36 protein-coding genes and 1 pseudogene (1 of these 37 only partly in view) are annotated in these 45434 nt (G+C 42.3%); 9 read left to right on the top strand and 28 right to left on the bottom strand.

What is annotated here, in order from left to right:
- Positions 1 to 190 precede the first annotated feature (190 nt).
- The 5 genes from OCV57_RS10815 (at position 191) to OCV57_RS10795 (ending at position 4169) form a co-directional block, all read left to right on the top strand.
- Positions 191 to 607, top strand: a complete 417-nt coding sequence (locus OCV57_RS10815) for an ankyrin repeat domain-containing protein (protein WP_267301547.1) — start codon at positions 191 to 193, stop codon at positions 605 to 607.
- An 8-nt stretch (positions 608 to 615) separates the two neighbouring features.
- Positions 616 to 1587 carry an RluA family pseudouridine synthase gene (locus tag OCV57_RS10810; protein WP_267301545.1) on the top strand — a complete coding sequence of 324 codons (972 nt, stop codon included), beginning with the start codon at positions 616 to 618 and terminating at the stop codon, positions 1585 to 1587.
- Positions 1588 to 1793: 206 nt separating this feature from the next.
- Positions 1794 to 2666 carry a PHP domain-containing protein gene (locus OCV57_RS10805; protein WP_022286684.1) on the top strand — a complete coding sequence of 291 codons (873 nt, stop codon included), beginning with the start codon at positions 1794 to 1796 and terminating at the stop codon, positions 2664 to 2666.
- Positions 2667 to 2738: 72 nt separating this feature from the next.
- Entirely contained in the window at positions 2739 to 3911 is a 1173-nt protein-coding gene (locus tag OCV57_RS10800; protein WP_117891753.1) for an NAD(P)-dependent malic enzyme, read from the top strand.
- A gap of 12 nt (positions 3912 to 3923) precedes the next feature.
- Positions 3924 to 4169, top strand: coding sequence for a TIGR03905 family TSCPD domain-containing protein (locus tag OCV57_RS10795; RefSeq protein ID WP_022286682.1), 246 nt, complete (start codon positions 3924 to 3926; stop codon positions 4167 to 4169).
- A gap of 113 nt (positions 4170 to 4282) precedes the next feature.
- On the opposite strand, the gene OCV57_RS10790 is transcribed toward OCV57_RS10795, so the two are convergent.
- From OCV57_RS10790 to OCV57_RS10655, 28 genes and pseudogenes are all read right to left on the bottom strand, one after another.
- Positions 4283 to 5257 carry a hypothetical protein gene (locus OCV57_RS10790; protein ID WP_267301544.1) on the bottom strand — a complete coding sequence of 325 codons (975 nt, stop codon included), beginning with the start codon at positions 5255 to 5257 and terminating at the stop codon, positions 4283 to 4285.
- Between the two features lie 32 nt (positions 5258 to 5289).
- Positions 5290 to 5985, bottom strand: coding sequence for a hypothetical protein (locus OCV57_RS10785; RefSeq protein ID WP_267301543.1), 696 nt, complete (start codon positions 5983 to 5985; stop codon positions 5290 to 5292).
- Between the two features lie 26 nt (positions 5986 to 6011).
- Positions 6012 to 15719 carry an autotransporter outer membrane beta-barrel domain-containing protein gene (locus OCV57_RS10780; protein WP_267301542.1) on the bottom strand — a complete coding sequence of 3236 codons (9708 nt, stop codon included), beginning with the start codon at positions 15717 to 15719 and terminating at the stop codon, positions 6012 to 6014.
- A gap of 35 nt (positions 15720 to 15754) precedes the next feature.
- Positions 15755 to 16705: a hypothetical protein gene (locus tag OCV57_RS10775; RefSeq protein ID WP_267301541.1), complete on the bottom strand. Its 951-nt coding sequence runs from the start codon at positions 16703 to 16705 to the stop codon at positions 15755 to 15757.
- A 14-nt stretch (positions 16706 to 16719) separates the two neighbouring features.
- On the bottom strand, positions 16720 to 16947 hold the full coding sequence (locus OCV57_RS10770) for a hypothetical protein (protein WP_022286677.1): 228 nt from the start codon (positions 16945 to 16947) through the stop codon (positions 16720 to 16722).
- Positions 16948 to 16965: 18 nt separating this feature from the next.
- Complete coding sequence (locus tag OCV57_RS10765) at positions 16966 to 17418, bottom strand: hypothetical protein (RefSeq protein ID WP_267301540.1); 453 nt, start codon at positions 17416 to 17418, stop codon at positions 16966 to 16968.
- Positions 17390 to 18040, bottom strand: a complete 651-nt coding sequence (locus OCV57_RS10760; RefSeq protein ID WP_267301539.1) for a signal peptidase I — start codon at positions 18038 to 18040, stop codon at positions 17390 to 17392. Before OCV57_RS10760 ends, OCV57_RS10765 begins: the two co-directional genes overlap by 29 nt.
- Before the next feature lie 54 nt (positions 18041 to 18094).
- The gene (locus OCV57_RS10755) at positions 18095 to 20209 is read right to left on the bottom strand and encodes a DUF2357 domain-containing protein (protein WP_267301538.1); all 2115 of its coding nucleotides are present in this window, start codon (positions 20207 to 20209) and stop codon (positions 18095 to 18097) included.
- Between the two features lie 36 nt (positions 20210 to 20245).
- Positions 20246 to 21793 (bottom strand): hypothetical protein, encoded by a 1548-nt coding sequence (locus OCV57_RS10750; protein ID WP_267301537.1) that lies wholly within the window; start codon positions 21791 to 21793, stop codon positions 20246 to 20248.
- 21 nt (positions 21794 to 21814) lie between these two features.
- Positions 21815 to 22474 (bottom strand): signal peptidase I, encoded by a 660-nt coding sequence (locus OCV57_RS10745; protein ID WP_195249166.1) that lies wholly within the window; start codon positions 22472 to 22474, stop codon positions 21815 to 21817.
- 44 nt (positions 22475 to 22518) lie between these two features.
- Positions 22519 to 23253: a hypothetical protein gene (locus OCV57_RS10740; RefSeq protein ID WP_267301536.1), complete on the bottom strand. Its 735-nt coding sequence runs from the start codon at positions 23251 to 23253 to the stop codon at positions 22519 to 22521.
- An 18-nt stretch (positions 23254 to 23271) separates the two neighbouring features.
- Positions 23272 to 24018 (bottom strand): EAL domain-containing protein, encoded by a 747-nt coding sequence (locus tag OCV57_RS10735; RefSeq protein ID WP_267301535.1) that lies wholly within the window; start codon positions 24016 to 24018, stop codon positions 23272 to 23274.
- A gap of 164 nt (positions 24019 to 24182) precedes the next feature.
- The gene (locus OCV57_RS10730; RefSeq protein ID WP_267301534.1) at positions 24183 to 25202 is read right to left on the bottom strand and encodes a hypothetical protein; all 1020 of its coding nucleotides are present in this window, start codon (positions 25200 to 25202) and stop codon (positions 24183 to 24185) included.
- Between the two features lie 395 nt (positions 25203 to 25597).
- Positions 25598 to 26971, bottom strand: a complete 1374-nt coding sequence (scfB, locus tag OCV57_RS10725) for a thioether cross-link-forming SCIFF peptide maturase (protein WP_117863730.1) — start codon at positions 26969 to 26971, stop codon at positions 25598 to 25600.
- Between the two features lie 118 nt (positions 26972 to 27089).
- Positions 27090 to 27233, bottom strand: coding sequence for a six-cysteine ranthipeptide SCIFF (gene scfA / locus OCV57_RS10720; RefSeq protein ID WP_013498654.1), 144 nt, complete (start codon positions 27231 to 27233; stop codon positions 27090 to 27092).
- 98 nt (positions 27234 to 27331) lie between these two features.
- Complete coding sequence (locus OCV57_RS10715) at positions 27332 to 27736, bottom strand: TIGR04086 family membrane protein (RefSeq protein ID WP_117897578.1); 405 nt, start codon at positions 27734 to 27736, stop codon at positions 27332 to 27334.
- Positions 27737 to 27842: 106 nt separating this feature from the next.
- Positions 27843 to 28175: a preprotein translocase subunit YajC gene (yajC, locus tag OCV57_RS10710; RefSeq protein WP_117897579.1), complete on the bottom strand. Its 333-nt coding sequence runs from the start codon at positions 28173 to 28175 to the stop codon at positions 27843 to 27845.
- Between the two features lie 94 nt (positions 28176 to 28269).
- Positions 28270 to 29655 carry an NADPH-dependent glutamate synthase gene (gltA, locus tag OCV57_RS10705; protein ID WP_038671613.1) on the bottom strand — a complete coding sequence of 462 codons (1386 nt, stop codon included), beginning with the start codon at positions 29653 to 29655 and terminating at the stop codon, positions 28270 to 28272.
- On the bottom strand, positions 29655 to 30488 hold the full coding sequence (locus OCV57_RS10700; RefSeq protein ID WP_117863728.1) for a sulfide/dihydroorotate dehydrogenase-like FAD/NAD-binding protein: 834 nt from the start codon (positions 30486 to 30488) through the stop codon (positions 29655 to 29657). The genes gltA and OCV57_RS10700 overlap by 1 nt, the downstream gene beginning before the upstream one ends.
- A 204-nt stretch (positions 30489 to 30692) precedes the next feature.
- Positions 30693 to 31940, bottom strand: coding sequence for a glycoside hydrolase family 10-like protein (locus tag OCV57_RS10695; RefSeq protein ID WP_267301532.1), 1248 nt, complete (start codon positions 31938 to 31940; stop codon positions 30693 to 30695).
- Positions 31941 to 32145: 205 nt separating this feature from the next.
- Positions 32146 to 33426, bottom strand: coding sequence for an aspartate--tRNA(Asn) ligase (aspS, locus tag OCV57_RS14485; protein WP_267301548.1), 1281 nt, complete (start codon positions 33424 to 33426; stop codon positions 32146 to 32148).
- Positions 33427 to 33594: 168 nt separating this feature from the next.
- Positions 33595 to 35019, bottom strand: a pseudogene (gatB, locus tag OCV57_RS14480) (Asp-tRNA(Asn)/Glu-tRNA(Gln) amidotransferase subunit GatB); the annotation flags it as partial.
- Between the two features lie 14 nt (positions 35020 to 35033).
- Positions 35034 to 36482: an Asp-tRNA(Asn)/Glu-tRNA(Gln) amidotransferase subunit GatA gene (gatA, locus tag OCV57_RS10680; RefSeq protein WP_046440365.1), complete on the bottom strand. Its 1449-nt coding sequence runs from the start codon at positions 36480 to 36482 to the stop codon at positions 35034 to 35036.
- 25 nt (positions 36483 to 36507) lie between these two features.
- Positions 36508 to 36786, bottom strand: coding sequence for an Asp-tRNA(Asn)/Glu-tRNA(Gln) amidotransferase subunit GatC (gene gatC / locus OCV57_RS10675; protein WP_038671608.1), 279 nt, complete (start codon positions 36784 to 36786; stop codon positions 36508 to 36510).
- Between the two features lie 197 nt (positions 36787 to 36983).
- Positions 36984 to 38258, bottom strand: coding sequence for a diaminopimelate decarboxylase (locus tag OCV57_RS10670; RefSeq protein WP_038671606.1), 1275 nt, complete (start codon positions 38256 to 38258; stop codon positions 36984 to 36986).
- Between the two features lie 220 nt (positions 38259 to 38478).
- Positions 38479 to 40257 (bottom strand): ABC transporter ATP-binding protein, encoded by a 1779-nt coding sequence (locus OCV57_RS10665; protein WP_267301531.1) that lies wholly within the window; start codon positions 40255 to 40257, stop codon positions 38479 to 38481.
- Positions 40258 to 40273: 16 nt separating this feature from the next.
- On the bottom strand, positions 40274 to 42031 hold the full coding sequence (locus OCV57_RS10660; protein ID WP_267301529.1) for an ABC transporter ATP-binding protein: 1758 nt from the start codon (positions 42029 to 42031) through the stop codon (positions 40274 to 40276).
- Positions 42032 to 42046: 15 nt separating this feature from the next.
- The gene (locus OCV57_RS10655) at positions 42047 to 42502 is read right to left on the bottom strand and encodes a MarR family winged helix-turn-helix transcriptional regulator (RefSeq protein WP_051706497.1); all 456 of its coding nucleotides are present in this window, start codon (positions 42500 to 42502) and stop codon (positions 42047 to 42049) included.
- A gap of 273 nt (positions 42503 to 42775) precedes the next feature.
- On the opposite strand from OCV57_RS10655, the gene OCV57_RS10650 reads away from it, so the two are divergent.
- The 4 genes from OCV57_RS10650 to coaE form a co-directional block, all read left to right on the top strand.
- Positions 42776 to 42964 carry a DUF951 domain-containing protein gene (locus tag OCV57_RS10650; protein ID WP_022287283.1) on the top strand — a complete coding sequence of 63 codons (189 nt, stop codon included), beginning with the start codon at positions 42776 to 42778 and terminating at the stop codon, positions 42962 to 42964.
- Between the two features lie 68 nt (positions 42965 to 43032).
- The gene (prfA, locus tag OCV57_RS10645) at positions 43033 to 44112 is read left to right on the top strand and encodes a peptide chain release factor 1 (RefSeq protein WP_022287284.1); all 1080 of its coding nucleotides are present in this window, start codon (positions 43033 to 43035) and stop codon (positions 44110 to 44112) included.
- 3 nt (positions 44113 to 44115) lie between these two features.
- A complete protein-coding gene (locus tag OCV57_RS10640; protein WP_267301526.1) occupies positions 44116 to 45135 on the top strand; it encodes an L-threonylcarbamoyladenylate synthase in 1020 nt (339 codons plus the stop codon).
- Positions 45132 to 45434, top strand: partial view of a dephospho-CoA kinase gene (gene coaE / locus OCV57_RS10635; RefSeq protein ID WP_267301525.1) — the 5' portion only. Its footprint extends 300 nt past the window's final position; the window shows 303 of its 603 coding nt (coding positions 1–303); its start codon is at positions 45132 to 45134; its stop codon lies beyond the right edge, outside the window. The genes OCV57_RS10640 and coaE overlap by 4 nt, the downstream gene beginning before the upstream one ends.

The raw sequence follows: 45434 nt of genomic DNA, 5'->3' as shown, positions 1-45434 counted from the left end.
TGATTTGTATTTGTGTGGTAACTTTATTTTATCAGATTTTTGCCTATCTCTCTTTTCTTTTTTCTTAATTTTGTCCAATATCTATTGTAGCACTACATCCTCACTCCTCACTTAATACCGCTCCCCTCTTGCATTCTCCCACACTTTAGGTTATAATATCACTATAGTAATAATTTCAGGAGGACGTAACATGAATAGATCATATGACGAATACAACTACACCCTCTCAAAGCGTGAACTGGAAGAACTTAAATTCTTATTCATCTCTGATGATGTGGACTACAACGACACTGACAGCAACGGGCTTACTTTCCTGCTCACTGCTATCGAAAGTGCTGACTTTGTTGAGCAGGACGGCGTTCTCAAGCCTGACAAGCGAAGTGTTGATTTCATCAAATGGCTCATCGCTCAAGGCTCAGATGTGAACTTTCCTGCTGACAAAAAGCCTTTACAATATGCTATCAAATGTGAAGAGGAGATATCTCGCCGTAAAGGCAAAGCCTGCGATATGTCCGAGATACTCTTCCTGCTCCGTGACAGCGGTGCTGACAGCACCGGTCTTGACGAGCTTATTGACGGAGGATTCTCCGCTCGTGTGAAGCTCTGAGGTATGACATGAGAGAATTTATAATAAATCAGAATGACGCAGGTCAGCGTGTTGACAAGTTTCTCACAAAAGCTGTGCCGAAGCTGCCTAAAAATCTGCTGTACAAATATCTGCGCCTAAAGCGTATCAAGGTCAACGGCAAACGCTGTGAGATATCCACACGGCTTGCTTGCGGTGACGTTATGCAGCTTTACATCAATGACGAATTTTTCGAGGGCGAAGTTGCTGACAGACCTGCTTTTCTCAGTGCGCCAACGTCTTTGAATATTATTTACGAGGACGAGAATATTATCCTTTGCGACAAAAAGTGCGGACTTGTGGTACATGAGGACGAAAGCGGTTCGGCGGACACGCTCATAAACAGGATACAGCACTATCTTTATGAAAAGGGTGAATACCGTCCTGAGGAGGAGCTGTCTTTTGCTCCTGCCCTTTGCAACAGGATCGACCGCAACACCGGGGGCATCGTCATATGTGCGAAAAATGCTGAAAGTTTGCGTGTGCTTAATCAGAAAGTCAAAGACAGAGAGCTTGAAAAGCTTTATCTTTGCGTGACCGTTGGCATACCAAAGGAAAAGTCCGCTCGGCTCACGGCTTATCATCAAAAGGACGAGGCGACAAAGACCGTCAGGGTATCTGACAAAAAGTTTCAGGGCAGTCGCACTATGATAACATCTTATCGTGTGCTTGCGGAAAACAAGACTGATGATCTTGCACTTCTCGAAGTTGACCTTGTCACAGGCAGAACGCATCAGATAAGGGCACATCTTGCACACATTGGCTATCCACTTCTCGGTGACGGCAAATACGGAATAAATAAAGTCAATCGTGCATACAATGTGAAAACGCAGGCGCTTTATTCGTACAAGCTCACCTTTAAATTCACCACTGAAGCCGGCATACTTGAATATCTAAATGGCAAGAGCTTTCAGGTTAAAGACGTGTGGTTTTGCGAAAAATTCTTCGGATATAAGCTCTGATATTTCGTTAAATCGCACTATTTCGACACTGTGGATTTGTCATATACGACAAAATAATATAATTTTCATGCAAATTTTGTGTAAATTGTTCAAAAGTGCTTGCAAATGTATATAAAATATGTTATAATTATTTAGTCAAATTTAACGACTGTACTTTATATACAGAAAATGGCAGATATATTTTATAGATTTGGAGGAACAAAGGTATGACAGGAGATCTGCATTGTCACACAACACTGTCTGACGGCTCGCTTGGTATAGAAGAGGTCATTGTTCAGGCAAAAAGAATGGGACTTGACTTTCTTGCGATAACAGACCATGACACTCTTTCATCATCAAACAGAGCGCAAATACTTGGCGAACGTTATGGGGTCAAGGTCATTCCTGCGGTAGAGCTTTCCGCATGGGACAAGAAGCGCAATTCAAAAGTACACATTCTTTGCTATGCACCGCAGAAACCTGACAGGCTGGAAGGTCTTTGCCTGAAGTCATGCCAGATAAGAAAAGACTGTGCAAAGGAAATGATAGAAAAGGTAATGGCAAGATATCCTATCCCTGCCGACGCTGTACTGCACTACACGAAAAGTTCAAAGAGCATTTTTAAACAGCATATCATGAGAGCACTGGTAAATTACGGCTATGCAACAGAGCTTTACGGCTCTGTGAACGACAAGCTTTTTGCATATCCAAACGGTGAATGTCTTGTTACCCGTGAATATCCTGACGTAAACTTTGTGCTTGACCTTATCCATTCCGCAAAGGGCATTGCTGTTATGGCACACCCTGTTATGTTCAACAACACCGAGCTGCTCCTTGAACTTATCGAGGCAGGCAAGCTTGACGGAATTGAAGCTTATCATTACTCTGCTACTCCAACTCAACAGCAGAAGCTTGTGGATATCGCAAAGGAACATGACCTGATAGTGACTGGTGGCTCTGACTTCCACGGTCTGTATAATGAGACTATGACACATATCGGGAGCATGACCACTGACAAGGAAAATCTTGATAAGCTGTTCAAGCTCATTCATATAAATTCACAAAAAGCTAACAAAGCGGCTGTGAAAACAGAGAAATAATATGGTATAATAAAGGGACATTATCATGCGGTAATGTTCCTTTAATGCGTAAAATAGAGAGGACTGTATAAAATGAACGTAATGGAAGAATCCCTACAGAAACACAGAGAATGGAAAGGCAAGATAGAGGTCTGCTCAAGAGCAAAGGTAAACAATGCAAAAGACCTGACGCTGGCTTACACACCAGGCGTTGCTCAGCCTTGCCTTGAGATACAGAAAGATCCTGACCTTTCATATGAGCTTACAAGACGTGCAAATCTTGTGGCTGTTATCACAGACGGCTCTGCTGTGCTTGGTCTTGGCAATATTGGCGGTCTGGCTGGTATGCCTGTTATGGAGGGAAAATGTGCACTTTTCAAGGAGTTCGCAGACGTTGACGCTTTTCCACTTTGCATAAAGTCCAATGACGTTGACGAAATAGTAAACACCATCGCCATGATATCAGACAGCTTTGGCGGTATAAATCTTGAAGATATCGCTGCTCCAAGGTGCTTTGAGATAGAGGCTAAGCTTAAAGAAAAAGTTGATATCCCTGTTTTCCATGACGATCAGCACGGAACTGCTATCGTTGTCGGTGCGGCACTTATGAATGCCTGCAAGGTGGCTAACAAGAAGATAGAGGATATTACACTTGTTATAAACGGCGCAGGTGCAGCTGGCTGTGCTATCGGAAAGCTTTTGCTTTCTCTCGGTATCGGCAACCTTATCATGGTAGACCGTGAGGGCATAATCTGCGAGGGCGACAATTATCTTAACGAGGCTCACGCTGAAATGGCTAAGGTCACAAACAAGAACAAGCTCCATGGCTCTCTTGCCGACGCACTCAAGGGTGCAGACGCTTTCGTAGGTGTTTCCAAGCCAAAGCTTGTGACCGCTGAAATGGTTAAATCCATGAACGATAAGCCTATACTTTTCGCAATGGCTAACCCGACTCCTGAGATAATGCCTGACGAAGCAAAGGCGGCAGGTGCGTTTATCGTTGGCACAGGACGTTCAGACTTCCCTAACCAGATAAACAACGTTATCGCTTTCCCTGGAATTTTCAAGGGTGCACTTGCAGTAAGGGCTTCTGACATCAACGAGGAAATGAAAATGGCTGCCGCAAAGGCTATCGCAGGCTGTGTGCCTGAGGACAAGCTCAATGCGGAATTTATACTGCCAAACTCTTTTGACAGGTCAGTACCGGTCGCCGTGGCTGAGGCTGTGGCAAAGGCTGCAAGAGAAACAGGCGTAGCAAGAATTTAGGAGGTTTTTCAAATGGCAACGATCAGCTACACTCCAAAGGGAGTATGTTCAAGAAAAATAGATATCGAAGTTGAGGACGGTATCGTAAAGAAAGTGCATTTCACAGGCGGCTGCAACGGCAACACACAGGGTGTATCAAAGCTTGTTGAGGGCATGAAGGTTCAAGACGTTATTGACAGACTTGAGGGTATCGACTGCAACGGACGTGGCACATCATGTCCTGCTCAGCTTGCTGAGGCTTTGAAGTCTGCACTCTAAGCTTTCGTACTTGGACATTATACGGATATAAAAAAACGGGCGAACACTGTTCGCCCCTACAGAAAAAATACACGGACTGCATTTTGTGTGCAGTCCGTTTTTTTGTACATATTCTAATTTTCTTTCGTTGCGCTTTGAGTGAAACTCATTGAAACAAATCCAGTACCAGTCACCGTAATATCGGTATGATTACCGTCAGACCACTGCTCTGCACTGTTAATGCCGTTCGTTCTATAGAACTGAATGTCATATTGATTTTTTTCAGCAGAATTCACTTTCAAAGTTGCTGTGGCTATGCCAGAACTGTCCTTTGAAATAGTCAGATCATAAGTATTCTTAAACCATGGGCTGATATCAACATAGTTCGTATTCCAAGTCAGAGTGACAGTACCCTCGCCACTGCCTGACAGGCGGTAGTTGAAGCCGTCAAGATCTTTAGGCGAGGTAGCATTGTCGATGAACGTGCCTGTCCATGTTGCTGATGTGTTATCATTTATATAGATAACGCCAAGCTTTGCGGAGAGCGGTTTCAACTCAGCCTGATTTGTAGGAATGGCTGTCACTCTCATGTATATGTCAGACTTTGTGAGCTGTGACTTATCAAAAGTCAGCACAAATTCATGCTTGTTGAAATCGTCAGCCATAAGTTTCAGAAGTGAAAACTCTATTTTTGAATTGCTTCCAAAAGTCTTTTTTTCACCGTTATATTCAACTGAATATTTTGCAGTGTTTTCTCCGGTAACGGCATTTCCGTTGCTGTCCACAAGCTCGACTGTCAAAGTGTATGTGATATCCTTGTCATTATGCTTTATCAATGTTTGCGGATAGTTGCACACATTGACTGTCACACAAGGCGAGTTTTCCATACTGCTAAAAGTTATCGTCCTTGGAAGATCATTTTCATCTGTTGTAAGATAATTAGATGAAAACAGCATGCCAGCTCCCTTTTGTGTGGAAACAACTCGCTTTACACTTGAAACGCTGGTATAAGCCGCCAGGACGCCAATAGTACTGAGTGCGGCTGCCGCAAAAGCTATCCATATTGCAAGCCACGATCTTTTAAGCTTTTTTATAAATTTGTCTTTCATAACAGCCACCCTCCTCTCTATTTGGTGATTTATTACTTTCTTTGAACTGTCAGGTAGACCATATCAGTTTCTTTATTGTTTTGGACGTTTTTATTCCATTTTACTCTGATTATAAAATAATCGCAAAACGGGTTTTCTGCATCATTTACACTTAGACCATCAGACTGCCAATAAAGCGCCTCGGCATTTTTCTGAACATTGCTATAAGTGTCATAAGACTTTTCGTGAAGTGTGCTGTTAGCAAGTATCTCCGAGCCTTGCTGATTGAGATAACGTCCCGAGATCTTATTGCCGTCTATTTTGTAATAAAACGTTTTATTCTCTTCATCTGAAACATAAACGACAGCTTCAGATTTTTCAGTTTCACTGACGCTTTTCGCACGATATATCTCATACTCAAAAGGGATATTCGTTGTATGTGCAAGCTGTATTTGATATTGTTGCACGTCTGCCCCGCCTATGCCGAAAACAAAGTCTTTATAACTGCCGTTCTCAACGTCTATATCTGCCATTTCAAGATTTGCCACAGATTCTTTGTTTCCTGCGGTGATATAAAGCTGAGTAGGGGCATTTATTTTTGTTGTAAGAGCAATAGAACGTTTGTGAGTAAACCACGCATAAACAGGCAGTGCCACAAGCAGTACCACCGGGATGGATACTGCTATGACTAGCTGGAGCTTCTTCTTTTTTTCTAATTTTCTGAATTTTCCAAAAATGCTTTTTGTCATAATTTTCTCCTGAAAATGCCTGCTTATTATGAATTTATAAAGCCTGTTTCTATTTTTGCGTTTGTGTAAACAACATAGTCGCTTGAGGTAGTTCCATTAACAACTGAGTTGTTGTCATTAAGCAATACTGCGGTAAGCTCAACTCTATAGTTCGCATAGGTAAGTCCCTGCTCCTCAAAAGCCTTGCCTGTTTTTACTGTAAATTTCGTAACGGCTGTGTTTTGTTCTTCGCCATTATAGTCAGTGGTAAAAACGCACTCCTTGCCATTCAGACCGCTGCTTGATGTGGCGTTTTCCAAAGTAAAGCTACTGAGATATTTGCTAATATCGTTTGTCTGCTTATAATCGCCACTATTGTCCTTAACATACAACCTCATTGTATACTGTATTTTTTTGCCACCGTCCTTTGTTGATCGACTCAAAGCAGACAGATCATAGATAGCATTTGCTGTTATTGCCATTTCTTCTGTAGTCATATCTTTGGCATTGATACCAAGCTGAGAAAATGGTGAATCCTTCGACTCAAGAACCGTTGACTCTGCAACGTTATAGTTTAGCTGTGCCACCGTCATTGCCTTTCTATAGTAGCGTCTGGCAGGCATAACTCCACTTGCAGAGATAGAGCTGTTCTCAATATTGTTCTGACTATATGCAACATATGACGACGCATTTACTCCTATACCGGTTTTGGTATCCCCGTCCTTACGCTCAGGAAACTGATCTATGATCCCTGCAGTACCATAAGTTAAGCTGATATCAGCCTTGACAGTTATAGAGCCATTTGTGTCACTATTGATATAATTGTAGACCGAATCGGGATACATCAGCATATAGCTGTCTTTAGCTTCTGAAAGTGTTTCAGTCTTGCTTATTTTTGCGTTTGATAACTCTGTGTCTGAACTGTTTAAAATGCTGTAATCAACATTCACCGAAGTTCCTGCAATGATCTTTGCATTAGCTCCCGCATCGTTTTCATCAAAGTTCTTCATAGAGAATTTAAACGCCTGATACATATTGAAATCGTCACTCTTATAGCCATTAAATGTATCTCTAAGGCTCTGATCAATGCTTATCTTTGACGTCATTGTCGCACGGACAAAATTATTTGACGCTGTTATCTCCTCTGGGTCATGAGCCGTCACACTTACTAGCTGTGTAAAAAAGTTTGCAATAACATATGCGCCAGTGTCATTATTTGTCACTTGGACAAGATTTGTAGGAATATTGCCATTGAGCTTTCTTGGCTTATTACCGCTATAATAATTCACAAAGTTCTTGATGACTTTTTTCGAGCTTCCCGTTTCCGGAATACTGATAGTGAGATAATAGTTCTCGCTTATTATCATTTCGTCATTATCATTTTTTGGTGTATCACTATTCGCTGAAACAGTTATCTTATAAGCGCCTGTTTCATTCTCACCAGCAGGTCTATAATACTTGCCGTCGCTTGTTTTTACAGTAGCTGTAGCTTCATCAGCTGCCTCAACAAGTGTTCCGTCAGATGATTCTTTAGCTGTTACCGACGCATATCTTAACAGTACATCATTCATTGTAACCGGTTTAAAGCCACTTATATTTGTCAAGTCAAGCTCACCAGTTGTTTTATTAAACTTAGCATCACTTGCGGTAGAATGATAAGTCTTGTCATTGTTATTTGCATCAACAAGAGTTAGCTTTGTATCATCGGTAAGCACACCACTGTCAGTGGCATTATCACCAATAAGATAAAGCTTTTTATCAAAGCTCCAAAGCAGACTGTCACCGTTATTGAGCATTTTTCCCCATTCGTTAGCAGATTTGTAATAGGAATACTTAAAATAAGTAGTAACAGGTGCATCAAAGCTCTCAAAAGCAAGCTTTGTTTTATCCGTATAGTGAGAATGGTTATAGTCTGTGCCTGAGATAACGTAAGATTGGAAGCTGAAATCAAGCACCTTTCTTACAAAAACAGGAATATGAAGTCTAAGAGCAGTTTTGTCACTTCCCGTTGGGTCGATATAATCAAGAGTAATGACAGTAAATCTGTTTGTGCCGTCATTGTCATACTGACCGTCTGTGACCTTGAAATATCCTGTCTTGCTGTTAAACGTAAGAGTGCTTTTGTCTGATTTTTCTAAAACGCCGTTATCATACACATAAGTCGCTGTGCTTACATTCATAAGATCTGTTGTTTTCAGCTTATTTGAACTGCTGTCGCAAACATCACAATTTGTCAGAACTGAGATATACTTTGCAAGCATTTGCGTGATATTCAACGATGAGTTATCATCAATAAGCAGAACAGGAAGATCGTTCAGCTCCTGAACATCAAGCTCAGAGGCCTGACGAAATGTTGTAAGCTTTGAATTAGCCAGATCCTCTGCATATGTCTTTATGGTACTGTTTATGCCATAGGATTTTTTGGCTGTGCCATTCGTATAAGAAGCAGCGTCACTAATGATAGTCTGCATATTTCCGCCAACAAAATCACCTGAGAAAGTCTTACCGCCGACAGTAACGCTTGGGTTTATATTGACATAAGGCGAATAGATATCAACGTGCGTGCCGCTTCCCTCGCCGATATTTTTGGTATTGTCCTGAGTACCGTTGTAGTCGGAGTGAACTGCGATAAAGTTGGTAGGTATCTGTGAAGCATTATACTGTATATCAGGTAAACAATCCGTATTATTTACCGATACTCCAATAAATTTATATGATAGATTTTTATCATAGTTCCAACCTATCAAGTTAGAAACAGATACGCTGTTGTTGCCTCTTACATAGCCTAATTTATTTATGAGAATATCATAAGCATATGTATTGCCGCCGTCGTTATGACCGATCACACCGCCTGCACCTGCACCATTGGACTTATCTTCTGCTGAAAGAGTAACATTGTTGACTTCACAATCAGATATCTTCAGATCACCATTAGCTTTTATACCAACATAACCTCCGATACCTGCATCACCATTTTTAGCAGCCGGTATACCTATCGTTGCATTTTTTACAGCAGACTTTGATATAGTCACAGCCGCATTCTGTGTGCCGACCATTCCGCCTGAGCTTGTATAACCATAGACGCCGCAAGCTGATGTTTCAGATGTTTCTCCATAGTAACAGTCATTGATAGACAACTGGTTTTTGTTTATTCCAACGAATCCACCGACATTACTACCATAAACATCGACGCTGACGCTTGTGTTTGTTATTGTGCATGCTCCGTTAGACAGTCCTATAAGACCGCCCTCGTTCATTGTCTGGGTTGCAAGGGGTTTATTGTCTTTTTTTGAACCGATAAAGCTATCTCCATTATAGGCTGTAAGCTGAACATTGCTTATTGTCGTTTCGATATTTGCAGAGCCTGCGATTCCACCTACGCCAAACCAAGTTTTTGTGCCTTTATCAAGATTAGCAAATTCAACTTTATTAATTTTTATCTTAGAATCCTTAACAGCGAATTCGTTGCCTTTCTGAGAATTTCCCACAAGACCGCCTGTTTCAAATCCGCCATACACATAAACGCCACTGTTTTCAGACTTAACGTTACTTATATTGATATCATTTGTTGACTTTCCTATAAGTCCTCCCACAGTATATGCGCCATATATTTCAAGATCAGTCAATGTTATTCCGATAAACTTGCAAGAACTCTGTACTCCGCCAACGATACCACCTGTAGAAAGGTCTTCATTAACATACGATTGTCCATCGTAGTTATACGTCTTAACGCTGATCTTGCCGGAAAGCTTAAGGTTATTTACAGTTAAAGCATACGTTGAACAGTTTATCAACCCAACTCCTTTTACGGAGGCAAATGCGGTACGATATTTATAGTTATCCACATCTTGGAATTCAATAGTGTTACCGCCCTTGTTATCTGTTATTTTCACAGCATAGGCTTTTATATCTGTATCGAGCTTTATAGTCTGATCATTTCCCTTGATAGCTGTCAAAGACAAAGTATAATCACATTTAATGTCGCCAAGGTTACTATCCTTTGCATCAAACAACTGATTTATACCACGAAAACCGGTTCCGGTGAGGTCATAGGTTCCATTTCCTGTGAGATTAACAGTAAAGTTCTTATTTAATTCGTGTGCCCACTTTGCTTCATAAAGACCTTTTTCACTTGGCTTTGTATATTTTTTTAGCATTACAGAATTTTTCTTTTCATATTCCCTGCTTGTAGCCTTTTCAAGTCTTTGATAATCTGAGAGCGCAGTTTTGTAATCTTCATCATCAGAAGTCAATGTAGCTGTGCCAACTTTTGAATAGTCTGCATTTCGAGTAAAAGTATAATGACCATAGCCGCAAGTATTTTTATTACGGTCTGTATATCCCATACCGGACTGTGATATGATAGACAGCATAAACAACGCTTGTGCATTAGGCACTTCAATAGTATTGGTCGTGCCGGCAATAACATTTAATTTCTCATCATCACTTAGCACACTCTTAAACTGCGTGATGAGATAATTTTTCCTAGTATTGTTAAGGTTAGTTGACTTACCAAACGTTGTTCCCTCTTCGATAGCAAAGCCGTTTACAACTCTGCCTATATATGGATTGATAAAAAGATTGGTATATACGTCTTCACCCACTGCCTCAGTATTGTTGGTTGTAAGCGCACTATCTTTGGCAACGTTGTCCATATTTCTGAAAATAACGCCACCGTAAACTATGGCGCCAACATATCCGCCTGCAGTAATGAGATGTTGTTTGCTGTTATCGTTATTTGCAAATATTATATTAGGATTTGTTACCTTGACATTATCAATGATATTATCTCCACCGAACACAACGCCCATAACACCGCCATAATACTCCGTCTTTCCGGTACTATAGTTTAATTTATTATTATTGTTTTTTGAAAGCGTTACTTCTTTGGTATATTCTATATTGATATCTTTTACAACACTTCCGCTGCTGAACCTGATGAGCGGGCTTGCAGAATTATTGGTGATAGTTGGATATGTTCCGTCGGATTTCTTCTGTCCAACAATAACGCCCCTGAAAACGTAACTGTTTGATGTTCCGCCAAGACCTGCAAAAGAACTGCCGAGAACTATATCATCATTTATCTTGTAATAAGCCTCGCAAAGATACTTGATCATGTTATCTTTTGAAACTGTTTCATTTCCGCTTACGAAATTGCCTGTTCCACCATAAGTATAAGTTTTATGATTAGTGCCTTTGCAAAAAGCACTATTAGCATTAACAGTCGATTTATCGGCAGAAACATTTGCATTATAGTTTACTTCCCAGCCATTTGTAGGTGCGGCTGTATTGATAACTCGTGCGACCTCTGCAAGTGTAGAAGCGTCAAGGATATATGGATCAGAGTTTGTTCCGCAACCCTCGTCCAGATATGGTCGCTCAAGGTTTACGTCTATCTCATCATAGTTTTGGGTGGTATCATACGATTTAGCAACATATGGCTTGTATTCAGTAAAGCTATATTCCTCTGTTGCGTTATTTTTGACAGGGGAAGTATACCTGTCATCTCTACTCCAATCGCCATGATACTTATTCTGCCTGCTCACATCATCTACACGATTCTTTATGGTGTCAGACACTTCTTTTCCGTAGGTTACATTATGCTTAATATTGCCAGCTGAGTCTGTACCCCAATCTTCGTCCCATTTATAGTTGTATATTGCAGAAGAGCCTGCACCGTCAGAATGCTGAAAGCTTTCAAGCAAAGTAGCATTTTTGAAAATTGAATTTTCATTACTTGCGTCAAGCTTGATATTTGAGAAAGTCAGAGATATATTTTGACCCTTTTCGCTTCCTACATTGCCTATAAGGCTTGTTGCAGCATAATTCTGACCGCCTTTATCATATTTAGCAGTAGTCCTACTGTGTTTTTTCTGTGACACATTCTGTATAGTGATCTCTGTCATGTTGCCTATCTTATTTATAAGCAAAGGGGCATAGTCGCTTATTGTTTCACCGTCATTCACATACAGATCATCAAGAACGATACTGCCGGTAATTTTGACAGATTTTTTTGAAGTATTGGTGTCGTCAGCAACCGAGCCGCAAACCAATGCACCAGAGCCATTATTAACTTTACCGATATTTCCCTTAAAAGTCAGTTTGCCGCTTATGGTAACAGCTCCATTTTCATTCCTGAAAAGTCCGCATTGCATCATGTAATGTTGTGTACGAGAATCATCGTTTTTACTAGGATTAACACTATCATTACCATTCGTATGACGAGGATGGTTATTATTTAACACTTTTTCAGACATATTAAAGCCTTTATTGTCAAAAATAATAGTTGAATTTGATTTTATATTACAACCATTTGTATCAACTGGATAAAATGAATATCTTGTCAAATCTATTTCTGGATCTGTTGGAAAATCTATATTTGTGCTATTAATATATGCTTTTATATTATTTGCCGCAAAAAGCTTTGCACTCCACTCAACAGCCTTAGCTCCGCCTGTGGTGGCTTTACCGTTTTTATATACATCAAGGTTATAATAATATCTTGCCCAAGAATTATTTTTCCACACAGCACCATTATTTGTTGTTTGATTTTGATAGGTATTGCAGTTCTTTCCGTCCATATACAGCAAACGCTCTCCGTCCGCTGTAACAGCAGGAATTGAAATTATGGCTTGACGATTGCAAACAGGACTATTTGAAGCATAAATACTACAACGAGCTATCTCATCAAAATACGAATAGCTTGGGCTTATATTTATCTTAGTATCTTGTGAGATCTTATATCCATTAGGTTTAGTAAGTTCAAAATAAGTTGCATCTCGTGAGCTTCTGTAATTATTGACATTTTCACCTTTAAAATAGTCAAAGCCATAAGAGTCATAATCTCTACCAAAAAGAGTTGAGGCAAGCATGCCGAAATTTATACATTTTGTTGCTTTCACTGTCACACCGTCAAAGCTAACCTCTTTTATGCTCCAATAACCTGTTGTGGAAAGTACAAGACCGCCCAGTTCTGTGCCATTGTTCACTGTTAATCTTGAATTGTTTACATTCAAACTATTCAGATCAATTTCTACTCTATACCAGTTATGCCCTAAAAATCCACCGCTATTTGATTTACCACTAGAATTTATTGTTAAAGCATTAATATTAACATTGGTGATAGATACCTTATTAGGTACAACAGAAGCTGAATTATCCTTAGCACCGACCTCTGCAATGAGTCCACCAACTCTGGAGTTACTTCCTGTGTGTTTGTCAGTTATATTTCCGTCAACAGTGACATTATTAAACTTAATACCAGTTGTAGGTTTTGATGTAACAGCTCCTACCATTCCGATAACTCCGCCAAGACAAGTACAATCTACCTTTGTTGTGCTATTATTGTATGTAAGATTTGCTGTTACAGCAGAATTAGTGAACGAAACTTCACTTGTGGCGTCAGCAACATATCCAACCAGACCTCCGACAAAATTAGTATACGCACCACTTGGAGATGCGGTCACATCAGCGGTCACTTTGTCAATAGTCAAAGTTCCGCTGTTGTATGCAGACACAGAACCAATATAACAAGCATCACCGCCAGAAACATTGTCACCAACAATATTAAAGTTTGAAACAAGCTTTAAATTACTTATTTTTGCACTGCTTGTCTTTGCAAAAAGTCCGTTGTGAGTATGGAAAACTATCTTAGCGTCTTTGCCTATGCTCATAGTAATTGTATGACTATTGCCATTCAGAGTGCCTGTGAATGTATCCTCACCATTATCACGCATAAAGCCGGTTAGACCTGTGTCGCTTATATCAACATCTGCACTAAGGCTGATATTTGCCGCAAGCATATCTGCCCTGCTAGCACCGCTATACTTAACAAAATCATTGCTATCATGCTGCATTATCAAAGCCGCACGGGCAAAATCTGCCCTATTGCTTATGGTAATATTATTATTAGAAAATCCATTTATTGTAACAGTATGCCCCGATCCATCAAAAGACAGAACACTGTCAGCACTCTCAAGCAGATCGGAATTGTTAAGGCGAAGCACTCCGCCCCAATCCATATCGTCTATAACTTTTGAAGATGTCCTTGTAAATGACCAGCCTTTTAAGCTATAGATCAAAGCATTGCCTCTATTTCCTACTATCTGACATCCGTTTTTGTTAGGGTCTTTAGGATAAAAGCCTGAAAGGTTTGTTTCACCGCCAAGCCTTACAACGCCATTTTTATTAAATTTGCCAACAATGCCACCTACGCTCTGGTTTGCAGAAACATTATTTGCAGTAACTGTGACTTTGCCGCCAACATCAATAAAAGCCTGATCTGCATAGCCCACAAGTCCGCCATAATTATTTTGTGATGATGTGGGATTATTAATACTTATAGTGGTATTCTTGACGCTTACATAAGCCTTGCTGTTATCACCTATCTTACCAATAAGGCCGCCAAAATCAAGGGCATTGCATAAGCCAGTCACATTTACAATGATATCACTTAGTGCTAGTTCAGAGCTAAGAGCATTGGCAGAATATCTTCCGACAATACCACCATAAAAGCCTGCCCTGACAGTGCCCTTGAAGTTTGAAGTAATAGTATCATTAGCGGTGCCCGTGATACAAATTTTTGCACTATCTGCGCTGTTTGTCAGCAGTCCGAAAACAGAACCAACAGCCGCACTGTCAGCGGTATCTCCTGATGAACAAGCAAGTGCCATTTTCATGCCACTGAATTTTGAAATGTCAAATGTCTTTTCGTTGGCTTTACTGTATGTATAAGAGCCGAAAAGACCGCCCGCAGTTACAGAGCCTGTAACGCTTCCGGTCATGGTAAGGGTGACACCTTCACCGACATTTATTTCTGCATTCTCTGCACTGCCCACAAGTCCGCCTGCGTTGTTTGCGGATACATTTACGCCTGTCAAGACATCACACTTGTCAACGTTCAGTGTTGCATCAGCGCTCATTTTTCCAACAAATACGCCTGCGTTCGATTTGCCGGAAACGTCAAGCGAACCACTTGACAAGCTTACAGCAAGACTTGTCTTTTCGTCCATAGTGCCACAAGCAAGACCCGCATTATCCCCGCCTGATACTTCCACCTTGACACCATTACTTAGAGTGATATCCAGATCGACATTTGCTCCATTTTTCATATTTCCTATAACAGATGTGAAGGATTTATAAATTGTAGCACCTGAATCATCTACAGGATCAGCTTTTATTTTCCACTTATTAGCTGAAGCCACATCACCGTGTATAACATTCTCAGCAAGCAAAGCTGAATTTTTTTCTTCCGGTCTAGCAAAAATAATAGTATCTAAATTTGCACTGTCACTAAGATATTCAAACAGAGCAAAATTAATAGGAAGATTAATAGCTGAACCCTCATTTGCTTTGACTGTTCCCATGAAAGGATATTCTTCATTGCCAAGTCCTTTTTCTATTCCTGTAAAATCAGAAGCCTTAAACTGAGATTGGTTGTTTGAAAACAATACAGTGATATTCTGATAAACAGCAGGGTCTGCATTAAGAAGCTTTTTAAAATCGTCTGCATTCTGTATCGTAAAAACGCCACTTTTGATATCGTTAGTTATGTCAGTATATGTATCTGCCGCCATAGCCGTAATAGCATTGGTGACAGTTGATACCATTTTAGACACAAAACCTGAAATGTCTGCAAGCGGCATACTCGTGACAAGCAATACGACAGCTGTAACTAAAGAAATAACATTCTTGCGATACTTGCTGTAAAGCTTGCGGCATATTCTATTAATTTTCTGATTTCTATTAGCTTTCACTTTCAACTGCCTCCGTGCAAAGTTAATATTCTTATCTATACGTTTAGTTCAACAAGGATATATTGCACCTTTGTACCTATCTTTTCGTCAGCGTCATTATACATGGAGCTTAGTGATGATAACTGTGCTGTGCTGTATTTATCACCATTAAGTATATTCTCAATAACCTTTTTATTTTGTTCTTTATCAGCATCACCTGACAAGAACAAGCTTAAATTACCCTTTATATATTCCGCAAAATCCAAACGTTCTTTACTGTCATCATCAAACAGCACATTTTTCTCTGTCAGATTTTCATCTGTGCTTTTCATTAGTATCTGACCAAGCGTGTTCGGCCACACCCAATATACGTTCACTTCCTGCGGAACGTTTACTTTACAATCTTTAAACGTCCTTGTGAATGTTTCATCATGAAGAAAATCGGAATATGTGTGATTGTTCTCATCATATTTCTCAAAAAACATGATATGTCCATTCATAAATCTAGTTACTTCTTCTTCAGTAACCTTTTCATAAGAAACAGCGTCTTCGTTTTTATTCTCTGCATACCCCGTGATACTCAACTTGAACTGTATCTCCATTTCCCCCGACTGGTTCGGGACAACATAAAAAGTAAGCTTTCCATGACTACCAGGATTAATACCATTCGTCATACCGCTTTCTTCATCAAGAAGCCAGTAGATCTTGTTGTTCTCGTCAGAAGTGATGTTGCTCCCATCAGACACCTTAGAGTAGTCATTGCTGTCAAGTATCTCAGCTTTAAGCACATTGGCACTGCCTACTGTTTTCAGTTCAAATGGCGAATCTACGCTTTTCATTCCAAATGAATCAAGATCAAGGGCTTTATCAATGGTAAACCAAGCCAAGCTGACCGCAATAAGTATAAATGCCAGCACTGCAACTGGTATTATTTTTATAACAAGCAGTTTGCGTTTCTTCTTTTCTTCCTCGCTGTCTGCTTTCTCTATCACTTTATGCTCAGCCACTTTGGCGACCTCCATTATTTCATTGAGTCAAGCTCTTTCTGCAATTCTATCATGTGGTTTCTGCAAGCGGTTATCTCGCCTGTGTATTTGTTGAACCACTCAACGTCCATTTCGTTAGGCTCTTCCTGCAAAAGAATTGCCTGAACCAGTGCTGATTGTGAACGTGATCTCTTACGCTCTATTTCCTCAATAGTAAGTCTGCATTTCTTTATTTCTCTTTTAAGCTGCCCTTTACTGCTCACGTTATTGTCCTCCTTGCATTAATTTCCCATTTTATCAACCGAATCAACTATCTTGTTGACTTCTCTATAGCCTTTGTCAAGATTTTCGGTGATATGGTCAAGTGCCTTTTTCACGTCCTCAAGCTTACCCTGCATTTGTTCGGGATACTTCACAAAGCAATAATGAAGCTCATTTATAGCCTTCTGCTCCTCCGTATAATCGTCGATAAGAAACACCAGCGACCTTGCCGCACCCATGTCCGAAATTATCATGTTATATCTCGTTGGAAGATTCTTGCCGCTTTCAAGATAAGTGTCTATCTCCTCAGAGGCGGCAGACAGATTTTCCATATACTTAGCAATGTAAGTCTTTCTGACTTCCTCGGACTTGTCCATATAAAGCCCGATAAAAACGAACAGCCCTGCAAGTGCCGCAATACAAATAACGATAGCCGTTATCATTTTAGCCTTCATTATCTTTTCCTGATTCAAAGCTGTTCGCCTCCTTTTTCTCGTTTTCCTGCATTTTCAGCCGCTGAACTTCCTTTTCAACAGCCTCACGCATGAGCTTTTCCTTTTCTTCCTCAGCCGCTTTCAAAGCTTCCTCACGGTTTGAATATATTTTTATCTCAGCGATAGTTTTTACCTCATACACCGCCATGCAAACTGTTGGGATTATCACAAACAGTATGAGGAGCTTCTTTGTTGATGCAAATGAACCAAGCCACTTGAAAAATCTGAGTTTCCCATAGTATTTTCCAATAATGCTGACTTTTTGCACCGTCACGCTGTCCTCTATTTTGTTAGCATCGCCTTTAGTAACAAAAGTGCCATCGCTCAAAACCTCAGATATCCTGTGAGTATTTATCTCGCCTTTAATGCTATCATCTTGAGAGTAGAACGAAATGATATCCCCTGCCTTTAAGCTGTCAGTATCCGTCCTTTTGATGTAAATATAGTCACCCTCATGTATAGACGACTCCATACTTCCGCTCACGACTTTCAGTACGCTGTAACCAAAAATGCTTGCTGTTTTGCCGATACAGCCGCAGACCATTATGTACACCGTCACACTCAGCAGTGCCGCAAACACAGCAGAGCCAAGTATTGTCAAAGCTATTTTTACTATCCTCAACGCCTTGCCGATGATACCGACGCTCCCTCCGTGTTATTGTTTGCTATATTTCTCTTTCAAATGCCTTGCCATTCTGCCAACTGCTGAAACATGATACTCCTTATAGAGTCGTTTCATTTCAGCGTCGATAGCTTTCTGCTCCTCAGCGGTGCGCTGTGGCGGAATATATGGTCTTGGCGGTCTGTTCTTTCGCTCAAGACGTTTTCTCTTTTTAAACTGCCTGTTTTTGATATGCCTCTTTACATCATATTTCAGATACGGAGCATATTTTTCATAGATGATCTCAATTTCACGCTCTGCACGTTTTCTCTCTGCCTCAGCCAGTTCTTTTTCCTTCTTGACTTTGAACATCCTGATATAGTCTGGATTATCCGTCACAACAGGTATGATCCCAAATGCGTGAGCCAGAACATATGTTATGCCACGTTTTGCCATGTAATATGGATTTTTGGAATATTCTTTAAATATCTCATTGATATTTTTATTTTCAAAGCTTTCACGTTCAGCTTTAAGACGCTCAGCACGTTCACGCTCACGGCGTTCCTGCTCACGCTGCTGTTGTGCTTCTTTCGCCTTTTTTGCAGCGATCTCAGGGGACTCATACTCTGACACAAAGCTTGAAGACACGGCTTCTTCATTCGTGCTGATCTGCTGATCCATAGCAGATCCAAGGCTGCTGCGGACGAGCTTTTTCTCCTCTCGGATCCTAGCTCTTTCCTCACGGACACGCTGCTCCTCTTCACGGCGCTTACGCTCTTCCATTTGCCTTTTGCGTCTTGCGATATGCTTGATCTCTTCCTCTTTTTCACGGCGTTCACGTTCCTCACGCTCCGCCTTTTCTCTTGCAGCCTGCTCCGCCTGCTGTTTTTGGATAAGCTCCAATCTTCTGCGTTCAGCTTCCTCATGCTCCAGCCTTATGCGCTCTTCTTCCTCACGCCGCTGACGCTCAAGTTTCTCCTGCTCGGCACGCTTTCTTTCAGCTTCTGCAGCCGCAAGCTCCTCAGCCCTCTTACGGTCTTCCTCGTCTTTGAGAAACTGCTTTTCTATCTCAACTATACGGTCAAGCTCTGCCGTAAGGTTTCCTGCCTCTTCGGCAGTCATACCCATATCTGTCTTACTTGCACTACTTTGTTCACCCTCGCCAACTATGACATCATATTTATCAGGCGTCTGCTTATCAAAACGCCTGACAACCTTTGGTGCGAGGGTCTTGCTCTTTATAGTTTTAAGCTCCTCCGACTTGTCTGCCCCATGGGTATAGGAGCGGAAAAGCATATAGTTCATTGCGGTCAGACCATATATATCCTCGATATAAGAATCATCAGGTCTTTGTGCAGTATCAGAAACGTTGACCTCGTAGCCTGCCTTATCGTAGCTTTCGATAAACTGCCAAAGGGTAAGACACGCCATAAGGTCCACATTTTTAGTGATAGCGTTTGTTCTCATAACAGGCGGTCTGATAAAAGCGTTGCCAAGAGTGGTACAAAGCACTGAGCCTTTATAGCCCTCGATAGCCTTTTTGACCCTTTCAAGCCTTGACCAAACGTCAGTATCCTTGCTGCCGCCGACAAGACTGTCAACAGTTTCTATCTTAAAACTAATGTTGACCTTTCTGCCATCGCCGCTGTCAGCCACGGTATCGTAATTAAAAGAATAAGCCTCCTGCGCCTCTGCGGTCTGGACAAGCTTATTGTATCTTATATTTATAAAAATGTATAGCCTGTCGATAAGGGTATTTACAAATCTGTTTTCATATGTATCGAGAGTTTCCTCTTTATGAATGTTGAGTATCTTTGACGGAGTTATCTTTCCGGTCTTTTTGTCGATATCCTGAATAAGATCGGTGTGCTGTCCTAGATGTTTTATGGACTCTACCGTTATCTTCCTTGACATAGCGATAGGCACGATCTCTTCCACTTCTTTAATGGTGTTTCTTGGATTTCTTATTACCGTATCAAGATGTGGCAGAGCTTTTTCTATCTCTGTGAGCCAGGACGAATCTATATTCTTCTCGATTATCTTACGATTAAAAGATACAGTTTTTTCGCCCGAAAGAAGCAAGGCACGGGCTGCCGCAAAGCTGTTATTGCCGTCAAACGTCTTTACAGCTTTGTCAAAAGCTGCACGCTGTTCGTTGTATTCGCTCATGCCCGTCCCTCCTCTCAAAGCTTATGAATACAAATTTTAGTACAGTTTTTGCAATCTTTCAAGATATGCTATAGATTCTTTCATAGTGTTTCTGCCAAAAAGCTTCAGCATATAGGTGCAAAGCTCTTTCAGCTCTTCTCTTAGCATTGCCAAGTTAAGCGACTCAAATTTTCTGAATATCTTTGTGGCAAGCACATAGTCAATGCCGTCAAGCTCCTCGCCGCCGCAGGCAACATATACAGGAACGAACAAGTTCATCTGTTTAAGTATACGGTTACCGAAAGCCACTCTCAGCTTTTCAATTACCCACAGGTCAAGCTGCTGGATCTTTTTCAGACTGTCCTGTGAAACAGGATACATTTGAAAAGCTTCCTTGAAAAGTGTATCAAGATGTTCAAAGCTTAAATTCATAGGCGGCGTGTCAGGTGCGTCAAAGGCAACTCCCTTTGCGTCAAGATTGATAGGCTGTGCACGGTCGTATACCTTATCTGAGATAGTGAACGTAGAATCGTCGTTGTTGGCAGTACCGATATACCAAATGTTCTGCGGAATACGCAGCTTGCCCTTATCAAGGCGAACAGGGTCGGTACTCCACACGTTAGGAACAAGATCAAGCTCCCACTCGGCAGGATCAGGCATTTCAAGAATCGAGAGCATTTCTGCAAAGTAATATTCTACTCTCGCAATGTTCATCTCGTCGAGAAGTATGAAGTTTACATCGTCATTGTATTCAGAAGAATAAATTCTTTTGAGGACTTCTGTTTCATTAAAGTTCTTCGTGAACTCGTTGAAGTAGCCGAAAAGCTCAGTTCTGTCACGCCATGACGGCTGAACAGAAGCAATGGTGGTATCTTTCTGCAAGAACTTACCGAATGAATATGGCAATGATGTTTTACCTGTACCAGAGATACCTTGCAGGATAATGAGCTTTGTTGAAGCCATGCCTGCAATGAAAAGTCGGATAGTTTTTATGTCATAATAAAGGTGCATTCTTGAGCAGGCAAAGTTTCTGTATGCTTCGCAGATACCGCTAAGGGTGATGTCATTATTGTAAGCAGGCGGCTCGTATGTCTTGTAGAAATTGTCCACCTCGATAAGCTTTGAAAAACGGCAGTCGGCAGTCTGAACAACGCCGTCCACAATGGTTTGAACTTCGCCCTGTGCAGGCATCTGCTCGCCCTCTGCAAGAGCGGTGTTATCATATACGCCAAGCTGAGCCACCTTCATTGCCATGATCTCATCTTTTTCCTTGGTCATTTTGACCACCTGACGCTGCAGGTCAGATATTTCTTCGATAAGATCCTCGTTGCTGACGATAGAGTGTCTGAATCTTATGTACTTTCTCACAGCAAGAACTATCATAAAAATAATAAGCACAAAGATAGCCACAACAACGATAATTGCAAGCACAGAAAGTACCCAGCCCAGCGCACCAAAGTCTGCCGAGTAGGTCTTGAATATCCTTATGTAGTTTTTTATATTAAAGATCTGTTTTATGCCGTTCCACAGACCCTTGAAGATCTGCCCAAAGCCTGCAAGCATTGACGACATGAAAACAAAAAACCATTTCAGAAATCCATTCATAATGTATCACCCAAGCAGCAGTTATTTGTCATTTTTCTCCTGCTGTGCATTTTCCTCTTCCTTTTTCTTCTGCTGTGCAAGGTATTCCTCAACTGCACGTCTTTTTATTTCTTCCTCATCGCTCTCTGTGATAGCAGGACGCTTTATCTCGATTATGGTTGCGATAAGCTTATAAAGCTCAAAGAGGAAAAACAGTGCTATCGGCAAAAGAATGCAAATGAAAAATCCCGTTTTTGTTCTGAGAAAATCCATTACCTTGCCGAAACCGCCTATTTTTGCACCTTTCCACTGACCGATTATATCACCTGCATAAACAGTGTATGTATCATCTACGTTATTAGCATCGCCTCGTGTGATAAAGCCTACAGAGCCGTTATCATTGAGTACCTCTGCGATACGGTGGGTATTCTTCTCTTTTTTGCCCTCTATAAGAGTCCAGAAAGTGATAACGTCGCCCTTTTTCAGAGAATTGATATCGTCTATTTCCTTTGAGATAATAAGGTCGCCTTTTTTGAAAGTTGGCTTCATTGAGTCAGATTCAACTGTGAGCGGGACATATCCCAGCAGACTTGCCGTACCATTATTCTTATCAGACGAGAACACGAGAATTGTTATAAGCAGTGCAAAGATAAGCACCACCCATGCGATAACATTAAAAACGATCTTCAAAGCTTTTTTCATAATTCAAAACCTCGGAAACCCGAGGCTTCCTCCCTTCTAATTTTTTAAGTTGTTTCAACGATCTTGAAATTCATACCAAGCTTCATTGTGCCACCGATTATTTTGTCAACACAATCAGGGTCATTTCCCTCAAGCCATATGACCACTGTATACTTGTCTTTCTCACCAGGACCAAGCTTTTCACGTCGATCCTTCATGACCTCAGTAGAGGAGGCGAACTCCTTGTCGCAATCGCTTTCCTTACCGCTGCCGTCAGACTTTGTTTTACCATAAACAGTTTTCTCGCCATTCACGAAAAGCTCCACTCTGATAGCTTCATCAACACCGTTCGTGACGTTCTCGATAGTCATTTCGCTGTCATAGCTAAGTGTGTCTTTACCGGAATTTATGAGATAGAAAGTATAAGCTATATACCCCTCGCCATTATGGCTGCCGTTTATCTTGTCGATATTATCAGGGAGATCTTCACCACTGATATTTGTCATATCATAGAGGATATCCGCATTGAGCCTTGAATTGCTCGTGGTATAGTCAGGAGTTTCCGAAAGAGTAAGCCCCTGATTTATCATATCATACTTACTTATCTTAACTGTAAAGCTACCATACTTGTCGTAAAAATAAGACACCGCATAAGCCGCCGCCACGATAGCGATAAGTATAATGGCAAGAATTTTAAGCAATCTCATCATTACCACATAGCGTTTAGCTTCCTTGGCGGTCCTGCGAAGTGCAAGGGTATCGACTACTCTTGTATTTTTATCTATATTTTTACCGTCCAAAACCGTATCACCCGTTTATTACTCATTTCTATTGCGAACGTATCTTTCCGCAATATATTTTCCTGCATTTTCTCCCGAATAGTAAAGGCACTGCATACCGCTGAGCTGTTTCACCTGCTTATCATCAGTAATGCCGTCAGCTATGACCTCAGCATTAAGGTCAAAAACGAAATTCAGCAGAGAGTTCACGCAGGTATCATACCTGTCGCTCTTACCAAGAACCTGAGCCACCGAGCCGTCAAGCATGATATTATCTACCTTGAACTCAGCAGTCTTAAGCATTTTAAAGCCCTCAGTGCCGAAGCCTGTGAGCAGAAAATGAAAGCCCTGTCTTCTCATAAGAGCCACGTTATCTGCCGCTGTGCTGTCAGCTTCATCAAGCACATCAGGCGACAACTCGAAGCAGACACGCTCATACTTCACGCCAAACTTATCGCAATAATCTGCCACAACTCTCGGAGCTTCCATCTGCCTTAAAAATCTTGCAGGCATGAACACGCTTGCCCAATCAACGTCCACTTCCCTTTCGTGAAACTTGCCCAAAGCCTGCAAAAGCTGAACGAAAGCAAGCTTGAAAATGCTAACACATCGGTCGGAAAGCTGAGCCACAGGGAGATAATCCGCAGGCATTAGCGTTCCCATAACAGGAGAATTGAGCCTTGTTTGCAACTGCAAAAAAGTGACCCTGCCGCTGTCGGTATTTTTTATAGGTCTATAGAAAAGCTCCACGGCACGAACGCCGTCAACTGTTGAATTACCGTTCAAAGCAAGTCACTTCCTTTCCTGTTCAAATATATCATTATAGCATAATTTCGACAAAAAGCAAAGAAAAATCGGGAGATTTCCCCAAATATGGAAAATTATTTTTTATACCCATTTACCAAAAAACGCCGAATTTCTTCGGCGTCTTTTTTGTTATGTAATAAATTTTACTTGTTGCTCAAGTCATAGAATTTAAGATCTACAGTGAAGCTCTGACCTGCATTAGCATTCCAGCAGTTTACATCTTCACCCTCAAGCCATACACGGATATAATACTTAGCAGGAGTGCTGTAACCTGTCTTTCCAGTGCCAACTCCAGTTACATTTGCAACCTCAGTTGAATCACTATTTGTAACCTGTCCTGCTGTATTTGCAGTTACTTCCTTTGCAACTGTTACAGTGCCATAATAATCATTTTCGCTTGTTCCTGTATTAGCCCTAACTGCTTTTTTCTTATAATATCCTGTGTCTACATCAGTTTCTGCGCCAAGGAAAACTCCACCATTAGCAGCACTTCTATCCTCATTCAATATAGCCACACGAGTTGCTTTATACAAGTCACCCTTTGTGTTATCATCATCAGCATTTGGATCAGTAACAGTTACATCAACACCAAGTTTAACGTCATCTATACTTGTTGTTCTAAACCATACAGGAATGTCAAGATAGTAACCTTCACCATCTGTGTTAGCGGTCAAATCTTTCTCCGTTGCTGACGATGCTCCGACATTCTGGAAAGTCCAACCTGCATTGTTAGTATTAGTAGCCTTAATAAATGCGTTTTCGCCTGAAATATCTACAGCCTTACCATTTTCAGTTGCCTTTGTTGTATAATACAAATCCTTACCATCAATTGTTGACGCAGGAATAAGCTTTCCAAATGTAGCATAAACTGAACTTGTTGCGGCTTTATTTGACCAAAGTTTTGTGTCAGCATCATCATTAGTAGGTGCAGTTGCCTCAGTTTTGCTTGTAATTGTAGCACCTGCCGTTGCTTTACCAAGTGAAACTTCAATAGTCTGTGGAGTTGTAGCAGTGAGCTTAATACCTGTTACTTCAACTTCTCTGCTCATTGTAAACCAAGCATAAGTAGCAGTAGAAAGCATTACAGCGGAAGTTGTGAGCATTGCAACTGCAGGTATAAGTTTCTTCTTAGCAGAAGTATTCTTCTTTTCATTAGTTTTCATATCTCTTCGTCCTTTTCATAATAATTTGTCGGTTTATACTGTCCGATACAGAGGGCGCTCGTTATAGCCGATTTGCAGTAACATGACCGCCAAGCACCTTTTGTTTATGTCAATCTTATACTAAATTCGACCCACTTTGTCAATAAGCTACCAGCTTAGTATACATTATATTTATCTTAATACTTATTAACATATCAGACGCATTTTGCTATTTTTCGACATTATCATACTATGTAATAACAGCAGAAAGCACGGAATAACGTCATTTGTTATTCCGTGCTTTTTAAACCGATTATTCAATAATTTTTTTGTTAAACTTCAAACGTTTTTGTACATATTAAGTTTATAAATGTACATAAAAGCTACCATGCGTGAAATTTACAAAATATTTATATTCATTCTGCGCTGTCGAGCATTTTAACAGCCTTCATCATGATAGCACATTCAAGACGCTTCTTCTGTATCTGACATGACAGCTTATGCGCATTGTGGATATCACCTGCGTAAATGTAGTTGTTTGCATTGCAACCGCCACTGCAATAGAACTTTGCCCAGCACTTTTTGCACTCAGGCTTGTTGTAAACGTGTGCGTGAGCAAACATATCTTTCATTTCCTCGTTAAATGTGCCGTCATAGAGATTGCCCATTTTGAACTCGGTGATACCAACGAACTGATGACATGGGTAAATATCGCCGTCAGGAGTGACAGAAACATACTCGTTTCCGCTTCCACAGCCCCTAAGTCTCTTTATCGCACAAGGACCCTGATCGAGGTCTATCATAAAATGGAAGAAGTTTATGAACTTGCCCTCGTCCCTTATCTTCTGTATCTTCTCAGAAAGTATCTCATACTCCTTGAAGATCCTCGGCAGGTCAGCCTCAGTGATAGCATAAGGCTCGCTAGGGTCAGCCATAACAGGCTCAACGGATATCTGGTCGAATCCAAGGTCATAAAGGTGCATTACATCATTTGAGAAGTCAAGATTATACTTTGTGTAAGTGCCTCTTACATACCAATCCTTGTTCTTAGGACGCTTGTCCACAAGCTTCTTAAAGTTAGGGATAATCCTGTCATAGCTTCCCGAACCGTCAACACGCACTCTCATTCTGTCGTTGACTTCTTTTCTTCCGTCGATAGACAGAACAACGTTGTACATTTCCTTGTTGATGAAGTCTATCATCTCGTCAGTGAGGTGTACACCATTTGTTGTAACAGTAAATCTGAACTTTTTATTGTGAGGCTCCTCCTGTGAACGTGCATACTCAACAAGCTGCTCCACCACGCCAAAATTCAGTGAAGGCTCGCCACCGAAAAAGTCCACCTCAAGAAATTTTCTGTCTCCTGAACGCTCTATAAGAAAATCTATAGCACGCTTGCCTGTTTCATAGTCCATGAGCATTCTGCCCTGACCGAAATCGCCTGTTGAAGCAAAGCAATATTTACATCTCAGGTTACAGTCGTGAGCGATATGCAGACACATTGCCTTGATAGGTGAAGCCACAGCAGACAGGGCATACTTCTCGTAATCGTCCTCGCTGAACAATATCTTGTCATTATAAAGAGAAACTATCTCCTCATAGCAATCCTCGATATCCTTGCTGTCATACATCTTTGACAGCTTTCTTACAACGTCCTCAGGACATTTCTCCTCAAAAGGCGGCTCAACGTTGTCTAACAAATCATATGTCAGATCGTCTATAATATGTACTCCGCCACTGTTCACGTCAAGCAGTGCATTAAAGCCGCCAAGCTTAAACTTGTGTATCATTTAAAAATCACCTTTCGCATTTATATTCATATACAAATTTATACAAAAATAAAGGGACATAAAAATGCCCCTTTAGCAAGGCGTGTGTACGCTCGCACGCCTCAGAAAGATCGGAATATTAAGCCTCTCTCTCGCACTTCTGGTTAGCAACTGTGCAGGAGGTCTTGCAAGCTGACTGACATGATGCCTGACACTTGCCGCAGCCACCCTTAGCAGCAGTCTTCTTGAGATTAGCCTTATTGATCGTCTTGATATGTTTCATAGGATTTTACCTCCAATAATTGATTTACATTAATTATACCACATATCCCACTATGTTTTATGAACGAATAGTTAATGCAATATAAATATTTATCCTTATCAAAAACGGCTGCTTTTAGAATTTACCCCTACAACTCCGCCTACGCCTGCACACACAAGGGTAAGCACAAGCTTTGCAGGCACGGAAAAGCTTTCGGCTGCTTTTGAAAACAGTGCACTGAGAATGACAATGATAAGAAAAATGAACACTCCGCACAGCACACCTGACAGCAGACCGTTTCTACGTTGCCTTTTTCCGCAGACATATCCCCCTGCATACGCTCCGATACCAAGTGCCGCTGTTGACATCACCGACAGCATAAGATCGGTGGCATCTATCTTAGTGATAACATACGCAAAAGCAAGCACAGCAACAAATATCGCACCGCACCCCACGCAGGCAGAAATTGCCGTAGATGACAGCACAGAAAGCTTTCTGCCCCCAAAAAGCCTGTTATTTTTCATATCCGCACCCCCACTCTGAATATCCTAAAGAAATTATATTCAAAGCCACGAACAATAAGAACACAAAAAGGGACGGATAAAACTACCCGTCCCTCAAAAGCAATATTTACTTTACGTCACCGTCATGAATTGTTTCGTTCTTAGCGATAGCCCACTTTTTAACACGGATCTTACTTCTGTCGCCGCCTGTTTCGATAACAACAGTGTCGTCCTTGATAGAGAACACGATTCCAACGATTCCGCCGTTTGTAACGACCTCGTCACCGATCTCAAGGTTATCTCTCATCTCAGCGTCTTTCTTATCCTGCTTTTTCTGCGGACGGATAATAAAGAAATAGAAGAACACGATTATGAGTACCAGTGGGATAAAAGTCATGGCAAGTGATGCAGGCGAACTCTGCTCAGCTGCCAAAACTGAAATAATTGCTGACAAATTCATCAAAAGACCTCCAAATCTAATAATACTATATTAGTATATCAGATATTTGCACAAACTTCAAGCCTTTTAACAAATAATTTTCATTTACAAGAAATTATTTCTTGTTCTTGATATACTCGTCGATAGCAGCGGCAGCCTTTTTGCCTGCACCCATAGCGAGGATAACAGTAGCAGCGCCTGTAACAGCGTCACCGCCTGCGTAAACACCTTCCTTAGTTGTTGACTCGTTCTCGTCAACGATAAGGCAGCCGTGATCGTTTGTTTCAAGACCAGGAGTTGTACTTCTGATAAGTGGGTTAGGTGATGTACCGATAGACATGATAGCTGTATCAACGTCAAGAATGAAGTTTGAACCCTCGATAGGGATAGGACGTCTTCTGCCGCTTGCGTCAGGCTCGCCCAGCTCCATTTTGATGCACTCCATGCCGTTTACATGACCGTTCTCGTCGCCAACTATCTTAACAGGGTTGTTAAGAACGAGGAACTCGATGCCCTCTTCCTGAGCGTGATGAACTTCTTCCTTTCTTGCAGGAAGCTCGTCCATTGAACGTCTGTATACGATATAAACGTGCTCAGCGCCAAGTCTCATTGCAGAACGAGCAGCGTCCATAGCAACGTTACCACCACCTACTACAGCTACGTTCTTAGACTTCATGATAGGAGTCTCATAATCGTCCTTGTATGCCTTCATAAGGTTGATTCTTGTAAGGTACTCGTTAGCAGAGTAAACGCCTACAAGACCTTCGCCCTCGATACCCATGAATCTTGGAAGACCTGCGCCTGAGCCTACGAATACAGCCTCATAGCCCATGCCCATAAGCTCGTCGATAGAAAGAACTCTGCCGATAACCATGTTTGTCATGATATGTACGCCCATGTTTGTCAGATTGTCTATCTCGTGCTGAACGATAGCCTTTGGAAGTCTGAACTCAGGGATACCATACATAAGAACGCCACCTGCTGTATGGAATGCCTCATAGATAGTTACATCGTAACCAAGCTTAGCAAGGTCTCCTGCAACTGTAAGGCTTGAAGGACCACCGCCGACAACAGCTACCTTGTGACCGTTTGGCTCAGCCTTTTCTACGGCAACTGCCTTGTCCATCATATAGTCTGCACAGAATCTCTCAAGTCTGCCTATACCGACAGGCTCGCCCTTGATTCCTCTAACGCACTTGCCCTCACACTGATGCTCCTGTGGACATACACGTCCGCAAACAGCCGGCAGAGCGTTTGTTGTTTTGATGATGGCATAAGCTTCTTCAAACTTGCCCTCTGCTACCTTTGCGATAAACTCAGGGATCCTAACGCTTACAGGACATCCTGTCATACAAGGCTTGTGCTTACAGTTAAGACATCTCTGAGCTTCTTCTATAGCCTGCTCAGGGGTGTAACCCAAAGTAACTTCCTTGAAGTTTCTAGCTCTTACCTTTGGCTCCTGCTCTGCAATAGGAGTCTTTGTCAAACTCATATTAGCCATTATCTTACACCTCCAGTAAGTCTGCACAAGTGAGCCTTTTCCTGCTCCTTATAAGTTGAGTTTCTTCTCATAAGCTCGTCGAAATCTACCTTCTGACCGTCAAAGTCAGGACCGTCAACGCAAGCATACTTGATCTTGCCGTCAACAGTTACACGACATCCGCCGCACATTCCTGTGCCGTCGATCATGATAGGGTTGAGTGAAACGAGAGTCTTGATATCATAAGGCTTTGTTACCTTGCAAACGAACTTCATCATTGGAACTGGTCCGATAGCGATAACCTCGTCAAACTTAGCACCACCGTCAATAAGCTCCTGAAGCTTGTTTGTAACAAATCCGTGATAGCCGTATGAACCGTCGTCTGTACAGATATGAAGATGTGAAGAAGCCTTGCCCATTTCGTCCTCGAGGATAACGATATCCTTGCTTCTGAAGCCTGCGATAAGATCAACTTCAACGCCCATGCTGTGGAGTTTCTTAGCCTGTGGATAAGCGATAGCACAACCAACGCCTCCGCCTACTACTGCAACTCTCTTGATACCCTCGTCATACTCTGTAGCAACGCCGAGAGGACCAACAACGTCATGGATATAGTCGCCCTCATTAAGTCTTGCAAGCTCAGTTGTAGATGCACCTACTACCTGGAAAATAATTGTGATCGTGCCCTTTTCTCTGTCATAGTCAGCGATAGTAAGCGGAACACGCTCGCCCTTCTCATCAACTCTGTAGATGATGAACTGACCAGCCTCAGCCTTAGCGGCAATGTAAGGTGCGTCGATCTCCATAAGAACAACAGCGTCATTGAGCTGCTTTCTTGTTACGATTTTGTACACTAAAATCCCTCCCTGAATAATTAGCAAAATAATATTGTTTTAGGCAAATAATACAAAAACATTTTCTATTATCGCCTTACAGCATATAACATTATACTATATTTAAAAAGAAATTTCAATAGTTTTTTGTTTACTTCCATAAATTTTATAATAATATATCACAATTTGTTTACATTTAACATACCATAATTTATATATCGCATATCATTTTACAGATGTATCAAGTTTATCAAAAGCAATTTCGATAAACTCCTGCTCACGAACACCTCTATCACTGCCGCCGAACAGACTTCCATAGCCGTATACCGCCGCTCCTGCGTAGTTATAACTAACTACAGCGTCATTTATCTGCCTGCCGATAATGCCGATATTTTCCGAAAACTCGCTCTCGCTTTCTATCTTATAAGCCCCCAGTCCTGCCACCAGCGTAACATCAGTTGTGCAGATATCAGCCCACTGCTGTAGGGTATCCTCATAAGGCTTGACAGAATTTTCATAACCGAAATATATCTGCGGACAGATATAGTCTATATACCCCTCCTCACTGCACCACTTTTTCACATCAGCGTACATATACTCATAGTTATTTTCCATATTTCCCTGAGGTGAAACTCCCACCAGAATATCCTTATCCACTGCTTTTACCGCACTGTATATCTCCCCAACCATAAGGGAGATATTGTTCAGCCGCCATTGAGAAAGGTCGTCAAACTCCGTCTGAGCCGCAAAGCACTGTGCGTCAAAATCCTCAGCCGTTGTGGGATAAAAATAATCGTCGAAGTGCAAGCCGTCAATATCATAATTTTCTGCAAGCTCCGCCGCACCCTCTGCTATAAGCTGTCTTACCTCATCATAAGCAGGATCGAGCCACAAATGGCTGTCGCCCTCAACCTGTTCTAGGTAGCCGTTGTCCTCGTCATACCACTTTTTCAGAAGAAAACTATCGTCATAATTCTGAAAACATTCCTCATTCTCACACCTGAGAGGGTTTATCCATGCGTGAAAAGAAAGCCCCATGTCATGTGCGGTCTGTATCATTATATCAAGCGGGTCGAAGCCGCCCTGCTCACCTGCCATGCCTGTTATATATCTTGATGCAGGATAAAGTTCCGAATCATATATAGCGTCCCCGAAAGGTCTGACGTGGACATACAGCGTATTACAACCTATGCTCAAAGCGTTTTCGCAAGCCTGAGAAATGTTCTCACGAAATTTCTCGGCACTTTTCCCTGTGAGCATATCCGCAAGGTCAATATAGGATATCCATATAGCTTTCTGCACAGTATAATTAAGCTTGTGTGACGTTTCCGCATCAGTGTAGTTTTTCTCTCCACACACAGGTATCACCGATGCTTTTTCCATAGTCACAAGCCTGTCCCTCTGAGAATTTACCTCACCTCCGCAGGAGCAAAGGGTCAAAAAACAAATAAGTAAAGTAAGAATTTTTTTCAAGAATATCAGTCCTCCGAATCAGTATCATTGAATTATACTATTCTTATTGGACAAATATTCTGCTTTTATACAGCCCCGACGTACCGACTTTTGCCTTATCGCAAAATCACATAAAACGAACATTCGATATGCCGACGACCTCAGGTCGCCCATACAAAAAAAGAACGGACAGACCTGCCCGTTCTTTGATAAACATATTTGCAGACTATGGAAGAAGTCTGTTGATATCTCTTGGGAACAGTGATGTTTCCCTGATGTTGTTCTTGTTAAGAAGCTTCATGAGAAGTCTTTCAAGACCGATACCAAGTCCACCGTGAGGTGGCAGACCATACTTGTGAGCCTCAAGATAGTTCTTGAAATCATCAGGGTCAAGTCCCTGAGCCTTCATCTTCTCTACCTGCTCGTTATAATCGTGTATTCTCTGACCGCCCGAAGTAATTTCAAGTCCTCTGAACAACAGATCGAACTTGTATGCTTCTCTTGGGTCTTCTCTGGAGTTCATTGCATAGAACGGAGGCTTCGATGATGGGAAGTGTGTAACAAAGATAAAGTCTGAATCGTACTTTTCCTTGGCATACTTGCCGAGGTTTACCTCGTCCTCTGGGTCAAGATCGAACTTCTTGCCGCTTCCCTCGCCGCCTCTCAGCAGTTCGATAGCGTCAGCAAACTTAATAGACGGAACTTCCTTTATCTCAGGAACATCAGCCTCAAGTATCTTCAACTCGTTCTGATAGTTTTCCTTGATATACTCGAAAATGGACTTGAGCATTGCAATCTCCATTTTCATAACGTCATACATACTGTCGATATAGCCCATTTCAAAGTCAAGACCGATATACTCGTTGATATGACGTGAAGTAGCGTGCTTTTCAGCTCTGTATACAGGTGCTATCTCATAAACTCTGTCAAAGAATGCCACAGCCATTTGCTTATAGAACTGCGGTGACTGGTTAAGGAATGCAGACTTACCGAAATAGTCAAGGCGGAAGATGTTAGCACCGCCCTCTGCACCCTGAGCAACAATCTTTGGCGAGTGTATCTCAGTGAAGTTGTTTGCCTGCATGAACTTGTGCATACCCTGAACAAGACCCTCCTGGAGCTTGAATATAGCTCTCTCATAAGGGTTTCTCAGTGAAGCCGCACGGTTGTCAAGATTTACTTCTATTGTGCAGTTAAGTCTGCCCTGTGATATTTTTAAAGGAAGCTCAGCGGCGTTTGTGGAGATAAGCTTGATAGAATCAAGTTCTATTTCAAGGCCATTGAAATCCTTAGGGTTTTCCTTAACGATACCCTTTACATTTACAAAGAAGCCTTCTCTCAGACCCTCGATAGAATCCTTGCAGTTGTCGGCAGAGTAAACTGTCTGTATAACATCTCTTGAGGTTCTTACAACGATAAATGCAATGCTTCCCATGTTCTTTATTCTATGAACACAGCCTGAAAACTCAACTTCCTTGCCCATATTAGCCTTAGCGTCAGCAAGCATAAACTCTTTCTTGACGTCAGCCGTATCTATCATAAGCATTTTGCCGTCATTTTCAGGTACATACTTATCAGCGTTCTCATACTTTGTGAGCTTTGAAGTGTCGATAACGTTGTCCTTTACGTCCTCTTTCTTCTCTGCATCAGAAGCAGCGCTTGCAGCGGCAGCTTTCAGCTTGCTTTCAAGAATTTCCTTGATTATCTTAGGTGTTGCAACGCCCTTGAGAGCCTTTGTGCACTGACCCATGATAAAGCCGAATACCTTTGTTTCACCGTTCTTATACTGCTCTACCTGTGCGGCATTTGCGGCGAGTATCTCGTCAACGCCTGCCTCGACCTTTGCAGTATCTACAGTGATTATCATACCCTTGTTCTTAGCAATATCCATAGGCTTGCCGCCCTCTTCTACCATTGCTCTGAACACGGTCTTAGCGTCATTCTTTGATACCTTCTCTGTATCAGCCATTTCAACAAGCTCTGCAAACTCCTCAGGTGTAAAGCTGATATTGTTTATATCTATCTCACCCAGATTTACTCTTCTCATAAACTCGCCGAGAATGAACACAGCCACGCTCTTAGGATTGTTATATCTCTTAAGTGCATTCTCAAAGAAATCTGAGATTATCTTTGTTTGGATAAGCGTTTTTGCGTCTATCTCAGAAATACCGTATTCCTCAGTGTATCTCTTGAATCTGCTGCTTGGCATTTCAGGCAGCTTAGCCTTTATCTCATCAAGCTGAGCGTCTGTAAGGTTTACCTGAAGAATATCAGGCTCTGGGAAATAACGATAATCGTTAGCGTTTTCCTTTGTACGCATTGAAGTTGTCTTATCTCTGTTTGCGTTGTAACGTCTTGTTTCCTGAACGACCTTTTTGCCAGCTTCAAGAAGAAGCGCCTGCCTTTTTTCCTCATACTTGATAGCTCTGCCAACAGACTTGATAGAGTTGATGTTCTTTATCTCCGCACGAGTACCGAACTCAGTAGCGTCAGGACGCATAAGAGAGATATTAACGTCACATCTCAGTGAGCCCTGCTCCATTTTACAGTCGCAAACGCCTGCATACTGTAAAAGCAGAGATATCTGCTCAACGAAAGCCATAGCTTCTTCTGCTGACGCTATATCAGGCTCAGTAACTATCTCGATAAGCGGGATTCCGCATCTGTTATAGTCAGCCATTGAGATTCCGTTGAAAGCGTCATGAACGAGCTTACCGGCATCTTCCTCAAGGTGGATATGGTTTATTCTGATGTTCTTCTTCTGACCGTTCACCTCGATAGGCACATATCCAGGACCTACGATAGGTCTGTAAAGCTGTGATATCTGATATGCCTTTGGCAGGTCAGGATAGAAGTAGTTCTTTCTGTCGAATACTGAAAACTTGTTGATGCCGCAGTTAAGTGCATATCCTGCCTTTACAGCATACTCTACAGCCTGCTGATTGATGATAGGCAGAGTACCAGGCATACCTGTACATACAGGGCAGCATCTTGTATTTGGCGCACCTCCGAACTCAGCGGAGCAGTTACAAAAGATCTTAGTTTTGGTAAGCAGCTCGGCGTGGATCTCAAGGCCGATGACCGTTCTCCATTTTTCCATTTGTCTTACCTCCCTTAAAGCTTTGGCGCAACAGGCTTGAAGCCCTTTTCGTATGCGTCGGCAGTCTTGATGATAGTTGCCTCGTCGAACTTTCTGCCTATAACAGACATACCGATAGGCATACCCTTGCTGTCATAGCCGCAAGGAGTTGATATTGCAGGCAGACCTGCGATATTTACTGTAACTGTGCATATATCAGCCTGATACATCTGAACAGGGTCGGAAGTCATCTCAGGGCTGTATGCAACAGCAGGAGTTGTCGGCGTAAGGATAACGTCGCACTTCTCGAATATATCGTTGTATTCTTTTCTTATAAGCTGTCTGAGAGCCATTGCCTTCCTGTAGTAAGCGTCATAATATCCGCTTGACAGGCAGTAGTTTCCAAGAAGTATTCTTCTCTTTACTTCCTCGCCGAAGCCCTCTGAACGTGACTTGATTATAAGCTCCTCATAGCTGTCAGCTGTGAGCGTTCTGTGACCATACTTGATACCGTCATATCTTGACAGATTTGAAGCCGCCTCAGCACAAGCAAGAAGATAATAACAAGGAACAGCATACTTAAGCGACGGCATAGAACACTCGATAAGCTCAGCGCCCATTGCCTTATATTCCTCAGCAGCCTTTAAAACGGCAGCCTTTACCTCATCATTGATGCCCTCTGCATAGAACTCCTTAGGGAGTGCTATCTTCATGCCCTTCATTGACTCGCCTATCTTTGCGGTAAAATCAGGCACTTCAAGCTTTGAGCTTGTGCCGTCATGGAAGTCATAACCGCATATCTCGTTAAGGAGTATAGCACAGTCATGAGCGTCAAGACCGATAGAGCCTATCTGGTCAAGAGATGAAGCGAAAGCCACAAGACCAAATCTTGAAACTCTGCTGTATGTTGGCTTGATACCTGTTACGCCGCAGAAAGCAGCAGGCTGTCTGATAGATCCGCCTGTATCAGTACCAAGAGCAACAGGTGCAAGTCCCGCAGCAACTGCCGCAGCAGATCCGCCTGATGAGCCGCCAGGTACACGGTCAAGATCATAAGGATTCTTTGTCTTTGCAAAAGCAGAGGTCTGTGTAGAGCCTCCCATTGCGAACTCGTCCATAGAAGTCTTGCCGAGCATTACGATATTCTCAGCGTCGAGCTTTTCCATAACGGTCGCATTATAAGGTGGAACAAAGTTTTCAAGCATTTTTGACGCACAGGTGGTCTTTACGCCCTCTGTACAAATATTGTCCTTTACTGCCACAGGTATACCTGTGAGAGCCTTTGCTTCGCCCTTATCGATAACGCCCTGAGCCTTTTCAGCCTGCTCCAGAGCCTTTTCCTCTGTAACAGTGATAAAGCTCTTTACCTTATCGTCATATTTCTTTATTCTCTCAAAATATGTCTGTGCAAGCTCTTTAGCGGAGATTTCCTTACTGTCAAGAGCCTTACGCATATCACGGATTTTCATTGAAGAAACGTCCAAATTTCACACTACCTTCCTGTTAAATTTACTCTACGACCTTAGGCACTACAAAGCAGTTGTTTGTATTCACTGCATTTGAAAGGACCTTTGAAGTAGGCATAGATTCGATGACCTCGTCTTTTCTCAGATCGTTGAGGTAAACATCGTGATTGTCCTTGAGATCGTCATAGGTAATGTCGATTTCCTTTACGGTATCCATAAGATCAATAATATCAGTCATCTGCTCGGCTGTGGCTGCAAGCTCTTTATCGGAATATTCCAGCTTGCTAAGCTCTGCCAGATACTTGACCATGTTCAAATCCATATATAATCCCTGACCTTTCTTAATATTAAGGCAACGCCTTAGGTGCAAAAAAACACCAATTCAATTTAATATTATACTACATCTCATACTATTTTGCAAGCAAAAATCACATAAATTCCGATTTTTTTAATATTTGCTCACCAAACGCCCAAAAACAGCAAGACCCACAGAGAAATTCCCTGTGGATCTAAGCGTCATTACTTATTATTCTTTGTATATTTATCGAAAATATCAGTGAAATCAAATGTTGCGAAATAGTCAGCAGGAGTTTCGGCACGTCTTATCATATCGAATGAGCCGTCCTCATGGAGAAGTATCTCAGCTGAGCGGAGCTTTCCGTTGTAGTTGTAGCCCATCGAGAAGCCGTGTGCGCCTGTGTCGTGGATAACGATGATGTCGCCTGTGTCTATCTCAGGCAACATTCTGTCGATCGCAAACTTATCGTTGTTCTCGCAAAGACCACCAGTTACGTCATACTTGTGGTCGCATGGAGCGTTCTCCTTGCCGAGCACTGTGATGTGATGATATGAACCGTACATAGCAGGACGCATAAGGTTGCAGGCACAAGCATCAAGTCCAACATACTCCTTATAAGTGTGCTTATGATGTGTGCAGGTAGCAACGAGATGACCGAACGGAGCAAGCATATATCTGCCAAGCTCTGTGAAGATAGCAACGTCCCCAAGACCAGCAGGAACCATTATATCCTCAAATGCCTTGCGAACGCCCTCGCCGATAGCGAAGATGTCGTTCTGTGGCTTGTCAGGCTCATATGCTATGCCAACACCGCCTGAAAGGTTTACGAACTTGATGTCTGCACCCGTCTTTTCATGAAGCTCAACAGCAAGCTCAAAAAGTATTCTTGCAAGCTTTGGATAATAAGCGTTTGAAACAGTGTTTGAAGCAAGGAAAGCGTGAAGTCCGAAATGCTTTGCGCCTTTCTGCTGAAGTACCTTGAAGCCCTCAAAAAGCTGCTCTCTTGTGAAGCCGTACTTAGCCTCACCAGGGTTGTCCATTATCTGAGTTTCTATCTCGAAATGTCCGCCCGGATTGAAACGGCAGCAGATAGTTTCAGGAATACCGCAAAGGTCGTCAAGATAATCTATGTGAGTGAAATCGTCAAGGTTGATATAAGCGCCAAGCTCTCTTGCCTTGAGAAAATCTGCCTTTGGAGTTACGTTTGAAGAAAACATGATGTCGCTTCCGCTGAATCCGCAGCAGTCGCTCATCATAAGCTCAGTAAGAGAAGAACAGTCAACGCCGCAGCCCTCTTCCTTGAGTATTTTCAAAATGAATGGGTTAGGGGTAGCCTTTACAGCGAAATACTCTTTGAAGCCTTTATTCCAGCTAAATGCCTTGTAAAGATCTCTGGCTCTCTGTCTGATACCCTTTTCGTCGTAGATATGAAAAGGTGTAGGATACTGCTTGATTATCTCCTCGGCCTTTTCCTTGGTTATAAATGGTGTTTTCATTATATATCAATCCTTCTGCAAATAATATATTTTATAAAAATACATATTTATCATACCATTTTAATACGGATTAGTCAAGTGAAATATCTGATTTTAAGAAATAAAATACACTTTATTGTCATTTTTCAATACAGCCACACCACTGTCACACCCATTTTAGTAAAAAAAGCACAAAGCACACAGCCGTAAAAGCCGTGTGCTTTGCATATAAAAGCCTGCTTTATGAAGCCTGATCAAACTGGCTGTTATAAAGCTCGGCATAAAATCCACCCTTTGCCATAAGAGTTTCATGGTTTCCGCTTTCGATAACGTCGCCGTCACGCATAACAAGTATCAGGTCTGCGTTTTTGATAGTCGAGAGCCTGTGTGCGATAACAAAGCTCGTTCTGCCCTTTGTAAGCTTATCCATTGCCCTTTGGATAAGAAGCTCCGTTCTCGTATCGACAGAAGATGTTGCTTCATCAAGTATGAGCATAGGCGCATTCTGGAGCATTGCCCTTGCAATAGTGAGAAGTTGTTTCTGTCCTGCGGATATTGCCACGCTTTCAGAAAGCACTGTATCAAAGCCCTCAGGGAGCGTATGAACGAACTTATCCAGACCGCAGGCTTTGCACACTCTTTCAAGGGACTCATCGCTTATGCCCTCCATGTTGTAAACAAGGTTTTCTCTCACAGTGCCCTCAAAAAGCCATGTGTCCTGCAAAACCATGCTGAACATATTGTGGACAGTTTCACGGCTGAGCTGTGATATAGGCGTGCCGTCTATGGAGATACTTCCGCTGTTTATCTCGAAAAATCTCATAAGCAGATTTACCATTGTGGTCTTGCCTGCACCGGTCGGTCCAACGATAGCCACCTTCTGACCTGCCTTTACCTCTGCGGAAAAGTTCTTTATTATCACCTTGTCAGGAGTATCAGGATAGCTGAAACGAACATTTTCAAAGCTTACATTGCCCTTTACCTCAGGCATTTCACTGCTCTTGTCGCTCTCGTCTGAAAGCTCTTCGCTTTCGATAAAGTCAAATATTCTCTGAGCTGAGGCGGAAGCTGTCTGCATATTTGTCATGCCCTGAGCTATCTGACCAAGAGGTGATGTGAAAAGTCTTACATAAAGAATGAACGATATTATTACGCCGAATGTGATAGTGCCGTTAAGGGCGAGCATTGAGCCGAAAACGCATACTGCAACGTATGCAAGATTTCCGATAACGTTCATAAGCGGCTGCATGATACCTGACAGAAACTGTGACTTCCAGTTTGCGTTGTATACAGCTTCGTTAAGTCCGGCGAAATGTTTCTTTACATTATCTGCTCCACGGGATATCCTTACTACCTCGTGACCTGAATACATCTCCTCAACATAGCCGTTAAGCTTACCAAGGCTTTCCTGTCTGTCGAGGAAAAACTTCTGTGATTTTGACATTATGAAAACTATCAGGAAAAGCCCAAAGAATGTGATGAACAGTGAGATGAGCGCAAGTCGCCATTCTGTAACGAACATCATTATAAGACAGCCCACAAATTGTGCCGCCGCACTTATTATAGTAGGCAGGCTGTTTGTAAGACCCTGCTGCAAAGTCGATACATCATTTGTGATACGGCTGAGTATATCGCCCTGTGAATGTGAGTTGAAATACTTCTGAGGAACGCAGTTTATCTTTCTTGAAAGGTCGCTTCTCATTCTGTATGACATTTTCAGGGTGACTGTCGCCATTATATACTGCTGAATGAATGTGAACAGCGAGCTTGAAATATATATCGCTCCAAGGAAAATTCCTACCCTTGCCACCGCTTTAAGGTCAATGCCTGTCATAAGTCCGTCTGCAATAAGGTCGGTTATCTCGCCCACCTTGTCAGGTCCTATGATAGTCAGCACCGCACCAAGCGCCGCAAGAACCAATGCCACGGCAACGATACCTACACTGCCTTTCATATACTCTATTATTTTTTTCATAGCGGACGCCATTTCGCCCTTACTAGCCTTTTCGTATTTTCTCATTGTGCAGTCCCCCTTTCTATGCAAGCTCTGCCGCACTAAGCTGTGAAAGTGCTATCTCTTTGTATACGTCGCAATTTTTCATAAGCTCATCATGAGTACCCATGCCCACGGCTTCGCCACGGTCAAGGACTATTATCTTGTCTGCATGACGGATAGTGCTTATTCTCTGCGCAACGATTATCTTTGTTGTGTCCTTAAGTTTCTCGTTAAGACCCTCTCTGAGCTTTGCGTCTGTCTTGTAATCAAGGGCTGAGAAAGAATCATCAAACACAAGTATCTCAGGCTTTCTTGAAAGCGCTCTTGCAATAGACAAACGCTGCTTCTGTCCGCCTGAAACGTTTCTGCCCATTTGAGATATCATATGCTCTGTGCCGTCAGGAAGCTTATCCACAAACTCCTCCGCCTGAGAAAGCTCGATAGCGTTTTTAAGCTCCTCGTCAGTTTCAGGAGTGGCACTCTCGCCGAAAAATACGTTTTCTCTTACACTGCCTGCAAAAAGCACAGCCTTTTGCGTTACATATCCAAGCTTGTCATAAAGGGTGTCAAACTTGTAGTTTTTTACGTTTACGCCGTCCACGAGGACTTCGCCCTCTGTTGCGTCATAAAATCTTGGTATAAGGCTTATAAGCGTTGTCTTGCCGCTTCCTGTTGCACCGATTATGGCAAGGGTCTGACCCTTGTTTATCTTGAAGCTTATGTTGCTCAGCTCGTCCTCAGAGGCATGAGGATATCTGAAAGAAACGTTTTTAAATTCCACAGTACCCTGCTCTCTTCCCTCGCTGACGCTGCCCTCTTTTATGTTCACGTCACGCTCAAGCACTTCGTTGATACGCTCTGCAGATACCTGAGCCGCAGGGAGCATCATGAATATCATAACGAGCATCATAAATGACATTACAACGTATGTGGCATATGTGCTGAAAACAACAACGTTGCTGAAAAACGTTATCCTGTCCTGAACAGCCGTCAGGGCTATCTGCTGGATAAGCACTGCACCAAGCCAGTAGATAGCAAGGGTCAGACCATTCATTCCGATATTCATAACTGGCATCATAAGTGCGAACATTCTCTGGTTTTTAAGCTGTGTGTTCATCATATCCTTGCTTGGAACATCGAACTTGTCGTTCTGATATTTCTCAGCATTGAAAGCATGGACAACGTTTATGCCTGTGAGATTTTCTCTTGCCACACGGTTTATTTTATCAGTTAGCTTCTGAACGATACGGAATCTCGGTATGCAGGTCGCCATTACCGCAAGAACGAATACGCATATCACCACAACGAACGCCGCAGTCACCGCTGAAAGCTCCCAGCTCTTGCCAAGTATCTTTATAACAGCCCAAACCGCCATGATAGGCGATTTTATTATCATCTGCAAGCCCATTGACACTATCATCTGTATCTGTGTGATGTCGTTTGTTGTCCTTGTTATAAGGCTAGGTATGGAAAAGTCCTGCATCTCCTCGCTGCCCATATCCATAACATGGTTGAACAGCTTTTCTCTTATTGTGTAGCTGAATCCTGAGGCAGTCTTTGCGGAAAGATAGCCGCAGACGATAGCAAGAGCGGCACTTGCAAGGGTACAGCCAAGCATTTTAAGTCCGACGTTCAGGATATCGGAAGTTTCACTGCCTGCCGTGTTGAGCATCATGGTCAGGTCAGTCATATAGTCAGGCAGCGTCAGGTCAAAATACACCTGTCCCAGCACCAGAAGTGCACAGAGAACAGCCATAAGCACCTCACGCTTGCCCATCTTTTTAAGCAGTTTTATCATATTTGTTACCTCCTTCTACATACATTCTTTAAGAATGCTGTCTATATTGTTGCTAACGATATGCAGGCATTTTTTGAAATGTGCCATGTCATCGTCCGAAAAGCCAGCGATAAGCTTGTGTGCGAACTTTTTCTGCAGCTCTCTGCCCTCTTTTATAACAGGCTGGGCCTTTTCTGTGCAGACCAGACGGCATTTTCTTCTGTCGCCCTTTACCGCCTGCCTTTCAACAAAGCCTGCTTCCACAAGCTTTTCTACATGGAAAGACACAAGCGCCGCCTTGATATTCCTATATCTACACACATCACCCGCTGTGTTGAACTCAGGATTGTTCGCAAGGAACATGAGCACGTCAAGCGCCGTCTTTGGCATATCGAGCTTTTTACAAAGGGGCTGCATGACTTTTTCATATGCTTCTGCAAGCTTCTTTGAATGATCAAACATATGCGTTGCTGTTGTCATATTATCGTTCATTGTCAAACCTCCAATATTAGATATTTCAAATTTGAACAATCTAATATTAACACTTTTCCAAAAGCTATTCAATGAACATTTTGTAAATTCAGCTTCTTATAATGTCATTTTTGTAACAATGCAACAAAAATCAAATATATGGACTATAATATTTGTACAGCAATAAAACCGCCCTCTCCGCTATTGCAATAAAGGGAGAAATGTGTTATAATAACGATGTATGGGCAGAGTATTCGCTCTGCTTCACCTTTTAAGAAAGGAAAGTGGTGCAAAATGGATATTGTAAAAGGCGATATTCTTGTAATGAAGAAAAGTCACCCCTGCGGCAGTAACAGAATGATTGTTCTGCGCTCAGGCATGGATTTCAAGCTGCGCTGCGAGGGCTGCGGACGAGAGTTCATGATAGTACGCAGCAAAGCCGAAAAGAACGTAAAAACTATTATCAGAGAGGCTGAGTCATAGCTATTCTCGCAATTTATGATATATAACAAATGTATGATATGAAATAAAAATGACAGGAGAATATAACTATGTTTGAAAAACTCAAAGCACTCGAAGATAAATTCAATGAAATAAACGAAAAGCTCATGCAGCCTGAAACTGTAAACAACACTTCACTGTATACGAGCCTTATGAAAGAATACAAGACACTTACGCCGATAGTTGAAAAGTTCGGCGAATACAAAAAGGCAAAGGCTGCCAATGACGAAGCCATCGAGCTTCTTGACGCAGGCGGAATGGATAAGGACTTCAAGGAAATGGTGCAGATGCAGCTTGAGGAGTCCAAGGAAGATATGGCTAAGCTTGAAGAAGAGCTTAAGCTTCTCCTGCTGCCGAAAGACCCTAACGATGAGCGTAACGTTATCATAGAGATAAGAGGCGGAGCAGGCGGTGAGGAAGCTGCACTGTTTGCAGGCTCTCTTTATAGAATGTATTCAATGTATGCCGCTTCAAAGGGCTGGACCATAGAAGTCATGAACGCCAACGAAACAGAGCTTGGCGGCTATAAGGAAATAACTTTCAGCGTTTCAGGCGAGGGAGCATATTCAAGACTTAAATACGAAAGCGGAGTACACAGAGTTCAGCGTGTACCTGAAACTGAGTCACAGGGCAGAGTTCACACGTCTACTGTTACAGTTGCCGTGCTTCCAGAGGCTGATGAGGTGGAGCTTGACCTGAATGAAGAAAAAGACCTGAAAATAGACGTGTTCCGTTCATCAGGCGCAGGCGGACAGCACATCAACAAGACATCTTCCGCTATCAGAATAACTCACCTGCCTACAGGCATGGTAGTTGAGTGTCAGGACGAGCGTTCACAGTTCAAGAATAAGGAAAAGGCTCTGAAAGTTCTCCGTTCAAGACTTCTTGATCAGAAAGTTCAGGCACAGAACAAGGAGATCGCAGACAACAGACGTTCACAGGTGGGAACAGGCGACCGTTCCGAAAGAATAAGAACTTACAACTATCCTGAAGGAAGAATTTCCGACCACAGAATCGGTCTTACTATCTACAGACTTGAACAGGTGCTTAACGGCGCACTTGATGAAATAATCGACGCACTTGCAACAGCCGATCAGGCTGCCAAGCTTGCAAGTCAGGAAGAAGAATAAAAAATGTTTGACACAAAAATACTTGGCACTGACGAGGACAGCATAGCATATGCCGCAAAGCTGCTCTCACAGGGTGAAGTCGTTGGTATGCCGACGGAAACTGTATATGGTCTTGCGGCGAACGCTTTTGATGAAGCGGCTGTAAGAAAAATATTCGCCGCAAAGGGCAGACCTGCCGACAATCCTCTAATAGTGCATATATCTGACATTTCTCAGCTTGAGGGACTTGTGGATAAGATACCGCCCCTTGCTGTAAAGTGCGCAGAAAAATTTTGGGCAGGACCTCTCACAATGATAATGCCAAAGTCTGAAAAGATACCAATGGTAACGAGCGGAGGACTTGACACAGTGGGCATAAGAATGCCGTCACATAAGGTGGCAAGAGCGCTTATCTCAGCCTGTGGCTTCCCTATCGCCGCACCGTCGGCAAACCTTTCAGGAAGCCCGTCACCTACAACAGCACAGCACGTCCTTAACGATATGCACGGCAGGATACCTGCCATAATAGACGGCGGAGCTTGCGGAGTGGGCGTTGAATCAACTGTTATAAGCTTTGAAGGCGATGACGGCATCAGACTTCTCAGACCGGGATTTATCTCAGCCGAGGATCTTATGGAGATCACCCCGAACGTTCTTATTGACAAGGGCGTTTTGGAAAAGCTGGGTGAGAACGTAAAAGTTCGCTCACCGGGAATGAAATACAAGCACTATGCCCCAAAGGCTGATGTGACTATCATTGACAGCAGTCTTGAAGCTTTCAGAGAATATGTGAAAACTCACGCTGACAATGACACCACTCTTATGGTGTTCACTGACAACGATTGTGATGGACTTGATATCCCGCATATCTGCTATGGCGCAAATGACGAGGAACAGGCAAAAGAGCTTTTTGACGTTCTCAGAGGACTTGATGATATAGGTGCAAAGAAAGTTTTTGCACGCTGTCCTAACAAAGACGGTGTGGGGCTTGCAGTGTATAACCGACTTTTAAGAGCCGCAGGCTTTCAGGTGGTGAAACTGTGAAAAAAACAGTAGTAGGGCTTACAGGTCAAAGCGGTGCAGGCAAGACAACTATATCGGACGCTTTCAGAGAAAATGGCTTTGAGATAATAAACTGCGATATAGTCGCAAGAGAAGTCACACAGGCAGGGAACGAATGCTGTAAAGAACTTGCAAAGATCTTCCCAGACTGTTTTGACGACGGCTTTGCCCTTGACAGGCGAAAGCTCGGGGAGATAGTTTTTTCAGATAAGAATAAGCTTCAAATGCTCAATGATACCATATACCCTTTTATAAACAAGCTTATTGACGAAAAGATAAAC

The sequence above is a fragment of the Hominimerdicola aceti genome (genome assembly GCF_025567495.1).
Classification (GTDB): Bacteria; Bacillota; Clostridia; order Oscillospirales; family Ruminococcaceae; genus Hominimerdicola; species Hominimerdicola aceti.
The sequence above is the reverse complement of the archived record's forward strand: the minus strand, read 5'-3'. Positions and strand labels throughout refer to the sequence as shown.

Bases quoted from the DNA above. Each gene is read 5' to 3' on its own strand.
- OCV57_RS10810 (WP_267301545.1), top strand. From the start codon at position 616: ATGAGAGAATTTATAATAAATCAGAATGACGCAGGTCAGCGTGTTGAC.
- OCV57_RS10655 (WP_051706497.1), bottom strand. From the start codon at position 42,502: ATGAACGATAATATGACAACAGCAACGCATATGTTTGATCATTCAAAG.
- scfA (WP_013498654.1), bottom strand. From the start codon at position 27,233: ATGAAACATATCAAGACGATCAATAAGGCTAATCTCAAGAAGACTGCT.
- aspS (WP_267301548.1), bottom strand. From the start codon at position 33,426: ATGCTTGCTGACGCTAAGGCTAATATGGGCAAGGAAGTTGAGTTTTCA.
- OCV57_RS10800 (WP_117891753.1), top strand. From the start codon at position 2,739: ATGAACGTAATGGAAGAATCCCTACAGAAACACAGAGAATGGAAAGGC.
- OCV57_RS10640 (WP_267301526.1), top strand. From the start codon at position 44,116: ATGTTTGACACAAAAATACTTGGCACTGACGAGGACAGCATAGCATAT.
- OCV57_RS10805 (WP_022286684.1), top strand. From the start codon at position 1,794: ATGACAGGAGATCTGCATTGTCACACAACACTGTCTGACGGCTCGCTT.
- scfB (WP_117863730.1), bottom strand. From the start codon at position 26,971: ATGATACACAAGTTTAAGCTTGGCGGCTTTAATGCACTGCTTGACGTG.
- OCV57_RS10750 (WP_267301537.1), bottom strand. From the start codon at position 21,793: ATGAATGGATTTCTGAAATGGTTTTTTGTTTTCATGTCGTCAATGCTT.
- OCV57_RS10815 (WP_267301547.1), top strand. From the start codon at position 191: ATGAATAGATCATATGACGAATACAACTACACCCTCTCAAAGCGTGAA.
- OCV57_RS10650 (WP_022287283.1), top strand. From the start codon at position 42,776: ATGGATATTGTAAAAGGCGATATTCTTGTAATGAAGAAAAGTCACCCC.
- OCV57_RS10790 (WP_267301544.1), bottom strand. From the start codon at position 5,257: ATGAAAGACAAATTTATAAAAAAGCTTAAAAGATCGTGGCTTGCAATA.
- OCV57_RS10715 (WP_117897578.1), bottom strand. From the start codon at position 27,736: ATGAAAAATAACAGGCTTTTTGGGGGCAGAAAGCTTTCTGTGCTGTCA.
- OCV57_RS10660 (WP_267301529.1), bottom strand. From the start codon at position 42,031: ATGATAAAACTGCTTAAAAAGATGGGCAAGCGTGAGGTGCTTATGGCT.
- yajC (WP_117897579.1), bottom strand. From the start codon at position 28,175: ATGAATTTGTCAGCAATTATTTCAGTTTTGGCAGCTGAGCAGAGTTCG.
- OCV57_RS10730 (WP_267301534.1), bottom strand. From the start codon at position 25,202: ATGAAAACTAATGAAAAGAAGAATACTTCTGCTAAGAAGAAACTTATA.
- prfA (WP_022287284.1), top strand. From the start codon at position 43,033: ATGTTTGAAAAACTCAAAGCACTCGAAGATAAATTCAATGAAATAAAC.
- OCV57_RS10665 (WP_267301531.1), bottom strand. From the start codon at position 40,257: ATGAGAAAATACGAAAAGGCTAGTAAGGGCGAAATGGCGTCCGCTATG.
- OCV57_RS10785 (WP_267301543.1), bottom strand. From the start codon at position 5,985: ATGACAAAAAGCATTTTTGGAAAATTCAGAAAATTAGAAAAAAAGAAG.
- OCV57_RS10745 (WP_195249166.1), bottom strand. From the start codon at position 22,474: ATGAAAAAAGCTTTGAAGATCGTTTTTAATGTTATCGCATGGGTGGTG.
- OCV57_RS10795 (WP_022286682.1), top strand. From the start codon at position 3,924: ATGGCAACGATCAGCTACACTCCAAAGGGAGTATGTTCAAGAAAAATA.
- OCV57_RS10755 (WP_267301538.1), bottom strand. From the start codon at position 20,209: ATGAGCGAATACAACGAACAGCGTGCAGCTTTTGACAAAGCTGTAAAG.
- OCV57_RS10670 (WP_038671606.1), bottom strand. From the start codon at position 38,258: ATGAAAACACCATTTATAACCAAGGAAAAGGCCGAGGAGATAATCAAG.
- gltA (WP_038671613.1), bottom strand. From the start codon at position 29,655: ATGGCTAATATGAGTTTGACAAAGACTCCTATTGCAGAGCAGGAGCCA.
- gatC (WP_038671608.1), bottom strand. From the start codon at position 36,786: ATGGATTTGAACATGGTCAAGTATCTGGCAGAGCTTAGCAAGCTGGAA.